Source organism: Lactiplantibacillus songbeiensis (genome assembly GCF_005405125.1).
Classification (GTDB): domain Bacteria; phylum Bacillota; class Bacilli; order Lactobacillales; family Lactobacillaceae; genus Lactiplantibacillus; species Lactiplantibacillus songbeiensis.
In genome coordinates, this window is the sequence record NZ_BJDL01000012.1 from 1 (window position 1) to 57,671 (window position 57,671).

At 44.1% G+C, this 57,671-nt stretch carries 49 protein-coding genes and 1 tRNA gene (1 of these 50 running past the window's edge); 9 read left to right on the forward strand and 41 right to left on the reverse strand.

All coding sequences use genetic code 11. The features are described 5' to 3' along the window. Positions 1-519 precede the first annotated feature (519 nt). On the reverse strand, positions 520-1,608 hold the full coding sequence (locus FFM77_RS05025; protein WP_137634665.1) for a glucosaminidase domain-containing protein: 1,089 nt from the start codon (positions 1,606-1,608) through the stop codon (positions 520-522). A 298-nt stretch (positions 1,609-1,906) separates the two neighbouring features. On the opposite strand from FFM77_RS05025, the gene FFM77_RS05030 reads away from it, so the two are divergent. After that, on the forward strand, positions 1,907-2,926 hold the full coding sequence (locus tag FFM77_RS05030; protein ID WP_137634666.1) for an aldose epimerase family protein: 1,020 nt from the start codon (positions 1,907-1,909) through the stop codon (positions 2,924-2,926). A gap of 104 nt (positions 2,927-3,030) precedes the next feature. On the opposite strand, the gene FFM77_RS05035 is transcribed toward FFM77_RS05030, so the two are convergent. The 6 genes from FFM77_RS05035 to cdaA all read right to left on the reverse strand — a co-directional run bounded on the left by FFM77_RS05035 (position 3,031) and on the right by cdaA (position 10,591). Beyond that, entirely contained in the window at positions 3,031-3,384 is a 354-nt protein-coding gene (locus tag FFM77_RS05035) for a bacteriocin immunity family protein (protein ID WP_137634667.1), read from the reverse strand. A 28-nt stretch (positions 3,385-3,412) separates the two neighbouring features. Beyond that, positions 3,413-4,225, reverse strand: a complete 813-nt coding sequence (locus FFM77_RS05040; RefSeq protein ID WP_137634668.1) for a Cof-type HAD-IIB family hydrolase — start codon at positions 4,223-4,225, stop codon at positions 3,413-3,415. Between the two features lie 738 nt (positions 4,226-4,963). Next, the gene (glmS, locus tag FFM77_RS05045) at positions 4,964-6,781 is read right to left on the reverse strand and encodes a glutamine--fructose-6-phosphate transaminase (isomerizing) (protein WP_137634669.1); all 1,818 of its coding nucleotides are present in this window, start codon (positions 6,779-6,781) and stop codon (positions 4,964-4,966) included. A 611-nt stretch (positions 6,782-7,392) separates the two neighbouring features. After that, positions 7,393-8,751: a phosphoglucosamine mutase gene (gene glmM, locus FFM77_RS05050; protein ID WP_137634670.1), complete on the reverse strand. Its 1,359-nt coding sequence runs from the start codon at positions 8,749-8,751 to the stop codon at positions 7,393-7,395. Between the two features lie 26 nt (positions 8,752-8,777). Beyond that, positions 8,778-9,752 (reverse strand): CdaR family protein, encoded by a 975-nt coding sequence (locus tag FFM77_RS05055; protein ID WP_137634671.1) that lies wholly within the window; start codon positions 9,750-9,752, stop codon positions 8,778-8,780. Continuing rightward, a complete protein-coding gene (cdaA, locus tag FFM77_RS05060) occupies positions 9,749-10,591 on the reverse strand; it encodes a diadenylate cyclase CdaA (protein ID WP_137634672.1) in 843 nt (280 codons plus the stop codon). The genes FFM77_RS05055 and cdaA overlap by 4 nt, the downstream gene beginning before the upstream one ends. Positions 10,592-11,003: 412 nt before the next feature. Here cdaA and FFM77_RS05065 point away from each other — a divergent pair, with 412 nt between their 5' ends. Next, positions 11,004-11,663 (forward strand): DUF1361 domain-containing protein, encoded by a 660-nt coding sequence (locus FFM77_RS05065; protein WP_137634673.1) that lies wholly within the window; start codon positions 11,004-11,006, stop codon positions 11,661-11,663. 276 nt (positions 11,664-11,939) lie between these two features. Here the strand turns inward: FFM77_RS05065 and FFM77_RS05070 are convergent, their stop codons facing one another. The 5 genes from FFM77_RS05070 to FFM77_RS05090 all read right to left on the reverse strand — a co-directional run bounded on the left by FFM77_RS05070 (position 11,940) and on the right by FFM77_RS05090 (position 18,113). Beyond that, positions 11,940-12,914 (reverse strand): S-layer protein, encoded by a 975-nt coding sequence (locus tag FFM77_RS05070; protein WP_137634674.1) that lies wholly within the window; start codon positions 12,912-12,914, stop codon positions 11,940-11,942. Positions 12,915-13,214: 300 nt separating this feature from the next. Next, a complete protein-coding gene (locus tag FFM77_RS05075; protein WP_137634675.1) occupies positions 13,215-13,721 on the reverse strand; it encodes a MarR family winged helix-turn-helix transcriptional regulator in 507 nt (168 codons plus the stop codon). A gap of 141 nt (positions 13,722-13,862) precedes the next feature. Continuing rightward, on the reverse strand, positions 13,863-15,995 hold the full coding sequence (locus FFM77_RS05080) for a cation:proton antiporter (protein ID WP_137634676.1): 2,133 nt from the start codon (positions 15,993-15,995) through the stop codon (positions 13,863-13,865). Positions 15,996-16,028: 33 nt separating this feature from the next. Next, a complete protein-coding gene (gene murB, locus FFM77_RS05085; protein ID WP_137634677.1) occupies positions 16,029-16,928 on the reverse strand; it encodes a UDP-N-acetylmuramate dehydrogenase in 900 nt (299 codons plus the stop codon). A gap of 282 nt (positions 16,929-17,210) precedes the next feature. Next, entirely contained in the window at positions 17,211-18,113 is a 903-nt protein-coding gene (locus FFM77_RS05090; protein ID WP_137634678.1) for a Gfo/Idh/MocA family protein, read from the reverse strand. 494 nt (positions 18,114-18,607) lie between these two features. Between FFM77_RS05090 and FFM77_RS05095 the strand changes: the two genes are divergently transcribed. Continuing rightward, the gene (locus FFM77_RS05095) at positions 18,608-19,363 is read left to right on the forward strand and encodes an exodeoxyribonuclease III (RefSeq protein ID WP_137634679.1); all 756 of its coding nucleotides are present in this window, start codon (positions 18,608-18,610) and stop codon (positions 19,361-19,363) included. Between the two features lie 84 nt (positions 19,364-19,447). Then, on the forward strand, positions 19,448-19,984 hold the full coding sequence (locus FFM77_RS05100) for a 3'-5' exonuclease (protein ID WP_137634680.1): 537 nt from the start codon (positions 19,448-19,450) through the stop codon (positions 19,982-19,984). Positions 19,985-20,396: 412 nt separating this feature from the next. Here FFM77_RS05100 and FFM77_RS05105 read toward each other — a convergent pair whose 3' ends face one another. From FFM77_RS05105 to FFM77_RS05120, 4 genes are all read right to left on the reverse strand, one after another. Continuing rightward, positions 20,397-20,912 (reverse strand): GNAT family N-acetyltransferase, encoded by a 516-nt coding sequence (locus FFM77_RS05105; protein WP_137634681.1) that lies wholly within the window; start codon positions 20,910-20,912, stop codon positions 20,397-20,399. Positions 20,913-20,917: 5 nt separating this feature from the next. Further along, positions 20,918-21,379, reverse strand: a complete 462-nt coding sequence (gene tsaE / locus FFM77_RS05110; RefSeq protein WP_137634682.1) for a tRNA (adenosine(37)-N6)-threonylcarbamoyltransferase complex ATPase subunit type 1 TsaE — start codon at positions 21,377-21,379, stop codon at positions 20,918-20,920. A 104-nt stretch (positions 21,380-21,483) separates the two neighbouring features. Further along, on the reverse strand, positions 21,484-22,464 hold the full coding sequence (gene pta / locus FFM77_RS05115; protein WP_137634683.1) for a phosphate acetyltransferase: 981 nt from the start codon (positions 22,462-22,464) through the stop codon (positions 21,484-21,486). A gap of 26 nt (positions 22,465-22,490) precedes the next feature. Continuing rightward, a complete protein-coding gene (locus tag FFM77_RS05120; protein WP_137634684.1) occupies positions 22,491-23,183 on the reverse strand; it encodes a uracil-DNA glycosylase in 693 nt (230 codons plus the stop codon). Positions 23,184-23,298: 115 nt separating this feature from the next. On the opposite strand from FFM77_RS05120, the gene FFM77_RS05125 reads away from it, so the two are divergent. Together FFM77_RS05125 and FFM77_RS05130 are read left to right on the forward strand one after the other, a co-directional pair. Beyond that, a complete protein-coding gene (locus FFM77_RS05125; protein ID WP_137634685.1) occupies positions 23,299-24,168 on the forward strand; it encodes a Cof-type HAD-IIB family hydrolase in 870 nt (289 codons plus the stop codon). A 24-nt stretch (positions 24,169-24,192) separates the two neighbouring features. Beyond that, complete coding sequence (locus FFM77_RS05130) at positions 24,193-24,759, forward strand: LURP-one-related/scramblase family protein (RefSeq protein WP_137634686.1); 567 nt, start codon at positions 24,193-24,195, stop codon at positions 24,757-24,759. A 304-nt stretch (positions 24,760-25,063) separates the two neighbouring features. Here FFM77_RS05130 and FFM77_RS05135 read toward each other — a convergent pair whose 3' ends face one another. From FFM77_RS05135 to rpoN, 16 genes are all read right to left on the reverse strand, one after another. Beyond that, positions 25,064-25,618: a helix-turn-helix domain-containing protein gene (locus tag FFM77_RS05135; RefSeq protein WP_137634687.1), complete on the reverse strand. Its 555-nt coding sequence runs from the start codon at positions 25,616-25,618 to the stop codon at positions 25,064-25,066. A gap of 189 nt (positions 25,619-25,807) precedes the next feature. Next, positions 25,808-26,542 carry an amino acid ABC transporter ATP-binding protein gene (locus tag FFM77_RS05140; RefSeq protein ID WP_137634688.1) on the reverse strand — a complete coding sequence of 245 codons (735 nt, stop codon included), beginning with the start codon at positions 26,540-26,542 and terminating at the stop codon, positions 25,808-25,810. Between the two features lie 2 nt (positions 26,543-26,544). Next, the gene (locus FFM77_RS05145; RefSeq protein ID WP_137634689.1) at positions 26,545-27,981 is read right to left on the reverse strand and encodes an amino acid ABC transporter substrate-binding protein/permease; all 1,437 of its coding nucleotides are present in this window, start codon (positions 27,979-27,981) and stop codon (positions 26,545-26,547) included. Positions 27,982-28,490: 509 nt separating this feature from the next. Continuing rightward, complete coding sequence (gene smpB / locus FFM77_RS05150; protein WP_137634690.1) at positions 28,491-28,961, reverse strand: SsrA-binding protein SmpB; 471 nt, start codon at positions 28,959-28,961, stop codon at positions 28,491-28,493. Between the two features lie 29 nt (positions 28,962-28,990). Beyond that, positions 28,991-31,423, reverse strand: a complete 2,433-nt coding sequence (gene rnr, locus FFM77_RS05155) for a ribonuclease R (RefSeq protein ID WP_137634691.1) — start codon at positions 31,421-31,423, stop codon at positions 28,991-28,993. Positions 31,424-31,445: 22 nt separating this feature from the next. Further along, positions 31,446-32,201, reverse strand: a complete 756-nt coding sequence (locus FFM77_RS05160; protein WP_137634692.1) for an alpha/beta hydrolase — start codon at positions 32,199-32,201, stop codon at positions 31,446-31,448. Between the two features lie 54 nt (positions 32,202-32,255). Further along, entirely contained in the window at positions 32,256-32,492 is a 237-nt protein-coding gene (gene secG, locus FFM77_RS05165; protein ID WP_137634693.1) for a preprotein translocase subunit SecG, read from the reverse strand. Between the two features lie 79 nt (positions 32,493-32,571). Continuing rightward, positions 32,572-34,137: a ClC family H(+)/Cl(-) exchange transporter gene (locus FFM77_RS05170; RefSeq protein ID WP_171001565.1), complete on the reverse strand. Its 1,566-nt coding sequence runs from the start codon at positions 34,135-34,137 to the stop codon at positions 32,572-32,574. 15 nt (positions 34,138-34,152) lie between these two features. Next, positions 34,153-35,046, reverse strand: coding sequence for a phosphotransferase family protein (locus tag FFM77_RS05175; protein WP_137634695.1), 894 nt, complete (start codon positions 35,044-35,046; stop codon positions 34,153-34,155). A 610-nt stretch (positions 35,047-35,656) separates the two neighbouring features. After that, complete coding sequence (gene spxB, locus FFM77_RS05180; protein ID WP_137634696.1) at positions 35,657-37,399, reverse strand: pyruvate oxidase; 1,743 nt, start codon at positions 37,397-37,399, stop codon at positions 35,657-35,659. A gap of 694 nt (positions 37,400-38,093) precedes the next feature. Then, a complete protein-coding gene (gene eno / locus FFM77_RS05185) occupies positions 38,094-39,422 on the reverse strand; it encodes a phosphopyruvate hydratase (RefSeq protein ID WP_137634697.1) in 1,329 nt (442 codons plus the stop codon). A gap of 77 nt (positions 39,423-39,499) precedes the next feature. After that, entirely contained in the window at positions 39,500-40,258 is a 759-nt protein-coding gene (tpiA, locus tag FFM77_RS05190) for a triose-phosphate isomerase (RefSeq protein ID WP_137634698.1), read from the reverse strand. Between the two features lie 26 nt (positions 40,259-40,284). Further along, positions 40,285-41,487 carry a phosphoglycerate kinase gene (locus tag FFM77_RS05195; protein WP_137634699.1) on the reverse strand — a complete coding sequence of 401 codons (1,203 nt, stop codon included), beginning with the start codon at positions 41,485-41,487 and terminating at the stop codon, positions 40,285-40,287. Between the two features lie 113 nt (positions 41,488-41,600). After that, positions 41,601-42,623, reverse strand: coding sequence for a type I glyceraldehyde-3-phosphate dehydrogenase (gene gap / locus FFM77_RS05200; RefSeq protein ID WP_137634700.1), 1,023 nt, complete (start codon positions 42,621-42,623; stop codon positions 41,601-41,603). A gap of 67 nt (positions 42,624-42,690) precedes the next feature. Continuing rightward, positions 42,691-43,719, reverse strand: a complete 1,029-nt coding sequence (locus FFM77_RS05205) for a sugar-binding transcriptional regulator (RefSeq protein ID WP_137634701.1) — start codon at positions 43,717-43,719, stop codon at positions 42,691-42,693. Positions 43,720-43,939: 220 nt separating this feature from the next. Further along, positions 43,940-45,274 (reverse strand): RNA polymerase factor sigma-54, encoded by a 1,335-nt coding sequence (gene rpoN / locus FFM77_RS05210; RefSeq protein ID WP_137634702.1) that lies wholly within the window; start codon positions 45,272-45,274, stop codon positions 43,940-43,942. Positions 45,275-45,355: 81 nt separating this feature from the next. Here rpoN and FFM77_RS05215 point away from each other — a divergent pair. Together FFM77_RS05215 and clpP are read left to right on the forward strand one after the other, a co-directional pair. Next, positions 45,356-45,427 (forward strand) — tRNA-Arg (locus FFM77_RS05215). A 323-nt stretch (positions 45,428-45,750) separates the two neighbouring features. Beyond that, positions 45,751-46,341: an ATP-dependent Clp endopeptidase proteolytic subunit ClpP gene (gene clpP / locus FFM77_RS05220; protein ID WP_137634703.1), complete on the forward strand. Its 591-nt coding sequence runs from the start codon at positions 45,751-45,753 to the stop codon at positions 46,339-46,341. 439 nt (positions 46,342-46,780) lie between these two features. On the opposite strand, the gene FFM77_RS05225 is transcribed toward clpP, so the two are convergent. Then, positions 46,781-48,433, reverse strand: a complete 1,653-nt coding sequence (locus FFM77_RS05225; RefSeq protein WP_137634704.1) for a peptide ABC transporter substrate-binding protein — start codon at positions 48,431-48,433, stop codon at positions 46,781-46,783. 306 nt (positions 48,434-48,739) lie between these two features. Then, a complete protein-coding gene (yjeM, locus tag FFM77_RS05230; RefSeq protein ID WP_137634705.1) occupies positions 48,740-50,218 on the reverse strand; it encodes a glutamate/gamma-aminobutyrate family transporter YjeM in 1,479 nt (492 codons plus the stop codon). Between the two features lie 267 nt (positions 50,219-50,485). Between yjeM and FFM77_RS05235 the strand changes: the two genes are divergently transcribed. After that, entirely contained in the window at positions 50,486-51,157 is a 672-nt protein-coding gene (locus FFM77_RS05235) for an MmcQ/YjbR family DNA-binding protein (RefSeq protein ID WP_171001564.1), read from the forward strand. A 95-nt stretch (positions 51,158-51,252) separates the two neighbouring features. Here the strand turns inward: FFM77_RS05235 and whiA are convergent, their stop codons facing one another. From whiA to FFM77_RS05270, 7 genes are all read right to left on the reverse strand, one after another. After that, complete coding sequence (whiA, locus tag FFM77_RS05240; RefSeq protein WP_137634707.1) at positions 51,253-52,191, reverse strand: DNA-binding protein WhiA; 939 nt, start codon at positions 52,189-52,191, stop codon at positions 51,253-51,255. A gap of 11 nt (positions 52,192-52,202) precedes the next feature. Then, positions 52,203-53,204, reverse strand: a complete 1,002-nt coding sequence (locus FFM77_RS05245) for a gluconeogenesis factor YvcK family protein (protein WP_137634708.1) — start codon at positions 53,202-53,204, stop codon at positions 52,203-52,205. Then, positions 53,201-54,085, reverse strand: a complete 885-nt coding sequence (rapZ, locus tag FFM77_RS05250; protein WP_137634709.1) for an RNase adapter RapZ — start codon at positions 54,083-54,085, stop codon at positions 53,201-53,203. The genes FFM77_RS05245 and rapZ overlap by 4 nt, the downstream gene beginning before the upstream one ends. A gap of 159 nt (positions 54,086-54,244) precedes the next feature. Continuing rightward, entirely contained in the window at positions 54,245-54,781 is a 537-nt protein-coding gene (locus tag FFM77_RS05255) for an HdeD family acid-resistance protein (protein WP_137634710.1), read from the reverse strand. A gap of 103 nt (positions 54,782-54,884) precedes the next feature. Continuing rightward, entirely contained in the window at positions 54,885-55,151 is a 267-nt protein-coding gene (locus FFM77_RS05260) for a heavy metal-binding domain-containing protein (RefSeq protein WP_223876786.1), read from the reverse strand. 202 nt (positions 55,152-55,353) lie between these two features. Beyond that, entirely contained in the window at positions 55,354-56,760 is a 1,407-nt protein-coding gene (argH, locus tag FFM77_RS05265) for an argininosuccinate lyase (RefSeq protein ID WP_137634711.1), read from the reverse strand. Beyond that, positions 56,760-57,671, reverse strand: the 3' portion of a protein-coding gene (locus FFM77_RS05270; RefSeq protein ID WP_137634712.1) for an argininosuccinate synthase. The gene runs 324 nt beyond the window's last position; 912 of the gene's 1,236 nt are visible here — the last part of the coding sequence; its start codon lies off the right edge, out of view; its stop codon occupies positions 56,760-56,762. The genes argH and FFM77_RS05270 overlap by 1 nt, the downstream gene beginning before the upstream one ends.

Here is a 57,671-nt window from a genome sequence, read left to right on the forward strand (position 1 = left end):
TGAACGACTTATCACCAGTAGTGTTCGAACAACAAACTGTTAAATTATAAGTTCCAACTTTTGGGGTACGCCTCAAGCCCGGTCTTCAAAACTGGTCTTGGTCTAAGTCCGAGTAGACCACTCGCACTAAGGCCAACGACACGGCTGAGCATTTTAGGAACCAACCTCTCGGCTAAATAACTGAACTGAAAGTAATCAATCGTTAATTTTTCGATTACCGTCAGTTAACGTCGGGCGGGCCAGAATTGGCTCAGTGGTATCGTTTATCTTGGTCGGTGATTTTCCGGCCTTAGATAAAGCCCGGCTTTTGAGACCGCTTTTGGGCTCAGAAACGCGGCCACCACGTTCCAGCTGATTCTGGACCAACCAGAGTGGCAATTTAAACCAACTAGCACCAAGCGTAATTATTGAAACGTAATACCTGTTACAAACTGCAACTAACACCGAGGGACATTAGTGACCGCTAAAAAAACTCGTAACTGACAATAAAAGCCTGGCTTTTACACCAGACTTACTTGTTTACTCTTCAGTTTCAGTGGTCTCACTAGTAGTCGTCGCAGTGCTTGATGCTTCTGCTTGACTACTGCTTGTTGAACTACTGTCCGTTTTACCTGTTGATTTCGTACTGCGCTCATCGTTGCTAGATTGACTGCTTGTCGCTGATTGACTCGTGGCAACGGCATTGGTCGTACTACTACTACTACTGTCCGTTGTCTTCGTCTGGGTCTTCACCGCTGGCTTGAATAACTTGTTGTGCGCCGCAATAACATTGGCTTTAAGTGGACTCGTGTGCATCACCGCACCCTTTGTCATCCAGCCTTTCTTCGTACCAGCTTTAACCCGATACCAAGTCTTGGTACCAGACGTCTTCGTTCCCTTCATATCAATCGCCACGATTTGGTCAGCATACGTCTTACTCGAGCGCGAGGTAATTCCGCTGCGTGTGTTCACAATATGTGAATAAATCTTATGGTTCGACGACTTCATAATTGTGTAGGCCTTGTAAGGCGTATAAGTTGCTGCAACATATTTCTTATCGAAACGTTTATGCAGATTCCAAGTGGCAATAATCCGGTCCAACTGTTGACCATACGCTGAATTCGTGGAATAGCGTGACGATAAAGCGGCGGTCGCTTTTTGATACGTCTTCGCATTGGCGCGCCACGTACCAGCATAATAATTAGCATCCCAAGCCGTTCCATGGCGTAAGGTCTTGGCATTATCAGTCATTGACGCTTTAATGGAAGGATACTTCCGGAACTTAGCATTGGTGTAATATAACGTCCCATTCGACGAATATTCCGCCGTACGCATCGAAACGGACTTCCCTTTATAACTGCCTTTAATTCCATAATAATTTTTAGCGGTCTTAGATAAAGTACTCTTGCCCCAGCCACTCTCAACGATAGCTTGCGCGACCATTACGGACCCGTATAGTTTGTACTTTTGAGAAACTTTCAACGCGTTTGGGCCTAGTTTATTAATAAAACTAGTCTGCGTTGAAGCAGCGACCCGCGGCGTTCCTATCCAGCCAACTAGGGTCACCAAAATGATTAATCCCAAAAGGAACTGTTTAGCGATTTTATTTTTTGAGACTTGCTTAACCATAAATTGCCAACTCCAATATGTATTTTTGAACTCAGTTCGTATTATGCCGGAACTGGCCGGGAGTTTCAAGTGTTTAAACCTTGATAAATCAACGTTTGTAACCTGACACCCGTGTTAACTAGCGCCTGATACCCTAAGTTTGCAATTAGGTTACAGTTCTGTGACAATTGCCATTTAGCAGGTATGTTAAAAAATACACAATCTATCTATGTAATCGTTCGCATTCTGGTGAGATTTGAAATATACTGGAAGTGGACGGCTGACCGTTCAAGGCATATTTTTGGAGTGGTGAATTGTTATGAAAATTATCGAGCATCAAGCAAATGGGATTAATTATTATACCCTGGTCAATAATTATCATATGAGTGTGACGATTATGGACTGGGGCGCAACTGTCACCGCGATTCGCACCCATGACAAAGACGGCCAATACGCCAATGTGGTCTTAGGCTTTGATAAGGGTGAGGATTACATCAACTATCGTTCCTTTTTCGGCGCCAGCATCGTCCGCGTGGCGGGCATCATTAAAAATGCCAAATGGCGTAATTATGAATTAACACAAAATTTTGGTGAGCATCATTTAAACGGCGGCAACATGCCGCAGATTGCATTTGAACCCTGGTTTCTTGAACGTAAGCTTCAGACCAAAGACCAGGTTGGCCTCGTCATGCAGTATATTACGTTAGATGGTGAAAATGGCTACCCCGGGACGATGACTATCACCGCCGATTTTGTTTTGGATAACCACGGTAAATTTACGATCAGTTATACCGGTAAGAGTGATAAAACCACCCTCTTCAATCCGGCTAACCATAGTTATTTCAACCTGAGTGGTAATGCGGAACGCCTGATTGATCATCAAGTCTTAAAAATTAACGCCGATGAATATTCAAGCTTGAACAAGCACAATCTCCCCACTGGCAAGCTGCCATGGGTAACCGACTCACCGTTTGATTTTCGTGATCGAACCGAGATTGGCCCGCAGATTGCTAAGATCAAGGGTGGGCTGCGACATGGGTTCGTGTTAAACCACACTCCCCACCCACAAGTTGAACTATTAGATCGCGTCAGCGGCCGTAAAATGACCATGCGTACGAATGCTAAAGCAATTGTGGTCTCTAGCGCCACCAATTATCGTGATGACCGCTACAAGCTCAACGGTGGTCAGCCGATGCGCTCACAACTTGGGATTTCTTTACAGGCGCAAACGTTACCTGACGCCATTCATCACAAGGAATTTGGTAATATCATCATTAAGCCGAATGTCCCTGTGACTTATCAGACGGCCTATCAATTTTCTAATATTTATGACGTTTAACAACATTAAAACTATCAACACAAAAAAGTGAAACTACTGAGAATTCCGCTTGGAAAATTCAGTAGTCTCACTTTTTTATATTTTTTAATAATCCCCTAAATAACCTAACACCCACCAATACCACCAAACATGATCGGCGAAAATATAATGCCAGCCGCGATATTACGTTTGCGCATTTCGTCCGCGTCAATCTTGCCAGCTTTCACATCGGCTTGCAATTCGCGATAGATGGCCATCACCGGTTCTGGTACCCGATGATTATGAATGTAATACGTTGAAATATCATGAGTTAGATTGGTAATGACATCCAAATACGGTTTGTCATTATTTAAATCCGTCGCATTAGTCAATAACAGCTTTTGCATCTCAGTGTCATGGTCAGCCTGAGCAGCCGTGTAAGCAGCACTCAACTGATCCGTTAATGTCGTGACTAATGCTTCAGTCGTTGCTTGATCCATTTTTATATCCCCCCAAAAAACGTCGTGATTACCTTAAAAGTTGACTTTGAATCGTTTTCAAGACCCCATCGTGTTCATTATCCCACGCCGTTACATGGGCCGCAACTGCTTGGACGCTGGCATCAGCATTGACCATCGCATAGCTATGCGCCGCAAAGCGCAACAATGGCACATCATTATCGCCATCACCAAATGCCATGACTTCTGTTGGTGCCACTTGCCAACGTTGCATTAGCCACTGCACGGCAGGTAACTTACCAACACCGGCATTAACCACATCGACCACCCCATAGCCACTATCATGGGCTTTTAAACGGCCATCAAAGCGCGTATTCAACTCAGTCACTAATTGTGCCGCTTGTTCCGGTTGGGTTGAGACACTGATTTTCTTGATCTGGTCATCAACCTGAGCTAAGTCCGAAACTTGTTGCAAGTTATCATAGAACTTCTTCGCCGCATCAATCAACGCTTGGGGAGCGCCGACTTCCGTATATGATCCCTTGGCACCGACTAAGATCAAATAGGCCCCGTCAAAGACGGATTGATGGCGATCAACCGTTACAAACTGTTTAAGTTGGGCTGCTGACAAACTACCATCAAACAATTGCTGATCTTGGCTAAAAATCGAAGCCCCATTTTCAGCAACCATCACTAAGTTATCGGCGGTCATACCAGCAAATAATTGCTTCAAATGATCATACTGATTGCCTGATGACAAGACCAACTTAATATCACGCGCGGCCAACGCCGTCAACGTTTGTTGTAATAAGTCACGATTATAACTCTGGTCACCGTGTAATAGCGTGCCATTCAAGTCCGTTGCGATTAATTTAATTGCCATTTTTGGGAAACTCCTTTAATTTCTAATACGATGTTTGCGCTTATTGGATGCGTCTTTCCAATATAGTTGGTCTGGATCGACGCTGGAACGTGATGACCACTTTTGCGAGCCCAAAATCGTCTCACAAGCCGGGCTTTTACTAGGTCGATAAAATTTACTCGCCCAAGTAAAATTTCACCACTGAGCGTCATCCAGGCTACCCTCCTAAATAACCGACTTGTGGTTGATTACAGACAATCATAACTCACTAGCCAGTCATTTCATTGTGTCTAGACTAATTTTTACAATATGATAACTCCTGATTTGAACATGTTCATAATTAATCACTCAACTAGAATAGATACTCAAAACAGGTTCTCTTCAACGTTAGCCCGTCTAACTAACGCCGGGCGGACCAGAATTGGCTCAGTAGTGTCGTTTAACTTAGCCGAAACGTGTTCCCTCCAACTGCTTCCTGAGCTTGCTACGCCATGACAACCACTCGGAAAATCACCGAGTCATTGTCATAGCTAGGCAATGCTCAGAAAGCAGCCCGTTGGCTCTCACACTCTTGGCTCAAAAACGCGGCCACCACGTTCCAGCCAATTCTGGTCCAACCAAAGTGGCAACTTCAACCAACTTAAAAATAATGCCATAACTATTATTATGCACCAAAAAAGGAACCACCGCTATTGACGATGATTCCTTCTAACGACCTGACGCCGTGCCCACACTTGCGTAATCAGGTCTTATTTCAATTTATTCGACCGTCACACTCTTAGCTAAGTTCCGTGGCTTATCAACATCCAAGCCCTTATTCAAGCTGGTGTAGTAAGCTAATAATTGACCAGGAACAACACTCAAAAGTGCCGTCATCCGTTCATCAACAGTTGGTAAGATGATCGTATCGTCTGGCTTAGCCAAAGCATCCGTCACGATAGTAATCGTCTTGGCGCCCCGCGCTTCAACTTCTTGCAAGTTAGAACGGGTCAACCCAGCTGTATTTTGTTGGGTGATAATCCCAATAACTGGTGTATCTTTTTCAATTAAAGCAATCGTCCCATGCTTCAATTCCCCCGAAGCGAACCCTTCAGCCTGAACATATGAGATTTCTTTAAGCTTCAACGCTGTTTCCAACGAAACCGCGTAATCTAAGCCCCGGCCAATGTAGAAAGCATTCGGCGTCTTCAATAAGTCTGCCTTAGCTAACTTATCGAAAGTGGCTTTTTCATCGACTAATGCTTGCATCCCATTAGCAACCAACGCCAATTGTTGTTTAACATCAAAGTCTTTAGCGGCTGGTTGATCGTCAGCTTCGCCTAATGCTTTCGCTAAAATAGCTTGTAACGCGATTTGGGCGGTATAAGCTTTCGTTGAGGCGACCGCAATTTCAGGACCCGCATGCAATAACAGCGTGTAAGTCGCTTCACGAGACAACGTCGAGTTTGGCACGTTGGTAATCGTTAAGCTTGGGAAGTTTTGTTCGTTGACATTCAATAAAACTTCTCGACTATCAGCCGTTTCACCGGATTGAGTTAGGAAGATGAAGAATGGCTTCTTAGATAATAATGGTTGGTTATAAGCAAATTCAGATGACACGTGCACTTCAGTTGGCACATTAGCTAAGGATTCAAATAACCGAGCGCCAACTAAACCAGCATGGTAACTTGTCCCAGCTGCCACGATATATAACCGATCAGCTGCCTTTAAAGCATCTAGCAATTCGGCATTAATTACTGGTTGGCCGTCATCGTTCAAGTAAACTTGTGACAACTTCCGCATGACGTTTGGTTGTTCATCAATTTCCTTCAACATATAGAATGGGTAAGTCCCTTTGTCGGCTTGGGCAGCATCGATATCAACATGGAACGTGTCGCGTTCAACCGCATTACCTTGTTGATCGGTGATTTTGATTTCGTCGGGTTTAACGACCACGATTTCGCCATCATGCAATTCCAAGTAATCTTTAGTTTGATCAAGCATCGCTAAACTATCAGAACAAACGACATTAAAGCCATCGCCAACCCCAATCAATAAGGGACTCTTGTTTTTAGCCACGTATAAGGTATCTGGGGCTTCTTTGTCCATTAATAAGAACCCATATGACGAATGACCTAATAAGCTTAAGGTCTTCCGGAAAGCGGCTAAGGTATCTAAACCTTCCTTAGTCACAAAGCGGTCAACGAGTTGCACGATGACTTCAGTATCAGTTTGTGACGTAAATTCAACATCACTTAAATAATCATTTTTTAAATCTTGGAAGTTTTCAATGACACCATTGTGAACCAAGTAGAAACGGCCATCCGCTGAAACTTGTGGATGCGCATTAGCAACACTTGGTTCGCCATGAGTTGCCCAACGCGTATGGCCAATCCCAGTTGAACCTTGAACGTTAGCGCCGACTTCTTTACGTAAGTCGTCGATCCGGCCTTTTTCTTTAACCAAATAATCTTGGCCATTTTGGTCATTAACATAAATACCCGCTGAATCATAGCCACGGTATTCCAATTTTTCCAAACCATTCAATAAAATCGATACAGCACTATCTTTACCAGTTACACCAACAATTCCACACATAAGTTATAATCTTCCTTTACTGTTTTGAATTGTTTCTAGCTGCGTGATGGCTATCTCTGTCACTAATCTTACGACTAGTTTTTGTAAGCCACCTGTAGAGTGCAGTCCCTGATGTCACCCGTCGATTGTCGATAAACATCATCCTCGTCAACTTTAGAATCTAAAGTCCTGGCGCTATTCCGCTTTAACCAATTATGAATCGGTCTAGATTAACCTCCGATTGGTATATTTCCTAGAAACATTATTACTTTAACGTTGTAAGCGTGAAATGTCAACTGTATTCGTCATTGGTATGCGTCCAATTATTGATGTATACCAATTTAAAAAGCACGCCAATCATAGGATTGACGTGCTTTTTTAGGTTTTATCATTTCATTTGGACTAAATTGGTTTGTTCGGCGAGTCCCTAATCAGCTAGGAATTGATAGTAGTTGTTAAGGTTTGGTTAAATGCGGTTGCGTGTTTTACTTGCCGAAACGTGTTCAGCCCAACTGCACCCTCCGCTTGCTACGCCAAGCCAACAACTCGGAAAACCACCGAAACGTGCTCATTCGGGCTGAGGATTCCGCTGGCTAGGCAATGCTCACCCTCAAACCGCCCTCATTCACACTCTAAGCTGTAACCCCAACTTCATCCTTAACCACAGCCACGATCCGATCAACATAAGCGCTAACCAATTCATCAGTCTTAGCTTCGGCCATAACCCGGAGTAGGTCTTGCGTCCCTGAAGGGCGAACCAAAACCCGACCGTCGCCAGCCATTTCCGTTTCAACTTCAGCAATCACGGCTTTAATCTTATCGTTGTTTAAAGCAGCCTTCTTGTCTTGAACTTTAACGTTAACTAACTTTTGTGGATAAGTAGTGACTTCGCCAGCTAATTCAGACAACTTCTTGCCAGTTTCTTTCATGACATGGAGCAATTGAATCCCAGTTAACATCCCGTCACCAGTCGTATTAAAGTCTAAGAAGACCACGTGACCAGATTGTTCACCACCGAGATTGAAACCGTCTTTCAACATTTCCTCAACCACGTACCGGTCACCAACTTGAGTTTGTTCACTGTGTAAGCCGGCCGTCTCTAAAGCTTTGTACAAGCCTAAGTTACTCATAACCGTTGTAACAACCGTGTCTTGTTTGAGCTTGCCGCGTTCGCTTAAGAACTTCCCACAGATATACATGATCTTGTCACCGTCGATGATGTTGCCTAATTCATCAACCGCGATACACCGGTCACCGTCACCATCAAAGGCCAACCCAACTTGGGCACCCTTTTCAACGACGAATTTTGATAAGGCTTCAGGATGGGTTGAACCGACCCCTTTGTTGATGTTCAAGCCATCTGGTGAAGTCGCCATCGTTTCAAAGTCCACGTTTAAATCAGCAAAGATCCGTGACACTAAGTTACTAGTCGAGCCATTCGCCCCATCGACCGCCAAATGAATCCCACTTAAATCATCGGGAATCGTTTGTTCCAAGAATTGAGAATACTTTAAGTTACCTTCTGGGAAGTCTGCAACCGTCCCCAAACCTTCAGCGGCTGGCCGTGGTAAGTCGTCGGTTGGTTGTTCGAGTAAAGCTTCAATTTCTTCTTCTTTGGCATCAGACAACTTAAAGCCGTCGCCACCGAAGAATTTAATCCCATTATCTTCAACGGGGTTATGTGACGCTGAGATCATAACCCCAGCATCAGCATCTTGAATCCGCACTAAATAAGCAACCCCAGGCGTGGTGATGACGCCTAAGCGTAGGACTTCAATTCCAGCTGAAAGTAACCCGGCAATTAAAGCTTCTTCCAACATTTGCCCAGAGATCCGGGTATCACGAGCGACTAAGACCCGTGGTTGCGCATCTTTATCTTCAGCATGTTCCGTTAAGACATAGCCACCGGCCCGGCCTAACTTAAATGCTAATTCAGGGGTTAAACCAGAGTTAGCAATCCCACGGACACCATCAGTACCAAAATATTTCATCGTTTCTTTACCTCATTTCAAAATTTTCAATCATTTTTAACCGTTATTTTAACTTTAATTGAAGACGGACTAACCGAAGCGACCCCATCTTCATCGCTGGATGATAGATCCACCGTTTTGGTCGTCGACTTAGTCACATCCGTCACATCAACATCCACAGCCAGCTTATCTAACTTCGCTAACGCCGCTTTCGTTCCCGTAACCGTCACTTGTTTCGTATCAGTCGCAAACGAATAACTCGTATCAGCTTCCGTCTTACCACTCGCCTTTAAGTCGACGGCGACTTTTTTCGTATCCGTCGCTTGCTTAATGGGAATATACACGGAAGTCGTCGACGGTGTCAAGACCACGTTCAAGGTTTGACCATTAGCATCTAGTGCTTCAATCATCGCTTGCTGGTTCACTGACTTCGTTAAGTTTTTCTCGGTGTTCACCACGGCAACCACTTTAGCCACTTTGCTGACTTCATTGACTGCCCCAGTTACTTTAACCGAAGACGTCCCTAACCGTGGCGTCCCGACTTCGTAGCTGGATTCAACGTTACTCTTGTTGAAGTCCGCGCTAACTTTGTAGTTGGCCGTCCGTCGTGGCTGAATGTTGACTTGAATATATTTTTGACTCAATGAATAGCTTAATTCTTTGTTTAAGCCATCAACTTGAATCTTCACGCTATGCCGCCCGACCGATAGTCCGGACAGATTCGCATACACTTTAAAGTTTTGCGTATTCGCAGTCGTCGTGACTAAGGCCGCGGGACCCGCAATCTTGACTTTGATATTTTCAGGATAACCGGTCACAAAGTACTTGGTACTATTCACATTTAATTCCAGGGGCGCACTGATACTAACACTCCGATTGGAAGTTGCAGTCGTTGATGAACTATTCGTCAACAAGCTGCTCGTGTGATTAGCTTTACTAGAATTCACGTAAGCAAATAAGACCAGCGCACATAAAAGGGCCAGCAGTCGCATCGACCAGGCACTATTCATAAACTTTTTCATTTACGCGGCCCCCCTCCAAAGATTCGAGCAAACCAACTTTGAATGGCATTTTGTTGGGTCGCATCTTCAGGTGTTAAGAGCACTTGGCGGAAATAACGCAAGTAATTCTCCCGCGTCATGCCCCGCATCAACTCGTTATCCTTCGTAATTGACACTTCGCCGGTTTCTTCCGAAATCACAATTGTCAACGCATCGGTCACTTCACTAATTCCAACAGCCGCACGATGCCGGGTTCCCAATTCTTTGGGAATCAAATTGCTTTCAGATAATGGTAAATAAGCCGCAGCCACCTTGATTTGATTATCTTGAATAATAACCGCACCATCATGCAACGGCGTATTCGGAATGAAAATGTTAATTAACAATTCCCCCGTAATATCAGCATCCAGCGCGATTCCAGTCTCGATATAATCTTCTAGACCAGTATCCATCTTGATGGACATCAGCGCCCCAATCCGGCGTTTTGCCATATATTGGATGGCTTTATCCAACTCTTTAATCATCCGCTCTTCGTCTTCATTTTGCCGCTTACCACGCACAAACATCGACCCGCGGCCTAAATGTTCTAAGCCCCGACGAATTTCAGGCTGGAAAATGATAACCATTGCAATGACAGCCCAGTTAATCACTTGGTCCATGATCCAAGAAACTGTATCTAGACCAATGACCACACTGAGGAACTTAACAATGGCAATCACAATGATGCCACGGAATAGCTGGACTGCTTTGGTTCCTCGCAGTAAGACGATTAGTTCGTAAATAACGAACCAGACGACCAGAATGTCAAGGAGCCGCACCAAATTGGCAATGGTGAGCCAGTCGCTCCAATTGAAGTTCATACTCCCCCTCCTTACGAAAATGTTTTACTTTCACATTATAGCACGGGCACCCCCTAGCGTTGCGTCAATTCATGAGATGACTGAAAAAACTCGGGTGAGATGCCGATTGGTTCTAATTTGGATTAAAATGGCCACTCTGGTTGAGCCGATTCTGGCCCGCCCGTCGTTAATCAACGCCATCGATATGCTTAGTCAGAGATCAACCAGCCAAGTCAAAAAAATAGCTGATTAACCTAACATAGTTGATAACTTGTTCTTTTAAAACCATACCAATAATCGCGACTTATTGGCAAATTTGACGCTTTTATTTCATCTTAGTCCAAAAGAACTTGAATAAATATTAAGGATACTGTTATTTAATATAGATTAGCTTATATTTCTGGTAAACTAATAGTGAAAGTGTGGTGATCAAATGACTCGTCTTCAGCGCTGGCTGATTCGTCTGATTTATTGGACATTTATCGGTTTCGCAGCGCTTTCGATCCACGGTGCGTTTTCATTTTTATTGTTAAATACGACGCTGGCTTACATTCCGATCGAACTCAGCTTTTGGCTGACTGATCGACGTTCAAGCTTCATGTTTTGGGTGTTGGCAATCATTTGGTTGCTCTTCTATCCGAACGCGCCGTATCTGATGACGGACCTCTTCCATTTAAGTTTATTGAATCCGTATGCGGTAAATGGCTTACTCAAATTCGACCTAGCCATGTGGCGTGACTTTGCGTACTTAGTTGGACCAACGATGGTTTCAGTAATCGTTGGGACCTTCAGTGTGGATCAGCTTGCCAGTGAATGCCAACGACGCTTACACCTCACAAAGTTGCCGGGTGGCCGGGCACTGATCAGCACGCTACTATTTCTATTTGCTGCGATTGGTGTCTATGTCGGGCGGTTCTTGCGTCTACATTCAATCTACTTGCTGATTACACCGCAATACATTATTAAACAATTAATCGATATGTGGTCCTTAAAAATGCTCGCCTTTGTTTTCATTATCTGGGGCTTGCAACTACTGATTTATGTCGTTTGGCGCTTTACCCTAGCTGCCGCTAAAACCACTGTCTCTAAATAAAAAGACTTTGACTGACCGATTTTCGGTCGTCAAAGTCTTTTTATCTTTTTAGATTAAAATTGCCACTCTGGTTGGGTTAGAATCGGCTGGAACGTGGTGGCCACGTTTGTGAGCCATAGTACGGTCTCGCAAGCCGGGCTTTTACTAAATCGGAAAATCACCGATTAAGTAAAACGACACCACTGAGCCAATTCTGACCCGCCCGTCGTTAATGAACAGGTCATTATCACTGATTAATTCATTTTAACCAATCAAACTGTCCCTAAGCAATCATCCTTATTTAATGGCCTTAACGGTAACATCAAATGGTTGCCCATACTTGGCACCGGTTGTGTCAGCAAATTCAGTTGGTAATTGATAACCGCTGGGCAAATGGTTGGCAATAAACATCCCAAGACTTTCATGCACGGTGTCGGTTCCAGCGACTGGCTGACCAGCTTTAGGCTGCCAATCAGTCGTTGTAAAGGTTTGCGTCTGACCGACTACTTGACCGTTGGCGTGATAAACGACGTCAACACTGTTATCCTTTGATGGAATACCTTCCGTTAAGTCAACCTTCAGCCCACCAAACGTTGATTCTGTCCCTTGATAGCCTTGGCCAGCATAGACCCAGCCTTCGACCGGCCCAGCTTCGGTTGCACCTGCCACGTGATAGTACAAACTACCCTCGCGCGTTTTAATTTCTGCACCAAAAACTTCGAATAATGTATCAGCCGTGACTGCCTTGGTATCCACCTTAGTTGCCTTATATTGGGTATATTTTGGATCGACCCATAGCGTATTCTTATGCATATTCGCTAATTGATAATGGATAATTTTACTTGGTAAAGCGACCTTCTTAGTTGTCTTAACCCGCTTAATCCCACCAGCAAATACATCAGTATCACGACCACCATAGACATAGCCACGATAACGGCCATCCATACTGACCACTTTATAATAAACGGACCCCCGATTCGTTTGGGCAACCCGATAAGCCCGGAAATAATCCGTTGACTTCTTAGATGTCGCTAATTGCTGCATCTGGTCTTTGCTCGCAATAAGCTTAGCGCCTGCGACCGTTCCCGGCTTACTATAAAGGGCATTAGTCCCAGTCGCCGTCATGTTCCGATTATAGCCTGCTGTTTCTAATGTCACATTACTAACAATCGTTGCTTGCCCCGCAGCTTTGACTGGCTGACTTTCCGCAGCGACACCCAGACTCGTTACGGCAATCCCTAAAGCTAATGCCGTTTTAATTGATTGATTCATTTTGTCATTTCCTCCAAACACACTTTTATCTAGACTGACTTCAGTATAACAGGGAACGTTTGGATAGCGCTTTAAATTCAGGTTAAGAAACGAACCGGTACTAAATGCGTCTCACTATTTTGACCATCAAAAAATGAGCTTGAGGCTTTGAACGCCTCAAACTCATTGGTTTTTATTTTTAATTAGCCGAAACGTGTTCAACAAAGCTGGGGACTCCGCTTGCTACGCTAGGTCAACCACTCGGAAAATCACCGAGTCATTGACCTAGCTAGGCAATGCTCGACCCCAACCCGCTTTGCTTCACACTCTTGGATCGCTGTACCCAGCATGGGCACTCCGCTTATCATGCAAGCCGCTAAACCCGCTAAAGCCCATCGTGGTCGCTTTCTTTTCCGCGTCAGTAATATAACGTAGCGTATCATTTGCCCGCTTCTCGCCGTACACTTGTAACCATTGATGGAACCGTTTGTTAGAGGCATCGCTAATGGCTTGTTCTACTTTTAGACCAGTTGGGGTCAATGACAGATACTTGATCCGACGATCCTTAGTGTTAGTCGTCTGATCAATATACTTCAAATCCAGCAATACGTTGATCTGCCGTGCAATTGCACTTCTTGAGACCCGTTGTTCGTTGGCAATTTTAACCAGCGTTAACGGTTCCTCACTCGTCGCAATCATCTGCATCACAATGTAAGCTTCAAACGTAATCTTGTATGGCCGGGTCGGCACGGATACAAAATCACCGATGTACTTCAAAATGTGCATATAAGTTTCAACGAATTGATCATGGATTTCTGTTTCTGTCATTGTTTATCCCCCCGCATGGTTTAAAAACCAAAATAATCCCGTTTAGAACTCCAATTTAATTGCCAGTTCTAATTGTTCACTATCAATACTATTCTAACCTAATTATAACCGAGAACTATTACATTGCAATAAGTAAATTAATTATTCCTCATCACTTTCGCCATCATTGATCATAATTAAATTTTCAGAATAATTGATGAATTGACGCAAACGTGCCGCCGTTCGTAAGCTAATTTGCCCACTTTCAACTAAGTGCTGCACACCAGCTCGCTCAGCCCCTAAGCTCTTAATTCGTAGGGTCTGTACTTGCCGTTCATAGTCATCACGTGACACACTGTGCCCCGGCTTGGCACTTTCAATTCGATTCCGGTAATGCACAATCAAATGATACAACGCTTGCTGATCAAACTGTTGTTCATCGACATTGGCTTGCTTCAAATACTGTGACAATGCCTTGATAGCGGCTTTAGAAGCGACTCGTTGAATGGCTAATTGTTCGGCGCGCAAGCGATCGCTGTCACCAGGCGCTAGCCACATCCGCAAGCCTTGCATCCCGCGACTAAACATCAATCGTAGTGAACGCAAGGTCGGCAGTCCGGGCTTATGCGCCGCTTGTGACAACCGCTGCTCCCGCCGATCAATCCGCCGCAAGTAAGCTTGGATACTCAGCTTCGACACGTCATGGTCAGCTAACATGGCCTTAACGGCTTGACGCTCACCAGCTAAAGCCACAAGCCGCAACTGCATCTCATCGGTTAACATCGGTTGCAGTTCATCTTCCGTTTGCGAAGCGACTTCCAATCGCCGAATCTGAAATTGCTGATCTAAGATCAAGTCATATGCCGCTCGTTGATTGGCTGGTCGCCGATGTTCTTCAATATTTTGCACGGCTAACCGCAGCACATAGATGCGGGCTTGCTTATACGTAATCTTTTGCGGGGCCTCATCATCAACGAACTCGTCATCGGCTGGTCCACCAGCAATGACTGCATCGTCTTCATCTAAGCTAGAACCTCGAGTCACAAATGGTAAGGACTTCGCTGCCATAAACGGCAAGATACCAGCCGCCGCAATCAGACTCACAACAATCACGCCCGCTGCAATAAAGAGGACTAACGCGCGTTCTGGGAAAGCATCACCCGTCGCAATGACGGTTGGAATCGTAAAGACCCCGGCCATCGTAATCGCGCCACGAACCCCTGACAACCCAGATAAAGCGGCCGTCCGCAGACTGGGCTTGGACTTCGTCTTATCTCGCAACCGCATCATCAACATGTAGCCGTACGTCCAAGCGACTCGAATCAGGAGTAAAATCCCCCATACAATCAAGACATCAAATAATGCATGTAAAGTATTAGTATGACTGCCTTCGATCGTGGCTTTCGTCGCGACCGGCAGTTCAATGCCTAAGATCAAAAAGATAATGCCGTTCAATAAGTAGACAATGATATTCCAGACTTTTTCCGTGACTAATCGTAATTCCGGCGCATCTTCAATTTCATGAGAATTTTGAATATGTCCTAAAACCCCAGCAGCCACCACCGCGACGACCCCGGAAGCATGGAACCATTCTTCAGCAATAAAGTAAATCGCAAATGGCGTCATGATCTGCAGGACAACGTTAAAGACCATGTCATTAATACCTTCTCGCCGCAAAACGTCACGAATGAGCTGAATAATCGTCATCAATGCCAGGCCGACTGCTAAGCCAACTAGACTAATATAAAAGAAATCGCCGACTGCCCGTCCTAAGACAAACGTCCCAGTCACGGCAGCTGCCAACGCGTACTTGAACCCAATCAAGCCACTGGCATCGTTGATCAGGCTTTCACCACTGACCAGATGTAAAATTTCTTTTGGTAAGTTGACCCCTTCTGAAATCGACTGCACCGCCACGGGGTCCGTCGGTGAAAGGATCGCTGCCAGCGCAATGCTGACGGCTAATGGAATCGTTGGAATGAGGACATGAATCAAAAAGCCCCCTAGAATGGTGGTGATAAACACGAGCACGATTGCATTCGCAAAAATCGCCCCGCGCAGTTCCCATAGTTCTTGCTTAGGAAACTGTCTGCCATCGTTGTACAGCATCGGCGCAATGAAGGCTAGCATAAACCAGTCCGTTTGCAGTTCAACCCGTACATTTAATAATAAAGCCACTCCTAGACCCAGCCCGACTTGAATCAAACTGACCGGGATTGCGACTAGATAGTGGCTTAACACATTCGACAGCAGCACCAGACATGCCAATAAAATAACTAATTCAATCAGTGGCATCTAAGTGTTGCATCTCCTTCTTGTTCTATTTAGTTAGGCGTCTTCCCCGATAATCCGCACTTCGGTCTCAAGGTGAACCCCAAATTTTTCAAACACAACGGCTTGAATATGATGAATCATATCCATATAATCAGTCGCCGTTGCATGGTCGACATTAATGATAAATCCAGCATGCTTTTTGGAGACTTCTGCGCCGCCCATTCGGGTGCCTTGTAGGCCAGCATCATGGATTAGTTTACCAGTAAAGTACCCAGTTGGTCGCTTAAAAACACTCCCACAAGATGGCCACTCTAACGGCTGTTTGGAAGCTCGCAGACGATTTAATTCATCCATCCGAGCTTGGATCTTCGTTTGATCACCCGGCTTCAAGTTAAACGTCGCTGAAACGACCGTGTCTTCATAATCTTGAATGGTACTGTGCCGATAGCCAAAATCTAACGCTTCATTAGAAAGCGTCTTAAGTTGTCCATCGCGCGTTAAGACCGTGACTTCCTCCACAACTTCACTAATCTCACCGCCATACGCACCGGCATTCATAAAGACCGCCCCGCCAACACTACCGGGAATGCCAGCCGCAAATTCGACACCGCTTAAACTAGCTCGGCAAGCCGCTTTGGTCGCATCAATCATCGCCGCCCCAGCTTCCGCCACGACCCGTGTCTCGCTAGTGTGGATTTGATTCATTTTAGTCAAAATAATGGTTAAACCGCGAATCCCGCCATCTTTAACAATCAGATTGCTGGCATTGCCAATCACCGTTAATGGCATGTCACGGTCATTAGCAAAATCAATCAGACTTTTAGTTTCGCTGATTGACTTGGGAAAGGCAACGTAATCGGCCGGACCTCCAGTTTTCGTATTTGTATAATGACTAAGCGATTCGTCTTTTTTTATTTCAATGGCTGGAAACGTGGCCAACACATCTTGGGTCATAAGTGAGGTTCCTTTCGTCTTTCAAATTGGTCAATTGTTAATCAACCGTTAAAACTCGCTAATCTTTATTATAAAGCTAGCTGCATGATTAATCACAAAGTAAGCGTTTTACTACTCGAAATTTTATCTATTCATGAGTTAATTTAACAATAAGCACGTGATATTAGGCTTACTTTTCATTACTAAATCAGTATACTACAACGTTATCATTTGTGAATAATCTTTCAATCCAACTAATCCTGATCAAAACTGACCACAACTATTGCTTAATCATAGCACGTTTTAATCGCTTAATAAATGACGGCACACCGCATGACTGGTAATCGCACTGGTCGGATCAACCGGATTAGGGCCATGCGTGGCAACGGCCGTTAAGAACGCGCGAATCAATGGTGCAAAGCCACGTTTCTCTAGTGTTGGCGTCCAATCTGGGAAGGCCGTTGTTTGTGTTTGGGCTGTTTTAAAATGCGTCAACGTACTCAGGTTCGTCACCATCGCACGTTGGGCCGTCGCTTGAACCGTCGTTTGTTCCAAGTTAACCCCGCCATACATATTCGTCACGACCTGCAACTGCTCATGCGCCGTTTGCGCTGAGAAGTAGCCTTGTTCCAAACGACCATCTTCAGTCGCTACGATCCGGCCATCCGTACTCATTAACGGTTCATCTAATAAAAATAACCCGGTATCGACCGTATGGATCATCAAATCAAAGACCGCATCTTCCACCAGTTGGCCCCCCGTTTCACGGACTTTTTCAGCAAAAATCAAGCGTTTATCCGGCAAAGCCTTTAACTGCTGATTATATGGGGCAAACCGGCGATTGAAACCACAAGTTAACAACAAATGCCGAGCCGCTGCTAAGTCGTACAAGCTTTGGACCGCCGACAAATCTGTCGCCACTGGTTTATCCACATAGACATTAATATCATGCAGCAATAATTGTTTAATGATGGCCGCATGGGTCGCTGTCGGCGTGTGCACAAATACGGCGGTCGGCTTAGCGGCAATCAACTCATCCAAGTTAGCATGCGTGTGGGTAAAGCCGTATTCGGCCGCTAATTTAGCCCGCTTTTCCGGATTACGGGTCGTTAAGTGAAATTCATATTGATCCTGCATCGCTGCCATCACTGGCAAGTATGCTTTTTGCGCAATATTGCCTAATCCTAAAACCCCAATTTTTAACATAGTTTCCTCCATCTATTTAACCGCCGAATGCGGTACAATTAATTTATTAGCATGATCGTCAAACCTAGTTGGATTGTCCACTGCCACTCTGGTTGGGCCAGAATCGGCTGGAACGTGGTGGCCGCGTTTGTAAGCCAAAATTTGGTCTTACAAGCCGGGCTTTGACTAGGACCGGGCAAAACACCCGCTCCAAGTCAAACGACACCACTGAGCCAATTCTGACCCGCCCGACGTTAGTTAGTCGGTAGTTATAAATTAACAGTTCAAGTCATCAATTTAGCCGAGAGGTTGGGTCCTAAAATGCTCAGCCGTGTCGTTGGCCTTAGTGCAGGTGGTTTTCCTGGACTTAGACCAAGGCCAGCTTTAAAGACCGATTTTGGGCTTTAAAATGGCCCACGGCGTTCCAGCGTTTTAGGACCCAACCGGCAGACGGCAAGTTCAACCAGCAGTTAACGTTTTAAAACTAACTTATGTTCGAAAGGATGGTCCACTGTATGAAATTTATTTCTTGGAACGTCAATGGCTTGCGAGCCGCTGTGAAGCATGGCTTCTTAGATAGCTTTAACCAATTTGATACCGACTTTATCGGGATTCAAGAAACCAAGCTGCAAGCTGGGCAAATCGATCTTGACCTCCCCGGCTACTATCAATATTGGAATTATGCCGAACGTAAAGGCTATTCCGGCACCGCAATTTTCACCAAGCATAAACCCAATGCCGTTACTTATGGCATTGGCGTCCCTGAATTGGATACGGAAGGCCGGGTCATTACACTGGAATATGACAATTTTTACTTTATCACCTGCTACACCCCAAATTCCGGTGGTGAATTGAAACGGCTCGATTATCGTCAGACTTGGGAAGATGCCTTTTTAGCCTACATTAACGGCTTAGACGCCAATAAACCGGTTATTTTCTGTGGTGATCTGAACGTTGCCCATGAAAATATCGACTTAAAGAATTGGCGCAGTAATCATCATAGTGCCGGTTTTACCGATGAAGAACGGGCCAAGTTCAATACGCTGCTCAGTAATGGCTATACTGATACGTTCCGTCACTTCTATCCTGATCAGACTGAAATCTATTCTTGGTGGAGTTACCGTGCTCAAGCGCGCGCCAATAATTCCGGTTGGCGGATTGATTACTTTATTACGTCGAATCGATTAGTCGACCGGTTAATCAATGCCCGTATCTTAACGACAATCATGGGATCAGACCACTGTCCAGTTGAACTCGATATTCGCCTTTAAGGCCAACCAAATTACTTTACAACTGATCCGATTGCCCTTAAAATGACAATTATTAAAATGACTCTATGAAATCAGGTGAACCTTTTGAACTTTGTTGCCATGGACTTCGAAACCGCTAGTGGGAAACGCGATAGCGCCTGCTCGCTAGCCTTAACCATTGTCCGCAATAGCCAAGTCGTTGATGAATTTTACACGCTCATCAAACCCGAAACTGAATTTTTCTGGCGCAATATCCAAATTCATGGGATTCATGAAGCCGATGTCGCCGATGCACCTAAGTTTCCAGAAGTTTGGCAGCATATTGAACCCTTTTTCCAGCGTGACCGCTTAGTCATCGCCCACAACGCCCCATTTGATACCGGTGTTTTACGGCAGACGCTCGCGCATTACGGCATCAGCGCTCCTGAATATCTGTCGATGGATACGGTCAAGACGAGTAAAAAATTCTACCCTGAATTACCAAACCACAAACTAGATACGATGTGTCGCGCCCTCAACATTGACCTGGAACATCATCACAATGCGCTCGATGATAGTTTGGCCTGCGCCAATATTTTATTAGCCGAAGCTGCTAATTTTGGTCCTGAACGCCTGAAACCGTTTGTCCGAGTTCAAGGCTAAAAATACAACGATTTAATCTTAAGCAAATCATCAATTAATACAACCACGTGAGGTCACCTATACAAGTTGGCCTCACGTTTTTTCATCCATTTGATGCTAGTTAATGATGCTAGTTAATGATTCCGTTTGCCTTTTTTATGCTGGTCCGCTTTGAAACCTATAAGCTACCTTGACCTAAAACCAAATCACCAATGGCTCAGCTAAAATAAACTAACTGATCAGTCATTAACGCCGGGCGGCCCAGAATTGGCTCAGTGGTGTCGTTTATCTTAGTCGGTGACGTTCCGACTTAGATAACCCCCGGCTTGCGAGACCGCACTTCGGCTCGCAAACGCGGCCACCACGTTCCAGCCAATTCTGGGCCAACCAGAGTGGCATCCTAAGACTATTTTGATTGAAACATGCTTCAGCTTTAAACCGGCAATACCATATCAATCGCACAGACCTTCTCACCAGTAGGATCGACCACTTGATAAGCAGTCGGCGTCACTGATTTAAAGCCGAGTTGCTGATACAGCTTAACAGCCCGCGTATTACGCGTTTGCACCGTTAAGAAAAGTTCCGCTAAAGTACTAAAGTCACGCGCCCAAGTAATCAGCTCTTCGACCAAGGCTGTGCCTAAACCGTTGCCCCAGTATTGCTTTAAAACGGCCACACCAATCTCTCCGCGAGGCTTTAATAAATCTTCCGTGGCTTGTACGGTACCGACTCCGATCAACTGCTGATCCAAGACGGCGACAAAAATCGTATTGGTCGTGGTCCGCGTAATCTGCTCAATCTGCGCCCGTTCATCGGCTTCACTCAATTCCCCGAGACCGTCATCGACCGTAAATGTGTTTGATTCCGTTGCTAACTGCAGTAATAATGCTAATAATTGCGCCGCATCGGAAGCTTCCGCTGGGCGTACATCGACAACTTCAGCTGTCATGTTGCTCACCCCTCTAACGAATCCGCTAACTGTTGATAGTGTTTGCCATGGGCTTGGAGCGTAATGGTTCGGTCATCATCTTGATCACCGGAACGTTTGAGGGCAATCCGTAAATAGGTCGTCGGCAACAACTCACTAATGAATTGTGACCATTCGACAACGCTGACGCCATCACCATCAAAATACTCATCTAAGCCTAAATCTTCAGCGCCACCATCTTCCAGTCGATACACATCCATGTGATACAGTGGCAAACGCCCTTGATGATATTCACGCACCAACGTAAAGGTTGGACTTTTAACATTGCGGTCGATCCCTAAACTTTGGGCTAACCCTTTGGTAAACGTGGTCTTCCCCGCACCAAGGTCGCCGTCTAATAAGATTAAATCGCCTGGCTGGACCAATTTTCCAAGTTTAGCACCTAGTTGCATGGTTTCCGCTGGCGATGTGACTGTGATTGCATCCATAATTTATCCAAAATCCTCCATTCAAACTAACTCTTCTTATTATAGAAAAAACGGGCTAAACTTCAAAGTTCAAGCTCCGAAGTTTTTCCCGCTTAACAAACAAATTAGGCTTCTAACCCTTGAGCTGCGGTAATAATCGCAACTTTATAGACATCCTCTTCACTAGCGCCCCGTGATAAATCAGACACTGGTTTGTTCAACCCTTGCAAGATTGGTCCAACGGCTTCAAAACCACCAAAGCGTTGTGCAATCTTGTAGCCGATGTTTCCAGACTGTAATTCTGGGAAGACAAAGACATTCGCATGACCGGCTACTTTTGAACCTGGTGCTTTTTGCAAACCGACCTTTTCAACAAAGGCCGCATCAAATTGCATTTCACCATCAATAGCAACATCAGGAGCGGCTGCTTGCGCTTTAGCGGTTGCTTCTTGCACTTTAGTCACCATATCGCCCTTAGCGGACCCCTTAGTTGAGAAGCTCAACATAGCCACTTTAGGATCAATATCAAAGACTTTAGCCGTGGCTGCACTTTGAGTGGCAATTTCAGCTAAGGTATCGGCATCCGGATCGATATTAATGGCACAATCTGCGAAGACATAACGTTCGTCACCCTTTTGCATGATGAACGCCCCACTGATTCGATGTGAACCAGGCTTGGTCTTAATAATTTGTAAAGCTGGCCGAACCGTATCTCCAGTTGGATGAACGGCGCCAGAAACCATGCCGTCTGCTTGGCCCATATACACGAGCATCGTCCCAAAATAGTTTTCATCTTCGAGCATCTTGGCAGCTTGTTCTGGGGTATTCTTCCCTTTACGCCGCGCAACTAACGCATCCAGCATCGCTTGTTTGTCAGCAGCGGGATACGTGGCGGGATCTAATACTTGCACACCGGTTAAATCGGCCTTCAAGTCCTGCGCAACCGCTTCAATTTTGGCGCTTGGTCCTAAAACGATTGGCTTAACCAAGCCGTCAGCCGCTAATCTAGCAGCGGCACCGACGATCCGTGGTTCAGTACCTTCGGGAAAGACAATTGTTTGATTTTTACCAGTAATTTTTTGTGCTAATGCTGTAAATAAATCCATGTTGATGACCCTCCAATAAAAGTAAATTAATTTTTGAGACTAACGTGTTCTGGAAGCTGCCAATTGATCGGTTGTTCGCCAAAGGATTCTAAGGCAATGTTGGTCTTGGAAAATGGTTTCGAGCCAAAGAACCCGCGATAAGCTGATAACGGACTCGGATGTGGGGCTTGTAACACCACATTGGTCTGCGTATCAATCAGCTTAATCTTAGAACGGGCGGCTTTACCCCATAAGATAAAGACGACTGGCGTTGGCCGTTCTGACAAACGTTGAATGGCCACATCGGTCAAGCGTTCCCAACCCTTGCCAGCATGTGAGAAAGCCACGCCATTTTGAACCGTCAAAACGGAGTTGAGCAACAAGACCCCCTGCTTAGCCCAGGCTTCCAAATAACCATGGTTAACGGGCGTACAGCCGACATCATCCTGTAATTCCTTATAAATATTGACCAGTGACGGCGGGACTTGGACCCCGGGCATCACCGAAAAACTGAGACCATGCGCCTGATTGGGCCCATGATACGGATCTTGACCTAAAATCACAACCTTGGTATCAGCAAACGGCGTCCATTCAAAGGCCTGAAAAATGTGATACATATCGGGATGGATATTTTTAGTCCGATATTCAGATTTTAAAAAAGCATGTAATTGCTGGTAATAGGGCTGTTCGAATTCGGGTTCCAGCACGTCCCACCAATCAGTATGAATAAACGCTTTCATCCTTAACACCTCTTGATTTATTGTAGCATACTCAAAACCAGTAATGATAATAATTCTGAATTAGCTGACAAACATGTTAAAATGGTTTTATTAAGACAACTAAGGATGTGACATCATGATTTCGATTATTGCTTCTGACATGGATGGGACCTTGTTGAATAATGAAATGACGGTTTCTGACTTCAATGCCCAGGCCATTTTAAAAGCCCAGCAACAAGGCGTGCATTTCATCGTTTCAACCGGCCGCCGTTATTCTGAAGCCCAACCGTTGATTGCCGCGCAAGGAATCACAGCGCCCCTCATTACCTTGAACGGTGCCGAGGTGTACGATGCCTCCGGTAAAATGTTGGACATGGTTCCAATTACCAAAACGGTTTCACGGGCGATTTTCCACACCTTAAGCGCGCAAGGCTACTACTTCGAAGTCGTGGGAACTGATGGGGTTTATTCCAATAACAAAGTTAAACGTATTGAAGAAATTGCCTACTTATTAACCAATCTTAATCCCGATACATCTTTTAAAATTGCAATTTCATTGGCGTCAGCGCGCTTGGAATTGATGGATATTAACTATGTCGATGATTATAATGACCTACTGAATGATCCCAAAAAGCATATTATGAAGATCATTGCCTTTAGCCAAGAAGGGCCGAAAAAGCTACAGCCACTTTCAGATGAGTTACTGGCTAAACATTCGTCCATCAAGATCACCTCATCATCGCGGTCAAATATTGAAATCAACAATATCAACGCCCAAAAAGGGATCGCCGTTGAACGTTATGCCAATATGCTGCATACGCCAATGAGTGACGTGATGGCAATTGGTGACAACAACAACGACGTTTCCATGCTTAAACTAGCTGGAACCAGCTATGCGATGGGCAATGCATCCGTTGAAGTTAAACAATTAGCCAATCATTTAACGGATACGAACGTTAACGATGGCGTTGGTAAGGCCATCTTGGAAGTACTCGCGCAACAATAGTTTACCGGGAAATGAGGGTTTGAAATGCGTAAATTATATTTCAGCCGCAACAGCTTCGCCAAAGGTGCTCGCATCGTCCGCGATGGGCATAACCAATCACATTACTTGCTCGTTGGCCGTTGGGGACGGCGCCAAGATGCCTTGAGTCTCTACGCCATTCATGGCGAACTGCTTGCCGAAATTAAACAAACCTCACTTGGCCTTTTGCCGAAGTTTGATTTGTATTACAATCGCCAAAACGTCGGCTCAATTAGTAAGACGCTCGGCTTTTGGCATGAAATGATTTTCGTGCGCAAGCTACGTTGGATTATTATGGGCAGTCTTAATTCTGAAAGCTACCGAATCTACCATGGTACCGAACTCGTCATGACGATGCGTCCAGTCGTCACGTCAAATGGTGAGGCCTTTGAATTAGCGATTACTGACGAAAGTGCCGAACCACTTTGTATTTGTATCGCCGCTATCCTAGATCACTGGCAAAAGCCAACTAATCGTGAACGGTCGCGATTACCTAAGAGTGGCTACAATGTTACTTTTGGCGAAAGCAACTATACGTTACACCCGCATGAAAAATTACCATTACCGAAATAGCCAAAAAGTCACTCACAATTTGTGGGTGACTTTTTTGATAACTTGTCGTTGGTGAAGCTTGCCGCTCCGGTTGGTCTGGATTGATGCTGGAACGTGGTGGCCACGTTTACGAGCCAAAAAAACGGTCTCGTAAGCTGGGCTTTCACTAAATCGAGAGAATCACTCGCTTAAGTGAAACGACACCACTGAGCATCATCCAGCCCGCCCTGCGCTATTATTACTGACTCATTGCTTGCTTGATTAATTGATTTAAAATCCCGTTTAAATCATATTGACTCAGTGACGGTTACAATTTAACCCAACCTTACATATAACGCACATTATTTAGCTCTAGCAACGCTTTGAGTCGCCGCTCGTTGTCCTCATCTAATACGATTTCATTCTGATGGAGACACTTTGACAGGCCAATCCCCATCCGCGTAATGACGTAAAGATTAGACCCAGAGCGTTGATCAATCAATTCTTTATAATAAGATGCCAATAGCTCCCGGAGCGGCTGGTCGTGTTGGTCATCGAGATTGGCAACTAAATCGGTAATCAATCCTAAGGCAACTTCAGCGCGGTCGTGACCGCCAGCATACCACTTCACTGCTTTCATATTATCCGTACTCCCCCTATGGAACAGCACACTGAAGAATGATCGTTTCGGCTTAGGCGGCGTTAATCCTAATAAAGCATCCGTCGTGACGTCAAACAACTGGCTTAACCGAACTAAGCTTTCTAGATCTGGATAGCTGCGACCTAACTCCCACTTCGAAATCGTCTGACGCGTCATTAATAACTGCGTCGCTAAGTCTTGTTGCGACCACCCTCGCTGTGTGCGCTGTACTTTGATATTTTTTCCAACTGATAGTTTCACTGTACCAGTCCCCCATTTCATTCGAAATCCCAAAGCTCGCCCGAATTCATTGCGCCAACAAAAAGTAGGGCGCAATGTGCCGTTGCACCCTTATCAGGCAGGCATTTGATGACTAATCCAACACCTATTATACCCCACAAAAAAATGAGCTAAGTCATCGAACTTAACTCATTTTTTGATTGCCTGCATTTACACATTAATCACTTTATTCAAGAAATCTTGTAACCGCGGACTCTTCGGATGGTCAAAGACGTCATCCGGCTTGCCGCTTTCTTGAATCAACCCATCGGCCATAAAGACAACCCGATCGGCGACTTCTTTGGCAAAGCCCATTTCATGGGTAACCACAATCATCGTCATCCCATCAGCCGCCAAGCGCTTCATGACATCCAAGACATCACCGACCATTTCGGGGTCCAAAGCTGATGTGGGTTCATCAAACAACATGATCTTCGGATTCATCGCCAAGGCCCGGGCAATCGCGACCCGTTGCTTTTGCCCACCAGATAAAGATTTCGGCATCGCATCGACCTTATCCGCTAATCCAACAACATCCAACAAGTGCCGTGCTGTCTTTTCAGCTTCGGCTTTGGACGCTTTTTTGAGCTGAACCGGCGCTAACGTAATATTTTGTAAGACTGATAAATGCGGAAATAGATTGAAATGTTGGAAGACCATCCCAATATTTTCACGCACTAAATTAATATTTGTGCCTTTATCTGACAAATCATAACCACTAATAATAACTTGGCCTTGTGTTGGTAGTTCCAAGTCATTCAAGCACCGTAAGAAGGTACTCTTCCCAGAACCGGATGGCCCAATCATGCAAACGACTTCGTTATCTTCAACTTCAAGATTCAAGCCCTTTAAAACTTCATTGTCGCCATAACTTTTGTGTAGATCTTTAACCACAACTTTTGCCATGTTTAGTTCATCCTCCTTTGAACCCAATTAGATAACCAAGTCAATAAGGTAATCAGAATCAAGTAGATAATCGCAATCATTAACCAAATCTTGAACCCTTCAAAGTTCCGCGCAATAATCAACGTCCCAGTCTGAGTTAATTCAACAATCCCGATAACTGACAAGATCGAGGTATCCTTTAAGGTAATGATGAACTGGTTGATAAATGATGGAATCATGATCCGAATTCCTTGTGGCATGATAACTTTACGCATTGCGGTCCAGTATGGTAACCCTAATGAACGGGCGGCTTCCATCTGACCATCATCAACCGCTTTAAAGCCCCCTTTAACAAAGGCCCCGGTATACGCCCCTTCATTCAGCATTAAGGTAATCATCCCAGCGATAAACGCTGGAATCTTAAACCCATGCCCAATCAAATCAGGGAACCCAATATAGATGAAGAACGCCAAAACCATTAGTGGCATCCCTCGGAAGATGTAAATAATCGTGCTAGAAATGGCTGGCCCTAGCTTACCTGGCATCACGCCTAAGACCCCTAAAATCACACCCATAACCGTGGCTAAAATAATAGAAATAACCGTTAATTCCAACGTCATCCACAGCCCATTACCAATCGTTCCAATATTTTGTGTAAAGAGCCCGATAAAGGTCCGGCTGCTGGCCGTTTCGCCAGTTAAGGATGCTTCACTAGAATGTAAATATTTATCAATAATTTTCTTATAGGTGCCATCCGCTTTAATTGCGGCTAACCCGGCGTTAAACTTCTTTAACAGTTCGGCATTTTTGCCTTTTTTAACGGCGAAGCCATAATCCCCGGCATCATATTGTTTCGACACAATCTTCAAGGCAATCCCGTTTTTGATCCCGTAAGACATGACCGGATAATCTTCAAAACAAGCCGCGGAGTTACCGACTTTAACATCATTATACATGTTGTTTGATTCGTTGAAATACTTAATCTTGAACCCATACTTGCTTTCAATCGACTTGGCATAAGTGGCGCCGGCTGTCCCGGTCTTCAAGGCCACGGTCTTGCCCTTTAAATCTTTGAACGTTTTGACTTTACTATCTTTAGCAACAGCCATAACGACCCCAGATGTATAGTAAGCTTTAGAAAAATCAAACGTCTTTTGCCGTTCGGGCGTCACATTCATCCCGGCAATGACCCCATCAACTTGATTGGCGCTTAATTGCTGGACGGCGGCCCCAAAACTGATTGCTTTTAACTTATAATTGATGTTTTCTTTTTTAGCAATCGCATTTAAAATATCAATATCAATACCTTTATATTTACCACCCTTAGCCTGGAATTCAAACGGGGCAAACGTGGTATCCGTCGCGATGGTATAAGTCTGCGCATGCGCAGTGGCTCCAAGTGAGAACCAACTGCCAAGTGCAGCCAATACCATGACAACAGCAACTTGCCATTTCTTCATGATGAGACCCTCCTAATTCGTTCTACCTCAACGGTATGTCATAAAATATAACATAGATTATGAATTCACACCAACACAAATTATAATTATTTTCTAATTTTATTTTAATGATTGCGGTATCATTTTGAGTTTACTTAACTTTCTTAAGCAAATATGGTCAGTGAACGAAGAAAACGAGGAAAAGCCGCTTAATTTGCGTTTTTTCAGTTTTTTGATTTTGCCATTAACCGGTGACAGTTTGACACAGTGCTTAATCTAAACCTGCTGCCTACATTTAATGCAAGTTAATTATTTATTGGCCTTACGCTTGGTACTAGTTGAAATTGCGGCCTGCTGGTCGGTTCTTAAAACACTGGAACGCCAATGACACCACGTTCCAGCCGATTCTGGGCCAACCAGAGCGGCAACTTAATCCAACTGGCACCAAGCAAGCATAGCTTAGTCTGTGACTTAACCGCAAAAAAAGCATCCAAGACTAACAAGTCCTGAATGCTTCAATCAAACTGTTATTAATAATGTTTCATCACGCGATCAATTTGACGTTGTTGTTCGCGCTTCTTAATATCTTGCCGTTTGTCGTATTCACGTTTCCCATGAGCGACCCCGATTAAGACTTTCGCAAAGCCATGCTTCAGATACATCTTCAAAGGAATAATCGTAACCCCTTTGGTTGTGGTGGCATCGCCAATCTTGCGAATCTCTTTTTTGTGAAGTAATAGCTTCCGGTTCCGTAATGGATCAACGTTGAATCGATTACCTTCCATAAAGGGGCTGATATGCACATTCATCATAAAGGCTTCACCATTACGAATCTGCACATACCCATCCTTCAAGTTAACACGACGATCACGGACGGACTTAATCTCAGTCCCCGTCAAAGCAATCCCCGCTTCATAGGTATCCTCAACGGCATAGTCATGCCGCGCCTTCCGGTTTTGCGCGAGGGCGGTATCTGGATGTTTACCGTGTTGTTTGGCCATTGCCGCACACCCCCTAACGTTTACTTAAATTAACGCCGGTTATCGTTGCTGGACCGACGATTTTGACTACTGTGGTTATTGTTACTATTATGGTTCCGATTATTTGTATTAGTCGTGCTACGATGGTTATTGTTACCACGATAACCGCCATTACTATTGCGATTGCCATTGCGGTTATTGCCGCTATTACCATTACGATTGTTGTTGCCACCGTTACGATGATAGTTGCCATTGCCGCCGCGACGATTGTTACCGCGATAGTTATCCCGATGTTCTTGTTTTGGTAATAAATCAGTCTTTGGTGCTTCTTCAGGATTAAGCAACTTAAAGTCCACTTCACGCTGATCTTTATCGACCCGCATTAATTGTACTTTAACTGGTTGCCCGATTCTAAAGGTCCGATGGGTCTTCCGACCAACTAAAGCAAGTTGCTTTTCAACATATTCGTAATAGTCATCGTCCATCACACTGATATGCACAAGCCCTTCGACCGTGTTTTCCAATTCAACAAATAATCCAAACTTCATGACTGAATCAATCACAGCGTCAAACTTCTCGCCAACATGATCGGCCATATATTCGGCTTTCTTCATTGAATCAACGTCACGTTCAGTGGCAATCCCCCGCCGTTCATTGTCAGAAGTGGTTTCCGCAATGTTGGGCAAGTTATCCCGGTATTTGGCCCGAGCTGCTTCGCCCGTGCCATTTTCGGCATAATGGCGAATCAAACGATGGACCATCATATCCGGATAACGCCGAATTGGTGACGTAAAGTGGGTGTAGTATTGCGCTGCTAACCCAAAGTGACCTAAGGATTCATCAGCATACCGTGCTTGCTTCATACTCCGCAGCATCATGACTGAAACCATGGCTTCTTCTGGTTTGCCCGCAACCTTCTTCAACACATCTTGTAACATTTTTGGCTTAACATCTTTGGAAGAACCGGTGACATTAACACCAAAAGTCGTGACGAATTCAAAGAAACTCAACATCCGATCAGCATCCGGTGTCTCATGGACCCGGTAGATGAATGGCACCTTGAGTAAGCTATAATGCTTGGCAACCGTTTCGTTGGCCGCTAACATAAAGCTTTCAATCATCCGTTCAGCCAATCCCCGTACCCGTAATTGGATATCGATTGGATGGCCGGTTTCATCAACGATGATTTTGGCTTCATTATCATCAAAGTCAATCGCCCCACGATGACGACGGTTCTTATAGAGAATTCGATGTAGATCGCCCATCGCATCAAACATATCAACTAAATCAGCATATTTTTCACGAGTCTTAGGGTCATGGGCTTCCAAGATTTGGTTAACGGCATCATAAGTCATCCGTGCATGCGATTTAATCACACTTTGGAAGATCTTATGATTGACGATATGGCCTTCTTGGTCGATTTCCATTTCACAACTCATTGCTAACCGTTCAACATCAGGATTCAAAGAACAGATACCGTTTGATAAGCGCCGTGGCAACATTGGAATAACCCGGTCAGTTAAATAAACAGATGTCCCACGTTTGAATGCTTCGCGGTCTAATTCCGAGTTTTCAGTGACGTAATGACTCACATCAGCGATATGCACCCCTAAATGGAAGTTACCATTCGGTAAGCGCCAAGCCACAACAGCATCATCTAAGTCTTTAGATTCGGCGCCATCAATAGTGACCAATGGTTGATCGGTAATATCCACGCGACCTTTTTTATCTTCTTCCGTGACATAGTCCGGAATGCGATTAGCTTCATCAGTGACTTCTTCTGGAAAGACAGATGGTACTTCGTGTTGGTAGACCACTTGTAAGACGTCCATCCCAGGATCATCAACACTCCCGATGACTTGCTTAGCAATCCCAACAATCCGCGTTGGATTTTGCGCATCCGGATATGCTGAAACTTCAGCAATGATGACTTCCCCTTCAGTCGGATGAATACCTTGATCAGTAATTAATAATTCATATTTAGAAAGTTTCTTTTCTTTGATTTCAACTTTACCAATGAAACCAGGGTTCTCATGGCTAGGTACAAAAGCACCAACGATTTGAGAATAGTTCCGTTGCGTAATGCTGACAATCTTACCTTCAGGACCACGATCAGAACCGGGCCGAGCTGGCCGAATAATTTCGACTTGCACGTCATCACCGGTAAATGCAAACATCGTATTGTCCGGATTAATGTAGATATCAGGCAAATCGGGATCATAGCGCACGAAACCAAAGCCCTTGTCATTTCCATGGAAAGAGCCATCGACTAATTTCGTTTCTTGTACAATCTTGAACTGATCATGATCATCAGTGGTGACTAATTTTTTACGCTCCATATTAGCCAATTCTTTGACCAAAAAAGTGAACGCGGTTGATCCTGTAAAATGCAATTCATCACTCAACCGTTCCACACTGTAACTACGGTCGGGATGACTTTGCAAGAAAGTAAGAATTTGTTCTTGTAAGTTAGATTCTGACATTATTTACCTCATTTTTAATAGTTTATTTATAAATCGTTTTTAAATAGGTTAAAACCGCTTGTTCTAATTGATGGTGGGCCGTATTAACCGTTAAGACGTGACCAGCCGTTGGATACCAATGATAGTCAACAGGTAGTCCCTGTGCCTGCAATTGATCCCGCAAACGTGGTGCTCCCGTAGCATCAATCAAGGCATCTTGACCGCCCTGCGCGATAAAATACGGCCGGGTCAAATGCACTAATTGGGGTTGAATCACCGTTTTGGTGAATTGACCAACTGCCGTTAACTGGGCCGCCACCGCGGGCTTCAAGTCAGTTAAAATTTGGGCTTGAGTCGTCGGATCTAAGTGCTGACGCGCCAGCAACTGTTGGCTACGCTGGATAAACATGTCCGCGACTGCTGTGGTTGCTGTTGGTAAAACTGGCGAACTAAAGATACCGCCGCCCAATAGTGCTGGATCATCGGCCAAGGCCAACGTGGCAAATAGGCCACCCAAAGACAAGCCGAAAATACTAACTTTAGTATAGCCTTTTTGACGCACAAATGATATTGCGCGTTGCGTATCTTCCCACCACTTAGCTGGTGAGCCTTGCGTGACAATATCACGCGGATCATCCGTGGCATGTCCCGTGAATTGAGGGGCGTAGACGCTATAATTGGCCCGCTCTAAAACCCGAGCTAACATGCGGACATCGTTAGCACTCCCTGAATACGCGTGTAACAAGATGACGACTTGATCACCATGTTCAAAGAAAAAAGGTTTCGGTTGTTTGAGCACCCTTAAACACCTGCCTTAAAAAAAAGCCTCCTGAAATCACAGGAGGACGGTCGGTTACTTCGATGAATACCAAGCTAAAGCGAGCGCGACGACGAAGAAAATAATTCCGAGTACGACGGTCACTTTTTGCATGAAGGCTTCAAACCCACGAGGCTTTTGCTTGGCGAACAAGTCGTCAGCCCCACCGGTTAATGAAGACATGGCATCATTTGTCTTAGATGGTTGCATCATTACCGCCACGATAATGATGATGGAAACGATTAAAATTATCGTCATTAATGTATTATACAAAAAAATGTCCTCCTAAAGAGTCCGCTATGTCTATAACAATTTAACATATTTGGGCTTACTTTTCCAGTCCAGTGCTGAATTACTTCTTTTCTAAAGCTGGTGCTGGTGTGTTAGCGGTTAACTGGTCAATTTGCTGGCGGACCCAGGCGCGATTATTACGATCCGTTAAGATAATTAAGGTATCGCCGGCACGCATTAACGTATCGCCATGTGGAATCACCTGACGTTCACCCCGCCGAATCGCAATTAACAGCGATTCTTTCGGCCATTGAAAATCACGCACCTGGTGGCCTTCAATCACAGCGCCTTCAAAGATTGGGACTTCCAATCGATCTTGCACGCCGCAATATTCGCGCCGCTTCGGTTGAGTCAACTTTTCCAACAACGCCTCATAGATTGGCGCACCACCTAAAAGATCAACGACCAAGTAGGCAGTCAGTGATACTACTGCTAATGGCATTAAATGCTGTAAGGTGCCAACCATTTCGGTAATCAGTAAAATCGCTGTGAATGGGGCTTTACCAATCCCGGCAAAATAACCAGCCATGGCAATAATGATAAAGTTCGTCACATATTGTGCTGGCATCCACCCCAAGGCGACAGCTGTTTGCGCATAAATAGCGCCTAAAATGGCCCCTAATGACAGAATCGGCAAGAAAATGCCCCCGGGTAAGCCGGAACCGTATGAAACGGTTGAAAAGACAAATCGTAACACGAAGATACCAATTAAAGCCGTCAAAATTGGTGGCAACTTGGCTAAATTCAAGATAACGGCATTCCCGCCACCAAGAAATTGTGGCCACCATAACCCAATCGGAATCACTAACATGAACGGTACGATGCCATTCAACCAACTTGGCAATCGCAACTTAGCGTACCAATTTGGCATTGTCAGCGTCACATTTTGATAAAGATAGCCCAGAATTCCTAGAAAGACTCCCAGACCAATTAAATTACCATATTGGGTTAACGGCAAAGTTTGCGCATAGGGAATGTGCAGAACTGGCACTAAGCCAAAGAAGTTCAAAGAAATAAAATTGCTAGCAATCGCGCTGGCCAAGGCCGTAGTCCAAATAATCGGTGAAAAATTATGATAAACTTCTTCTAACACAAACAAGGTACTGGCAATTGGGGCATTAAACGCCGCGGACAACCCGGCGGCCGCCCCACCAGCAATCAAAGAACGCCGATCCGCCCCGGTCTGATGCGTGGTTTCAGCAAAGCCTTGACCAATCGTGGCTCCTAACTGAATCGATGGCCCTTCCCGACCAAGGAATAGGCCAGAACCAATCCCTAAAATGCCGCCAACAAATTTCTTCCATAAAACCGGCCACCACTGATAATCCAATTCCCCAGCTAATTGGCCTTCAACTTGCGGAATCCCTGAGCCTTTAATATCTGGCGTCTGCTTGACCAGGAGACCGACCAGAAAGGCGACTAGTAGGCTTAGACCAATCCATGGGAGGACTAGCCAAGGGGTCGCGTTAATCTGGCTGTAGACCCACTGTACCAGTGTCAGCCCACGTTCGATACAATACCGAAAAATACTAACCACGACACCGGCAACGAGGCCAACTAATAAGCCGCGCCCAATTTCATTAAACCGGGTTAAATCCAGATGTCGTTTAATGGGTTGATGCTTCACTTTCAACCTAGACCCTCACTTTCCATTGAGTTGTGTTGTCAGAACCGACTGTAGTGCGGCCAAGGTCGCTGGCGTAGAACCTAGCAACTGTTGAATCCACTTTGGTCCATCCGCGCGCCACAACAAGCCCAGTATCACATCACCGACTAAGTCAGCGGTACCTAAAGCAGCCTGCAAACCGGCCACAAAATCAGGATCACACGCAAACGCTGATAACACGAGTGGCACCAGTTCGACTGCTTTCGGTGCTTGAATCGCCGTTTGAAAATGTTGAAAGCCGACTTGACCAGTCGTCACGATAATATTGTCACCGGTCAAATGTCCATGCACCAATTGATTCGGCACGACTGGATGCGCCGCTAAATACGCCGTGCGTTCGGCGGCAAAGTTTGGTCCTAGTTGCCCCCAATCAGCGTGGTTGCTAACTGCTGCTTGATCGACCTGATTGAAACTAGTCACATCAAGATTGAGTTGCAAGAGTGCTTGACCAATTTGGCGTCCTAACGTTTGTTTTGCTAACGGTTTGGCCGTCGTCTTAAAATTAGTCAACGGCACCCCTAGTAGTGGCTGATAAATGACATAATAAAATTGATAAGCGTCAAAAATAAATCCTGCATGTTTTAAAGTCGGCACGGCCACTGATAACCGTTGTAATCGCGTTAAACTAAACCGTTCTGTTTGATAACGATCCCGGGTATTCGGTGCCACATTGGCTGGCGGAAAGATGGCGACGTTTAGGCCACCGGCTTGAAAGACCGCTGCAAAATCACTTTTAACTGGTTCAAGGGCCTTAAATGGCTCATTTTCACTGGCATAAATTTGCCGAATCAATGGTTCGAAACTCGCCGTTGATGTCTGGACCGCTTGCCAGTCCGCCCATTGATTAAGTTGATGTTGGAAATAATCCATTTTCATTTCTCCTTTAAATGCTCGTATGCTTATTTTACCACGACATTCAAATTCTGACGGCGGTGGCCTTCAGATTAATGCTAGGAAGACTTTTTGCCATTTCGGTTGAACCGTTTTGGGTTAGCTCGACTATAACTGTCCCCATTACTAGAACTGTAGCGCAATTCGACCCAATCTTTTATCCGATTTAAGCCCTTTGAACCATCGTTTCAAGCCCATCAAAGTCTGCAAACAAAACGGTCACAAATGTCACCTATACACCCAAGTATCTACCATGGTTACAGCCTAATTTATCGAAAACAGGTTGGTTAAGTTCACACTAATTAAACACGAAAATTAATTAACCATTCTAACCCCATAACTAGCCACATTTGGTACTAACTGAAATCGCCGCCTGCCGGTTGGTTTCTAAATGACTGAACTGAAAACAATCAATCATTAATTTTTAATTCCTGTTAATTAACGTTGGGCCAACCAGAGTGGCAATTTTAGCCAACTATCAAATTTCCCCCAATCAGCCAAACCACAGCGACAATTTTTACTCAGCTAACCAAAAAAACAACGCCACCCAAATTTCGAGTAGCGTTGCTAATTAATTTACATCCACAATTTATTTAGTGACTTGGTCCAAGAAGTAACCGTATGGGTGTAAGCCCTTAGTTTGATACTTCTTAGTGAAGGCATCAACATCGGCTTGTGTCGTCCACTTATTGGTTTCCAAAGCCATGTGTTCCGTCGTAAATGGCATCTCGTGAGTCAACTTAACATCGATCAAGACTGGCTTGTCAGTTGCTTGAGCTTTAGCTAAAGCATCCTTTAAGTCATCTAAGGTCCGAACGGTGAAGCCAACTGCGCCCATACCTTCGCCGACTTTAGCCCAGTCGGTATCAATCAAATCAACCCCAGATAATGGTTGTTTACTGTCATCAGTCTGTTCAGCTTCAATAAAGCCTAACGTTTCGTTACTGAAGACGAAGTTAATGATGTGCAAGTTGTATTTCACTTCAGTTAAGAGTTCTTCGCAAAGCATCGCGAAGCCACCATCACCACTTAAACTATAAACATCGCGGTCTGGGTAATACGTCTTCGCAGCAATCGCAGCAGACATCCCATAACCCATCGTTGCATATTGGCCAGAAGTAGTCCACTTTTGATCACCATGCAAGTTGATCAACCGCATGAAGTTAATGTTAACATTCCCAACATCAACCCCGAAGACGGCCCGATCACTAGCTAACTTGTTGATTTGATCAAAGACTGGTTCTGGACGAAGTGGTTGGCTGTCGTCATTAGCAAAGCTATCTTGCCAGTCGCGCCAGTTCTTGCGATTCAGTAATGAAGCTTTATAGAAGTCAGATTCAGGTAATTCAGTACCCTTGTCAGCTAAAGCTTTTAAGGCTTTCTTAGCATCCGCTAAGATGGCCACATCAACATGATGACGCTTGCCGAGCTTTTCACTGTCAATATCGATTTGAATGACTTTAGCCCGTGGGTTGATTAAGAAGATGCTAAATGGCACATCGTTGCCGACCCAGAGGATTAAATCATTAGCAAATCCAGCTTCAACGCCAGGCTTAGGCGCAACCCGACCAGTTGAGCCAAGATAATTTTCATATTCATCTTCCACAATGCCCTTCGCTAAAACGGAAGAAATCATTGGCATATGGAACTTTTCCGATACCGCTTTCAATTCTTTGCTAGCATGCTTAGCACCAATCCCGAAGTAGATTAATGGGGCTTTGGCATTTTTGATTAAGTCCCAAGCTTCATCAATCCGCTTTGGATCTGGTTCTGGCATGATTGGTTGTTGATATAAATTAGCCGTTGGTTGGAACTTATCTTCAATTTCAGTCCAGCCTAAGTCTTTTGGTACCGTGACAACGGCAACCCCGTTATGCTTGTATGCTTGACGAATCGCTTCGTCATACATTTGTGGGATTGATTCCGCAGTCATTGCGGTCCGATTCCAAACTGAAACATCGTCAAAGATTGGTTCCTCATCGATAGCTTGGAAGAAGTCCACGTTCATCCGCTTAGTTGGGACTTGGGCGATGATCGCAACCACTGGGGTGTGATCATGCTTGGCATCATATAACCCATTTAACAAATGAACCGCACCAGGGCCAGCTGACCCAAAGGTAACTCCGACTTTACCAGTTAACTTAGCTTCAGCGGAAGCGGCAATGGCGCCAGCTTCTTCATGGCGAACTTGGACATAATGTAAGGTATCTCTGCGTTCGTAAATGGCTTGCATCCCGGAATCAAATGACCCACCAGGTAACCCATAGATGTTTTTAACACCCCATGCTTCTAAAACTTTTAAACCGGCTGTAGCTGCTTTAATTTTACTCATGACAACGTCACTCCTTAGATTTATGTTGTCAAATCGGATACCTCAATTAGTAAGCGCTTGCAATTAATCGAATTAATTAAGTCCATTATGCCAATGGACCTCTCTCAGCGCCGACCAGACTTCTCTGACTCAACTTATGTCATATAAATTTACAATATTTTTGACATTCGTCAGTTGGGCGAAAGGTTATCTCCCTCGTTGACAAACACATCATACAACTTAGCTAAACCATAAGTCAAACGATATTCACAAACTAAGTCAAGCCGCGTTACAAGTGCATTAATGAGCAAAAGTGCTTAAGCCCGTCAATTAGGCATTCCTAATTTTAAAAATCAGTAAAAAACTTTTTATATATTTTTTTGATATTTTTCAATGCTAAAAAGCAATAGTTATTCTAAATAAGTTCATCAAAAAATTCAATCAATCACGCTAAAACCACGTCTGGCTTGCGAGTTCGGCGCTTGTGTAACCACTCACTAATTGTAAGCGTTGACATTGCTGTCAAAACGGCCTAGACTAGAGATGTATCTATTAGACAGCCCCTAGACCCCAACGTGTTTAGGCAGCGCATGCCAAGCATCAAGTTATCAGTTAGCTGGTAACTTTTTTCTTTTGAGCTTTAGTTCAAAAAACTGAATTTGCTGCACATAAAAAGAGCCACTCCTAAGAGTGACTCTTTTCGACAATCGTCTGATTACTTGCTAGCAATCGTGTTACGAGCGTCTTCACTTAAGTTATAGAAACCGTTAAGACCCTTGTATTCTGAAGTGCTTTCAAGTTGGTCTTCGATCCGCATTAATTGATTGTATTTAGCAATCCGTTCAGTACGGCTCATTGAACCAGTCTTGATTTGGCCAGCGTTCATTGCGACAACTAAGTCAGCAATGGTCGTGTCTTCAGTTTCACCAGAACGGTGTGAAACGATGGCAGTGTAGCCAGCTTGCTTAGCCATTTCGATAGCTTCAACAGTTTCAGTCAAAGTACCAATTTGGTTAACCTTGATTAAGATAGCGTTGGCAACGCCCATCTTGATCCCCTTAGCAAGGTAGTCAGTGTTAGTAACGAACAAGTCATCACCAACGATTTGAACCTTTTTACCAAGCTTTTCGGTAGCCATTTGCCAGTCTTCCCAGTTGTTTTCATCCAAAGGATCTTCGATGGAAATGATTGGGTACTTGTCAACGATGCTGTCAAGTAAGTCAACGAATTCTTCGGCAGTAAATGATTTCCCATTTTCGCCTTCACCCTTTAAGTCGTACTTGCCAGTTTCTTCGTTATAGAATTCAGAAGCAGCACAGTCGAAGGCAATTGAGATATCTTTGCCTGGCTTGTAGCCGGCACGTTCGATAGCTTCAATTAAGATTTCGAATGGTTCTTCATTGTTCTTCAAGTCAGGAGCGAAACCACCTTCATCACCAACGGCAGTTGAGTAACCGCGTTCGTTCAAGATAGCTTTCAAGTTATGGAAAGTTTCTGAACCCATGCGGACAGCTTCTTTAACAGAAGAAGCGCCAACAGGCATGATCATGAATTCTTGGAAGTCAACGTCGTTGTTGGCATGTGCGCCACCATTGATAACGTTCATCATTGGTGCTGGTAAGACGTGCGCATTGAAACCACCAAGGTAGTTGTATAATGGCATTTCAAGTTCGTCAGCAGCAGCACGTGCAGCGGCGATAGAAACACCCAAGATAGCGTTAGCACCTAACTTAGCTTTGTTAGGAGTACCATCCAACTTGATCATTGCTTGATCAATAGCACGTTGGTCAGTAACATCATAGCCGACGATTTCTTTAGCAATCAACTTGTTTACGTTGTCAACGGCTTTAGTAACACCTTTGCCCATGAAACGGCTCTTGTCGCCATCACGTAATTCAACGGCTTCATGTTCACCAGTTGAGGCACCTGAAGGAACGATACCACGGCCAAATGCGCCAGTTTCCGTATATAATTCAACTTCAACAGTTGGGTTGCCACGTGAGTCCAAGACTTCGCGAGCATAAATATCTGTAATAATAGACATTAATTTCTCTCCTTAATTTTGCTTGTAATAGGTTCACAACCTATTATAGAAAGTTGTGACTGAACTTGCAATGAAAATTAGTTATTTTGGTAGTTAACTAATTCCAAGAATGAATCTGGTTGCATTGAAGCACCACCGACTAAGCCACCATCGATGTCAGCTTTGCTCATCAAATCAACAACGTTAGCAGGTTTTACACTACCACCGTATTGAATGCGAACTTTGTCAGCAACCGTTTGTGAATAAAGATCAGCAACCGTCTTACGAATAACGGCACAGATTTCTTCAGCTTGGTCACTAGTAGCTGTTTTACCAGTACCGATGGCCCAGATTGGTTCGTAAGCAAGAACTAATGAGCTAACTTGGTCAGCTGATAAGCCCTTCAAAGCAGCTTTGATTTGGCCTGAAACCCATGATTCGGCTTCGCCGGCTTCACGTTGTTCAAGACTTTCACCACAGCAGATGATTGGCAACATGTTGTTCTTGAAGATAGCATGTGCTTTCTTGTTGATGTCTTCATCAGTTTCGTGGAAGTAGCCACGACGTTCTGAATGGCCGATGATGACATAGTCAACGCCTAAATCAGCTAAAGCAGCTGGTGAAGTTTCACCAGTAAAGGCCCCAGCATCTTCAAAATAAGCATTTTCAGCAGCAATCTTTAAATCAGTACCTTTAGCAGCTTCGACCATTTCTTGTAAGAAAAGGGCTGGAGCAGCAACGACTGATTCAACTTTAGCAGGATCAGGTAATTGATCCTTAACCGCGTTAACGAAAGCTAAAGCTTCGCTAGCGGTTTTGTTCATTTTCCAGTTACCGGCAATAATAGGTGTACGCACGATAGACCTTCCTTTCGGAGAACAGATTATTTTTCAGAAATAGCAGCAATACCAGGTAAAGTCTTACCTTCAAGGTATTCAAGTGAAGCGCCACCACCAGTTGAGATGTGGGTTAACTTGTCGCCAACGCCAAGTTGCTTAACAGCGGCAGTTGAATCCCCACCACCAACGATGGTCGTTGCGTCAGATAAAGTCCCTAAGAACTTACCAACTTCAAGGGTCCCCTTAGCATAATTGCTCATTTCGAAGACACCCATTGGTCCGTTCCAAACAACCGTCTTAGCATCGCGTAAAACAGCTTCGAATTCTTCGATAGACTTAGGACCGATATCTAAGGCCATGTAGCCATCAGGAATTGAACCGTCAACGATCTTGCTAGGAACATCGTTGTCAAACTTTTCAGCAACAACTGAGTCACTAGGTAAGACCAACTTGTCGCCAGCTTTTTCGATGATTGACTTAGCTAAATCAATTTTATCTTTTTCAACTAATGAGTTACCAATGCCCATGCCTTTAGCAGCATAGAACGTATAGGTCATCCCACCACCGATGATAATCTTGTCAGCTTTGTCGATCAAATGATCGATAACACCGATCTTATCAGAAACCTTGGCACCACCTAAGATTGCAACGAATGGGTGCTTTGGATTGTCAACCGCGTTACCTAAGAACTTGATTTCCTTTTCCATTAAGAAACCAGCGGCAACTTTGTCCATGTTTGAGGCAATCCCAACGTTTGAGGCATGTTCACGGTGAGCAGTACCAAAGGCATCGTTAACGTAAACATCACCAAGTGAAGCCCAGTACTTGCCCAATTCAGGATCGTTACCAGATTCGCGCTTAACTTGTTCGCCATTAACAACATCTTCGAAACGCGTGTTTTCAACAACTAAGACGTCACCGTCATTCATGTTGTTGATAGCCGTTTCAAGTTGTTCGCCTTCAGTAACTGGTACGAAGGTAACAGGCTTGTTTAATAAGTTTGAGAGACGTTCAGCAACTGGACGTAAGCTCAAACCCTTCTTATCGTCTTCACTCTTAATCCGACCTAAATGTGAGAACAAGATGGCTTTCCCATCATGTTCGCTAACGTATTTGATCGTTGGTAAAGCAGCGACGATCCGGTTGTCGTCACCAATCTTGCCATCTTTAATAGGAACATTAAAGTCGACACGAATTAAAACTTTTTTATCTTTAACATCTAAATCTGAAACGATTAATTTAGCCAATGTTAAAATCCTCCTAGAATTTACGAGTCGTATAAAAAAACGGCAAGGAGAGTTTGCCTCCCCCCGCCGTTTAAACCGTATGCGGTTTTAAAGTTCTAACAAACTAATTTATATTAGAGAGTAGCGAACTTCAATAAAGTACGTACCATTTGGCAAGTGAAGCCGTATTCGTTATCGTACCAAGCAACAGTCTTAACTAATTGGTTTTCACCATCAGAAGTAACTTCTGTTTGAGTAGGATCGAAGATTGAACCGAAAGTAGTACCGATAACATCAGATGAAACAATTTCGTCTGCATTGTAACCGAATGATTCGTTACCTTCAGTATGCTTCTTGATAGCAGCGTTAACTTCGTCAGCAGTAACTTTCTTGTCTAAGATAGCAACTAATTCAGTTAATGAACCGTCAACAACACCAACACGTTGTGCATGGCCTTGTAACTTACCTTGTAATTCTGGGATAACTAAGCCAAGAGCTTTAGCAGCACCAGTTGAATGAGGAATAGTGTTTACACCGGCAGCACGTGCGCCACGGAAGTTACCGCCACGTACAGGGCCGTCTAACAACATTTGAGTTGAAGTGTAAGCATGGATAGTGGTCATAGTACCAACCTTGAGGCCGAATTCTTTGTTTTCAAAGAATGCAAGTGGTGCAAGGCAGTTAGTAGTACATGAACCAGCTGAAACGATACGGTCATCAGCAGTTAAGATGTCATCGTTAACATTGTAAACGATGGTCTTCAAGTCTGAACCAGCTGGTGCAGAAATCAATACACGTTTTGCGCCGGCGTCCAAATGGGCTTGTGACTTTTCTTTTGATGTGTAGAAACCAGTACATTCGAGAACGAAGTCAACACCATCGTTCTTAACCCAAGGAATGTTTTGAGCTTTAGGTTCAGCATATACACGGTACTTCTTACCGTTAACAACGATTGAATCGTCAGTAGCTGAAACTTCAGCGTCCAAAGTACCATGAGTTGAGTCATACTTCAAAAGATGAGCCAACAATGCAGGTGAAGTTAAATCGTTAATAGCAACAACTTCGATATCACTTGACTTTGCACCAAGTTCTAAGATACGACGGAATGCTAAACGACCGATACGTCCGAAACCATTAATACCAATTTTTACAGACATACTAGAATTTCCTCCTTGTGGAAATAAAAATATTTTTTATTTTAAAAAGTGACTTCACAGCTGAAGACTACTTTTTTAAAATCAAGTTAGCAGCACCTTCGTCCGTGATTAAACACGTCCGCTTGGGTGCGATCTTCATATACGCCTCAATCGCGGTGGCTTTGGAAGCCCCACCCGCAACTGCGAGTATAATCTCCATATTGGCCAGTTCTCCGATCTGCAAACCAATACGTGGAATCCGATAGACAACGTTGCCGTCACTATCAAAGAAATAACCAAAAGCTTCGCCAACCGCATGTCGCTGCTGTAAAACTTTGATCTGATCCTCAGACATGTTCCGGCGATGTGCCATCGAAACGGCATCGCCCACGCTGTGGATCACCACGTTAGCTTGACGAATAATCCCCAACACCTCTTGGATACTTGGTTCCTTAAGGAGTGGTTCATACGTTCGTTCACTGACCTGTTCGGGCACGAACAACGACCGGAATTTACCACCGGTGTGCTGTGCCATTTGCGACGCAATCGTGTTGGCTTGAATCGCAACCGATTCGCCAACACCGCCGCGTGCTGGAACAAATAACAACTGACGTTTACTAGCAAGTTTGTTAGTTAAGTTATTTGCCACATGTTCCATGGTGTGGCCCCCCATTACCGCAATAATACTATCACCTTCTGGCAATAATTGCTGTAAGAGTTGGTTGACTTCTTCGCCCATTGACCCAATCACCTTTAACTGGCGATCAGAATCACCGGAAACGATGATACAACGTTTAATGTTAAATCGTTGGGCCAACTGGCGTTCCTTTTGACGGATACCCATCAACTCATCCATGAATTGACTCAGTCCTAGCAAAACATCTTTGCCTTGCTGTGTCAACTGCATGCCCGCCTTATTAGTCACAATCAAATCTAACTTCCGCAACGTATCCGTTTCGGTTCGTAAGGTTCGCTCGCTCACATCTAAGGTTTGAGCTAATAACCGTCGTCCAACTGGGGCCATCCAATTAATGGTGCGTAATACCAAGTAACGATGACTTAGTAACTCAACCATGTCTGGGGCAATTGCCTCAATCCATTGAATATCCGAATGCATGGCATCCAACCTGCTCTCTAGTGGGACGGATTCAGTCCAGCTATGTCGAATAACGACCCAAAGACTTCAAAAAACAAAGCACACAACGATAATTTACTACGAAATCTCTGTTGCATACCTCTCTTAACCACAACATGAATTATAGCAGGTTCATGGAGTGGTTGCAAATCATAACACGTAACAGCTTATAACCGACTGGTATAAACTATTAGTTTTGTTATTATTCGGTTTTTAAATACTGTTTTCGTTTAGAAGATGACGGAATGTTAAGATTCTCACGATATTTAGCAACCGTCCGACGTGATAGTTCGACTTTTTCAGACTTAAGAATCTGAACAATTTTTTGGTCTGAAAGCGGTTTTTCTTTATTTTCGCTATTAATCAAGTCAATAATTCGGTGCTGAACGTTGTCAGCGGAGACCATTTTTCCATCTGTGGGACGTTTGCTGACCGCCTTGGTAAAGAAACGTTTAAGTTCAAACATGCCGAAATCAGTTTGAATATACTTGCCATTAATACTGCGGCTAATTGTTGACTCATGAACTTGAAGTTGCTGAGCAACATCTCTTAATAGTAAGGGACTTAATTCCGTCGTCGTTTGCAAGAAAAACGCCGCTTGTCGTTCAATGATCACGGAGCCAACCCGGAAAATTGTGGCTTCACGTTGTTGCAAACTGCTGGCAATCCAATCATATTCCGATTTTTTCTCTTTTAAATACTCGGTAAGTTCCTGATCCGTATGCCGACTCATTTGTTGATAATAATGGGATTGGAACTTAACGACTGGTTGAGCCATGGATGCCGTCTTCAGCGCCAACTGCCCCTGCTGATTGGTCACGACTAAGTCTGGAAAGATATAACCGGTCGTTTCTTGCCCAATCGCTGCCCCAGGAGTCGGGCTCAAAGTTCGAACATAATCATAAACACTCGAGATATCCGCTAAAGTGACTTGATACTGCTTCGCCAACCGCTCCCACTGCCGATTAACCAAGTTATCAAAGTTCTCTTCTAAAATAATGTAAGCTAAATTAGGCGCCGTATCATCGCTTTCAGTTTGAAGCATTAACGTTTCTTGCAAGTTACGTGCCCCGACACCTGGTGGATCAAGTTGCTGTAATAAGGTAATCGCATCTAATAACTCAATAGGGGTTGCCCTCATCTCTGTCATCACTTGCTGCTCATTCACTTTTAAATAGCCGTTAACATCCACGTACTCAATTAGATGTAAGACAATTTTTCGCAATTTTGTATCGCGCATAGTTAAATGAATCTGATCTAATAAATATTCAAATAATGAATGTTGATTCGTCGTTGAGACTCGTTCGATAAAGTCTGCATGTGCACTGACATTTTTCGCCGCACTCAGACTTGCATGGTTCGAATTCCAATTTGTGTCCACATCAATCAATGGATTTTCTAAGGCCTTTTGGGTCAAGAAGTCGCGTAGTTCCTCAACATTGAACTGCAACATTTGAATTGACTGTTGCAGGCGCTGAGTCATTGCGAGCTTTTGGGTCTGCCGTTGTTGTTGGCGAAAACCGGGTCCGATTGCCATAAATAATCCCTCCCAAATAATATTTACAAATACCCCTTGTGTTTTTATCCATAATCCGCTAAACTATAATATGTTGTTTAGGCGCCCGTAGTGTAATGGATCGCACGTAAGATTCCGGTTCTTGAAATGGGGGTTCGATTCCCTCCGGGCGCATCAGTTAGCTGAGATAATTATCTCAGCTTTTTTTGTACGCTCATTTAAGTGCGCCATCAAACTCATACCGCTTTCATTCTAACATACACCGTCAAACCGCTAAAACTCAGTTGTACACGTGGTAAATGAAGACAAGAAAAAGAGATTGGGATCACCCAATCTCAAGCCGTATATGATAGAAACCTAAGTATACCACGTTAACTTTGAAAACGGAATTTTGTTTTTGAGGTTTTTCTTTTGACCTTTACTGACCTTAGCGGTAAACTACATTTATATTAGCAAGTAGCTAATCATCTTTTGAAACTTTAGGAGGCTAACAAGTTATGTATCCAGTTCCGACAGTTATCGAACAGTCATCACGTGGCGAACGTGCTTATGACATTTATTCACGACTTTTAAAGGACCGCATCATCATGTTATCAGGTCCCATTGAAGACAATATGGCCAACGCCATTATTGCCCAGTTACTTTTCTTGGATGCCCAAGATTCTGACAAGGACATCTATCTCTATATCAACTCACCAGGTGGGGTCGTTACCGCCGGCTTAGCTATCTATGACACGATGAACTTCATCAAATCCGATGTTCAAACGATTGTTATGGGGATGGCAGCTTCTATGGCCAGTGTCTTGGCATCATCCGGGACTAAGGGCAAGCGGTTTGCTTTACCTAACTCTGAAATCTTGATTCACCAACCATCTGGTGGTGCTCAAGGTCAACAAACTGAAATCGAAATTGTTGCTGAAGAAATCTTGAAGACTCGTAAGAAGATCAATGAAATCTTAGCTAACAATGCAGGTCAATCAGTTGAAAAATTAAACCACGATACGGAACGTGATAACTACTTAACGGCGCAAGAAGCCAAAGATTACGGTTTGATCGATGATATCATGGAAAACAATAGCTTAAAATAAGCGCTGTTTGGAACTGAGTTAGCTGCGGCTAGCTCAGTTTTTTATTTGCCCATTTGTTATGAATCCCAAAAGACATCCAAGTCAAACGCAGCATATTGCGCTTGACTTGGATGTCTTTTTTACTTCATTAAGCTTGGTGCTAGTTGAAATTGCCGCCTGCCGGTTGGTTCCTAAAATAATCAAGCGTTAATTTTTTAATTCTCGTTAGTTAACGTCGGGCGGCCCAGAATTGGCTCAGTGGTGTCGTTTATCTTAGTCGGTGATTTTCCGACTTAGAGCCCGGCTTTCGAGACCGCTCTCTGGCTCGAAAACGTGGCCACCACGTTCCAGCCAATTCTGGGCCAACCAGAGTGGTAATTTATACCAACTAGCCCTAAGCGAACGCCATTAAGTTGCTAAGCCATCAGCATGCTTCAAATAATTAACCAAGTTAGTCCCCCTACTTGGCCATGTACGCATACTTGTAATTCCATTGAGTCCCAGCGGTATTATGAATAATCCCCTTGGCCTTGGGATTTTGCAAGAACGAGTATACCGTTTGATATAGCGGCGTAATACCTTGGTCTTGCATAATCACCCGTTCCGCTTGCAGCATATCTTGCCAACGTGCCTGAGGATTATTGGCATCTTGATTCTGCGCTTTTTTCACCAACGTATTATATTGACTACTATTATATTTCCCATAATTGTACCCACTGCCAGCCGTCATGATTGCCAAATGTGAAATTGGATCGTTAAAGTCGGCGCCCCAACCGCTCAAGTAAAGGTCAAAGTTACCTTGTTGGGCTCGTGTTGACGCAACTTTAGCTGGAATATTGGCTAAATCAATCGTCAAGCCACTCAGATTCTTTTCCAATTGTCCTTTAAAGTATTGTGAAATAGGCTTATTAGGTTCGTCATTAGACGTCAATAACCGCACTGTTAATTTTTTAAGACCGACTTCTTTAAGACCTTCACGCCACAACTTTTTAGCTAAAGCTGGCTGATATGACGTTGAATTCTTCACTGTCGATTCGGCAGCAAAGTCTTTACCATTCTTCGGATCAGTGGCTAATTCTTGTGGTACAAAGGTTTTAGCCGTTGTTGACGCATCACCAATAACATTTTTAACTAATGATTGGCGATTGATTGATAATGAGATAGCTTGACGAATCTTCTGATTATTCAACGCCTTGCGAACGGTCTTGTGACTATCTTTAAAGTTATAGACTAAGAACGCAGTGATGGAATATGGATACGTTGTATAATCTTTATTCGACTTCATATTTTTAACCTGTTCACTAGCTAACTGAGTTAAATCGAGCTTGCCTTCTTGGAACAAGTTCAACGTGGTCGTGGTGCTGGCATTCACACTGTAGTTAATCTTGCTCAGATGGACCGCTTTTTTATCCCAATATTGGTTATTTTTAACAAATGACCAACTGTTATTCGTCCCAGTCCAACCAGTTAATTTGAACGGCCCGCTATATAACATATATTGCGCTTTAGTCGCATACTTGCTGCCCCACTTCTTAACGGCCGTTTCGCTGATTGGTCCGAATAAAGGGTACGTCATTAACTTTTTGAAATACGTTATTGGTTTTGATAACGTCACAATAAACGTATGCTTGCCCTGGGCCTTAACACCCAATGTACTAGGTGCTTGCTTACCAGCAACAATCGCATCGGCATTTTTAACACCGGAGAATAAATAGGCATATTGTGACTTGGTTGCGGGCGTCACTGTCCGTTTCCAAGAGTAGACAAAGTCTTGCGCCGTAATTGCAGAACCATCGCTCCACTTGGCATTGCGAATCGTAAACGTATACGTCTTGCCATCTTTGGATACTGTCGTTTTGCTAGCTAAGCCAGGGGTAACACTGCCATTCTTACCTAACCGATACAAACTTTCGAAGACGTTACCAGTACTGCCATAACCGGACATATTGGAAATATCGATAGAATCTAACGTCGTGGGGTACGACAAGTTCAAGACTTGGTTGTTCGCATACTTACCGCTACTATGCTTAGCCCCGCTCTGCTGACCACAAGCGGCCAACACCGTTACTAATACTAAACTAAAAATAACTGCTAACACTGATCTTTTCTTCAAAACTCTCGCCCCTTTTACCTTTATTTTTTAAGTTAATCCCCAGAAATCTGGAAACAAAAAACGCCTGCCTAGAATCTCGTCAGATTCCAAGCAGGCGTTTCCAATAATAACGTTTTTGAGCTCAATACCGTTAGATTGGATGCACTAGTGACGCTTGTAATTCAACGCAAATAGCCATGTTGTTAGATTCACAACATGGACAGCACATCATCATTTGCGTAGAATTATTAGTCATGATTACGTCACTCCGATTTCATAAGATAGGTTCAGTATAGATAGTGGCACTTACTTTTGTCAAGCAGTTTTTTAAACGTGTTTAGCCCGAACCTGATACCAGATGGCCCCAGCAGCACCAAATAAGATTGGTCCCGCCAACATCCAAATGGTATTTTGCACTTTACCATCAACCAAGATTGGTTGTAGTAACGTGAAAATGTTCGCACCTAAGACCACCATGAAGACGACCCAACTAATAATCGTCGTCCACCGTGGCGACTTATAAACTTCAAACGGTTTGATAATATCGTGATTATGCTTGAACTTTGGAAATGCATAGAGCAAGAACAAATATGGCAACGTCATCGACACATTTGACATTAAGGTCAGCACATTATAAAACGCCGATGCATCACTCGTAGCAAAGGACGCCATTAAGATAATCACAATGACAATCGCACATTGCACAATCATTGCATAACTTGGCATTTGCTGTTTGTTTAACCGAGTGAATTTCTTAGGCCACAATGACTTGGGCGTACCTAAAATCAACGTTTTTAGTGGTGAATAGGTTAAGGTAAAGAACGCCCCACTATAAGCTAAAAACATTCCGAGACCGGTATACCGGGCAAACCACAACCCAATCAGATTGCTCGTTGCTGTACTCAATCCCAGTGCATTCCCAAGAACATAGCCCAAGTTACGCATCATGACATAACTAATATTCCCCATGTTGGTTGACGGATTAGCCAGGACTGCCTGCCAGTTCGTACTCATGCCCCAGCAAAAGATTCCGAGGGCATAGCCTAATGTAATGATCACGGCCGCAATAATGATTCCGCGGGGGAACGTCTTTTCTGGATTCTTCGTCTTATCGACCATCCCGCCAAGGACTTCCAAACCACCATAAGCAAAGATGGCAAACACCGCAAAGCTCATCAGACCAACTGGATGTTGATAACTAGGGTTGGGCGAATCTAACAGATCAGTTAACGGTTGCGCAAAGTGACCATGGTTCAACGCCAAAATGACTCCAGAAACCACCAGCAAAATCGCATTTAAACTCGTGACTGCAATCCCACCTAGATTGGTGATCCGTACAATGCCTTTGACCCCTTTGATTGAGATAAACGTGACTAAAATCATCCAAAAACAGGATAATAGACCAATTGTTTGCGTGGCATTCAACCCTAAGAAACTAAAATTCTGTGTCTGGTCACTCCCAAAAAAGGTAGTCGTAAATGGAATCCAAACTTTAGCCGAAGTCGACACCATCCAAATGATATACGATGCAAACCACATGAAGGTCCCAATAAAGGCAAACCGCGCGTTCACACTCACTTCCAACCACTTGTACATCCCACTGCTATCCGACTTAATGGCCGCCCCATATTCCGCCAACATTAAGGCAAATGGAATAAAGAACAAAACCGCCGCTGCTAGATAAAACCAAATGGAGGCATACCCCATTAGGAAAAAGGCCACCGTTCCGTTTGCAAACCCAAACACGGTGGTAAAAATCATCATTACTAAAGCCGTTAAGGTGATTTTATTACTTTTCTCAGCCATACTATTTCCCCACTACTCTTTTCAAAATTTTGTAAATCCGTTTTCAAGTAACAATTTTATAGGAAGAACAAAATAATTGCGTTCAATTTTACTAATAAACTCATGAATTCCCGCTGTGATAATCAATTACTTTCTGTTAATGATTTTTATTAATCAATTTTAAGTCGATCAAACTAACAGCCGAATTGCATTCACTAGCGGACTTAATTACACTAAGAGATGTTTAGTGCTAGTTGGATTAGAAAAGATAACTTTGGAGGCGACAATATGGATCCCATCAGTCAACAACTTTTTAAACACCAACGCGGCAATGCCGAAAAACTGCAAGCCATTGGGTTTCAACAACAGACCGATCATTATGTCCGGCAACAGCCCTTATTAGCAGGTGCCTTTCAATTAACACTTACTGTAACGTTGCCTAATCAAGTCACCACTACTCTAATCGACAACGAAACACAATTACCGTATACATTGCATCTACAACCACAAAATAGCGGCGAATTTGTCGCCCGCGTCCGTGAAGCCTATACCGCTGCCCTAAAAACCGTCATCCAGCAAGCCTTTAGTGCCGATCCGTTTCAATCGGCACAAGCCCGCCATTTAATTCAAGCCGTGGCTGCCCAATATCACAACGATCTAGAGCTTCTCTGGCAAAAGTTTCCTAACAATGCGGTTTGGCGCCGGACGGATACTCAGAAATGGTACGCGGTGCTGCTACAAGTTTCCAAACGAAAGCTAGGCCTAGCCAGTGATGACCTGGTCACTGTAATTGACCTACGCTTGAAACCAGAACAGCTAGCAACTTTAGTCGATAATCAATGCTACTTTCCTGGCTACCATATGAATAAAAAGCATTGGTTCAGCATCATTCTGGATGATCAAGTCAGCGATACGGAACTCTTACAACGGTTGGCAGTTAGTTACGACTTAGCCCATTAAGCTTGGTCAGTTGAACAACTGTAGTCGACAAAAAACGAGCCTGAGATAAGAAATCTCAGGCTCGTTTTTTGAATTCAAATCCATCTTTAACGGCATTAAGCATCTTTACGCTGTTGTAAGCCCTCAGCGAATTGATTAATCTTGCGTAACCGATGATTAATACCTGATTTAGAAATCGGGCCACCAGGGACTAAAGTTCCGAGCTCTTTCAAGCTAACTTCCCGATGTTCCAGTCGTGTCACGGCCACTTCTTGTAATTTCGGTGGCAATTGCTTTAACCCAACCGTCGCATCAATCAACAAGATATTCTCAATCTGCCGACTAGACGCATTAGCGACCTTGTCCATATTGGCATTTTCACAGTTCACTAATCGATTGACCGAGTTGCGCATGTCCCGCATAATGCGGACATCCTCAAACTTCAGCATCCCTGTTGTGGCACCAATCAACGACAAAAAGTCCGCAATCTTTTCAGCTTCCTTAATATACGTGATAAAGCCGCCCCTTCGATCGGTGGTGCGTGAATTTAAGCCATACTGATTCATCATTTCAGAAATCATCTTGTTATGTTCTTCATATAGTGAATAGATCTCCAAATGATAACGGGATGTTTCCGGATTATTCACCGAACCGCCAGCTAAAAAGGCGCCTCGTAAATAAGAACGTACGGCTGCATCGTCCGTTAAGACTTCGGTCGGCGCCACTTCGATAATTTGAAAATCCTTTAAAATGCCTAGATCAGCTAAGACCATTTCAGTCCCAGTCTTGAGGCGCACGATGTACAGGTTATTTTTATTTAATTTCATTTTACGACGCACAATTAGCTCACTGGTCACGTCATAAAATTGTTTTAATAACCGATAGATACGCCGCGCGATAGCTGGATTTTCGGTCTGAATATTCAAGATGAAGTGATGATTAGCTAGACTAATCGTCCCGTTCATTCGAATCAAAGCCATTAATTCAGCTTTAGCATTCTCGCGATGGACAGCGAGGTTGGTTAGTTCTTTTTTTACTTCACTGGCGTATGACATGGGTGTTCCTCCTAACGTAAAATATCGGAATGGCCAACAAGATTCATCAATTCCGCAACGACTTGGTCACCATTATGAAAGGCACCATTGTCCCGTAACTTCAAAAAGTTTGACGAAATGACCTTGCAGCCTTGATCCCGTAATCCCCGGAAGTCATGACTGACTTGCCGTGAGACTTCATTAAATTTATGGAAATCCATATAATTATCCGGTACTTTTTCTGTATTAACTAACACGGTATTGATAAAGTTCTCGCCTAAATGGCGGTTTAAGACCCGCACATGATCGGCATCCGAAAAGTTATCGGTCTCTCCTTTTTGCGTCATGATATTGCAGATATAAACCACTTCTGCATCCGATTCGCACACGGCGCGTCCGATATTATCAATCGTCAAGTTTGGCAAGATACTGGTAAACAAGCTCCCTGGTCCTAAAACAATCTGATCAGCCGCCATGATAGCATCAATGACTGGCTGAACCGCCGCTGGACGCTGACCATTTTTATCCGTCACCCAAACACGATCGAGCGATTTATGGGCCGCAGTAATCTCCGCTTCTCCGACTAACTCGGAGCCATCCTTAAACTTACCATGCAACGTTAACGCTTCATTAGCTGCCGGATAGACATGCCCGTCAACGTCCATCATCTTCGACAATTCTTGGACCGCATCAAAAACCCCTGACTTCATCTCCGTCAATGCCGCAATAATTAAATTACCAATCGCATGTCCGGCAAAGAATTGGTCGTCGCCCTGAAAGCGGTATTGGAAAATGTCTTTGTAAATATGCGGTAAATTCGATAACGCCACCATAACATTTCGAATATCACCAGGTGGCACCACATTCACATAATTACGAATAATACCTGAAGAACCCCCATCATCGGCCACCGTTACCACCGCAGTAATATCAACGTCTTGCTTACGCAAGCCATTGAGGACGACTGGTAAACCAGTCCCCCCGCCAATCACTACGATTTTAGGCCGTTGGGTCTTAAACGTATATTTTCTCATGAGCGATTAACTGTTTCCTTCCGTTTTTCCACATCACGGTGACTGATATGGACTTTATAGTCTTTAGCTAAAGCTTCACCAATCCGTTTAGTCAACGCAACTGAGCGGTGTTGGCCACCGGTACACCCAATCGCAATCGTCAAACTGGTCTTGCCTTCTTCTTCATAGCCGGGCATGATACTTTGAAGCATCCCTAAGAATTGTTGATAGAACTTTTCCGTTGCGGGTTGCGACATCACATAATCATAGACCGGTTTATCCAGTCCCGTTTGGTGTTTTAGCTCGGGGATATAGTAAGGATTTGGTAAGAACCGGACATCCATCACGATATCAGCATCGATTGGCAACCCGTATTTAAAACCGAATGACAGCATTTCAATATGGAACGTTTCATCAGCGCTAGTTTCAAATTTATCAAAAATTGATTCACGTAATTCACGCGGCGTTAACGTCGTCGTATCAATGACGTAAGAGGCGCGGTCTTTTAATGGGGCTAACAAATCGCGTTCTTTGCGGACCCCGTCCATAATCCGCCCTTCCATCGCTAATGGATGGGCGCGCCGAGTCTCTTTATACCGCGAGACTAATTCTTCATTCGAAGCATCTAAAAAGATAATCTTTACGGATACGAAATCTGTATTGTCCAAGTTAGCTAACATATCGATAATCTCATCGTAAAACGCCCGTGACCGCAAATCGATCACTAACGCCACTTTTTCGATTTTACCGGATTCTTCAACTAATTCGGAGAATTTTGGCAACAAAGCCGGGGGCATATTATCGATACAAAAATAACCAAGGTCCTCAAAGCTTTGAACAGCGACCGTCTTACCAGCCCCGCTCATGCCTGAAATAATGACCAATTGCAATGATTCTGCCATAGTTTTCGTTGCTCCTTTTGAACATATTGTTGGTAAGTATAGCATACCGGGTGTGTCTTTTCTAGTTTGCGACTTATTCCGCCGCCGCAAACCACTAAAAATGGACTAAAACCCATCAGTTCTAGTCCATTGTTAACTCATTAACTTAACTAAGCAACCTTAATCACGCCGAGCAAAGGCAATCAAGATCGCGTTGATCCCGAAAACGGCAAAGTAGAAGCTGACTAACACATTGAATGAGAACGCCGCCACTAATGGGTTGAAGAGCAACATGATCGCTAAAATCAAACTAATCACATCTAAGATGACCGACAAAATGAAATAACCCATCCCAAAGGTCCGCAAGTGTGACGCTACCACTAAACGTTCAATGGAGTCAATCAGGAACCAAAAGGCAAAGATATAACCTAAAACGACGATACCCGTTGGCGCGTGGAACAAAAACAACAAGCCCACTAAAATATCAATAATCGCAAAAACTAATGCGAAGTTGGCGCGTAATCCCGTTTCGCGCTGTAACTTGGTATACCCGCCAATGGTAGTAATCCCACTAATAATCGCCACAATCGCGAATAGGAAAACCAAACTTAATAACGCTGCTTGGGGTTTTTTGGCAACAAAGTAAGCCGCAATCAAAAAGACGATCCCGGTCATAAACTCGGTCCAGTCAAACCCCCAACGATGATCATTAAACATAAAAGACAACATCTCCAATTTTCTTTAACTCCATCATACCAGTAAATGAAAGAGTTTCCAATTTTTCCAAAACAACTTGTAACTTGGTCAATTTTAGCTGAACCTAATCAAACTTAACCGCAGTCCCATAAGCCGCAACTGACTGAATATCCGTCCCAATTGAGCCAGAGTCAAACCGCATCATCACCACTGCATCGGCACCCATCGCCGTCGCATTAGCTTTAAGCCGTTCAATTGACGCTTGGCGTGCTTCATTTAACATCTTCGTATAGTCTTTAACTTCACCACCAACAACATTTTTTAACGAAGCCCCAATATCACGAAAAACGTTTTTAGATTGCGTGGTCACCCCAAAGACTTCCCCAATAATCGTCTAAGTTTGGCCTGGAATATGTTCAGTTGTGGTTACTAACATCGCGATCATCCTCTTTTCAAATTAGTTTAGCCTCTTAAATATACCGATGTTTCGACTTAACCGCAAGCGATTTCATTTCGACTTTCCCACTAAAAAAGGCGACCAAACCGCTTCGGTTGGTCGCCACAATATCAATGGTCAAATTGATAAACAAGTTTTAAGCTTCGCTGTTAAGCGATTGGTACTGAGCTAATTGTTGATTAGCCCGCTTGAGTTCAGCATTGATCTGATCAAAGCCAGTCCCACCTAAGGAATGCCGCCGTTCAACGGCTACTTTGGCATCCAGATCATGATAGACATCTTCGTCAATTAATGGCGAGATTTCTTTGTACTCACTCAACGGAATATCCTGTAACGGTCGATTCTTCTTCAGGCCATCCAAGACCAGCTTACCCACAATCGCATGGGCTTGACGGAATGGAATCCCTTTATTCGCTAAGTAATCAGCCAATTCCGTGGCATTTGAGAAGTCATTCGTCGTGGCCTTCGCCATGCGCTTTTCATTAACCGTTAACGTCGCCAACATCCCCGTAAAGACGTGTAGGCTGGTCAAAATCGTATTAACGGTATCAAAAGCGCCTTCTTTGTCTTCTTGCAAATCCTTATTATAGGCTAACGGGATCGCCTTCATGACCGTCAATAAGCCCATCAAGTTCCCATAGACCCGTCCAGATTTACCACGAATCAATTCCGCCATATCTGGATTCTTCTTTTGCGGCATAATTGAACTCCCAGTTGAGAATTGATCACTCAAACTCAAATACTTGAATTCATAACTGCTCCAAGAAACAATCTCTTCACAGAACCGTGAGAGGTGCATCATTAAGATTGACGCATTACTCAAAAACTCTAAAACAAAGTCCCGATCAGAAACGGCATCCAAACTATTATGATAAACCTGACTAAAGCCCAATAACTTAGCACTGTATTCCCGGTCAATCGGGAAAGTCGTACCAGCTAAAGCTGCGGCCCCTAATGGCGAAATATCGGTATGCTGCATGTTGAATTCGAACCGTTCCATATCACGCTTAAACATCTGGTAGTAAGCCAATAAGTAATGCGCGTATGAAATGGGTTGTGCATGTTGCAAATGGGTATAACCTGGCATAATCGTTTCCACATTTTCACTGGCTTTATTGACCAGTACCGTCTCCAAATCATGCAACCGATCTAAAACCTTTGGCAATTGGTGCTTCATATATAAATGGAAGTCCGTTGCCACTTGGTCATTCCGCGAACGCGCCGTATGCAACTTTCCGGCAACGGGACCAATCTCATCCGTTAATAAGGCTTCAATATTCATATGAATATCTTCATTAACCGTTGAGAAGTGCAAGTCCCCTGCTTTTAATTGTTGTTCTAATTTTTCTAAACCGGCAACGATTTGGTCAACATCGGCGGCATCTAAAATACCGGTCTTTTTTAACATCTTAACGTGCGCTAATGATCCAGTGATATCTTCCGCAGCTAGTAATTGGTCAAACCCAATCGAAGCCCCAAATTCATCAACGTACTTGGCGCCGGTTTCGGTGAACCGACCGCCCCACAATTTGCCCGTACTCATTAGGCATGTTCCTTCGTACTCTTAGCTTCGGCTTGAGCCTTAGCTTGCACTTGCGCATTAACTTGAGTTGGCAAGCCCCAAAGCTTGATAAACCCAACGGCAGCTTGTTGATCGAATTCATCAGCAGCCGTGTAAGTGGCTAAGTTCTTGTCATATAAGGAGTTCGGTGACTTCCGACCTTCCGTGATAACATTGCCTTTGAAGAGTTGAACCCGGACCACGCCATTAACGACTTGTTGCGTCTGCTTTAAGAAGGCTAACATCGCATCCATTAATGGTGAGAACCAGAGGCCGTTATAAATCGTATCAGCTAACTTTTGTTCAATGATTGGCTTGAAATGTGCTAATTCCCGTTCAAACGTCAAGTCTTCCAAATCTTTGTGCGCCTTTAGTAAGACCGTTGCGGCTGGTGCTTCATAGACTTCACGTGACTTGATACCGACTAACCGGTTTTCGATATGGTCGATCCGGCCAATCCCATGTTCACCAGCAATCTTATCCAACTTAATGATTAAGTCAGCTAAATTCATCTGTTCGCCATCTAACGCTACCGGCACTCCGGCTTCAAATGTAATTTGTAACGTGGTTGGCGTATCAGGTGTATCAGCTAAAGCTGCTGTCCGATCGAACGCATCGGCTGGCGCGCCTTCCCAAGGATCTTCCAAGATCCCACATTCATTAGCCCGGCCCCATAAGTTTTCATCAATCGAGTAAGGGCTGTCCAAATTAATCGGTACTGGGATATTATGCTTCTTAGCATAATCAATCTCTTCTTCACGTGACCAGTGCCAGTCACGAACTGGGGCTTCAATCTTAATATCTGGGGCTAAGGCGTGGATGGCCACTTCAAAACGAACTTGATCATTACCTTTACCGGTACAGCCGTGCGCAATCGCAACAGCATGTTCTTT

Excerpts from the sequence above, each read along its gene's own strand:
- FFM77_RS05025 (WP_137634665.1), bottom strand. The coding sequence starts at position 1,608 with ATGGTTAAGCAAGTCTCAAAAAATAAAATCGCTAAACAGTTCCTTTTG.
- FFM77_RS05030 (WP_137634666.1), top strand. The coding sequence starts at position 1,907 with ATGAAAATTATCGAGCATCAAGCAAATGGGATTAATTATTATACCCTG.
- FFM77_RS05035 (WP_137634667.1), bottom strand. The coding sequence starts at position 3,384 with ATGGATCAAGCAACGACTGAAGCATTAGTCACGACATTAACGGATCAG.
- FFM77_RS05040 (WP_137634668.1), bottom strand. The coding sequence starts at position 4,225 with ATGGCAATTAAATTAATCGCAACGGACTTGAATGGCACGCTATTACAC.
- glmS (WP_137634669.1), bottom strand. The coding sequence starts at position 6,781 with ATGTGTGGAATTGTTGGTGTAACTGGTAAAGATAGTGCTGTATCGATT.
- glmM (WP_137634670.1), bottom strand. The coding sequence starts at position 8,751 with ATGAAATATTTTGGTACTGATGGTGTCCGTGGGATTGCTAACTCTGGT.
- FFM77_RS05055 (WP_137634671.1), bottom strand. The coding sequence starts at position 9,752 with ATGAAAAAGTTTATGAATAGTGCCTGGTCGATGCGACTGCTGGCCCTT.
- cdaA (WP_137634672.1), bottom strand. The coding sequence starts at position 10,591 with ATGAACTTCAATTGGAGCGACTGGCTCACCATTGCCAATTTGGTGCGG.
- FFM77_RS05065 (WP_137634673.1), top strand. The coding sequence starts at position 11,004 with ATGACTCGTCTTCAGCGCTGGCTGATTCGTCTGATTTATTGGACATTT.
- FFM77_RS05070 (WP_137634674.1), bottom strand. The coding sequence starts at position 12,914 with ATGAATCAATCAATTAAAACGGCATTAGCTTTAGGGATTGCCGTAACG.
- FFM77_RS05075 (WP_137634675.1), bottom strand. The coding sequence starts at position 13,721 with ATGACAGAAACAGAAATCCATGATCAATTCGTTGAAACTTATATGCAC.
- FFM77_RS05080 (WP_137634676.1), bottom strand. The coding sequence starts at position 15,995 with ATGCCACTGATTGAATTAGTTATTTTATTGGCATGTCTGGTGCTGCTG.
- murB (WP_137634677.1), bottom strand. The coding sequence starts at position 16,928 with ATGACCCAAGATGTGTTGGCCACGTTTCCAGCCATTGAAATAAAAAAA.
- FFM77_RS05090 (WP_137634678.1), bottom strand. The coding sequence starts at position 18,113 with ATGTTAAAAATTGGGGTTTTAGGATTAGGCAATATTGCGCAAAAAGCA.
- FFM77_RS05095 (WP_137634679.1), top strand. The coding sequence starts at position 18,608 with ATGAAATTTATTTCTTGGAACGTCAATGGCTTGCGAGCCGCTGTGAAG.
- FFM77_RS05105 (WP_137634681.1), bottom strand. The coding sequence starts at position 20,912 with ATGACAGCTGAAGTTGTCGATGTACGCCCAGCGGAAGCTTCCGATGCG.
- tsaE (WP_137634682.1), bottom strand. The coding sequence starts at position 21,379 with ATGGATGCAATCACAGTCACATCGCCAGCGGAAACCATGCAACTAGGT.
- pta (WP_137634683.1), bottom strand. The coding sequence starts at position 22,464 with ATGGATTTATTTACAGCATTAGCACAAAAAATTACTGGTAAAAATCAA.
- FFM77_RS05120 (WP_137634684.1), bottom strand. The coding sequence starts at position 23,183 with ATGAAAGCGTTTATTCATACTGATTGGTGGGACGTGCTGGAACCCGAA.
- FFM77_RS05125 (WP_137634685.1), top strand. The coding sequence starts at position 23,299 with ATGATTTCGATTATTGCTTCTGACATGGATGGGACCTTGTTGAATAAT.
- FFM77_RS05130 (WP_137634686.1), top strand. The coding sequence starts at position 24,193 with ATGCGTAAATTATATTTCAGCCGCAACAGCTTCGCCAAAGGTGCTCGC.
- FFM77_RS05140 (WP_137634688.1), bottom strand. The coding sequence starts at position 26,542 with ATGGCAAAAGTTGTGGTTAAAGATCTACACAAAAGTTATGGCGACAAT.
- FFM77_RS05145 (WP_137634689.1), bottom strand. The coding sequence starts at position 27,981 with ATGAAGAAATGGCAAGTTGCTGTTGTCATGGTATTGGCTGCACTTGGC.
- smpB (WP_137634690.1), bottom strand. The coding sequence starts at position 28,961 with ATGGCCAAACAACACGGTAAACATCCAGATACCGCCCTCGCGCAAAAC.
- rnr (WP_137634691.1), bottom strand. The coding sequence starts at position 31,423 with ATGTCAGAATCTAACTTACAAGAACAAATTCTTACTTTCTTGCAAAGT.
- FFM77_RS05175 (WP_137634695.1), bottom strand. The coding sequence starts at position 35,046 with ATGGATTATTTCCAACATCAACTTAATCAATGGGCGGACTGGCAAGCG.
- spxB (WP_137634696.1), bottom strand. The coding sequence starts at position 37,399 with ATGAGTAAAATTAAAGCAGCTACAGCCGGTTTAAAAGTTTTAGAAGCA.
- eno (WP_137634697.1), bottom strand. The coding sequence starts at position 39,422 with ATGTCTATTATTACAGATATTTATGCTCGCGAAGTCTTGGACTCACGT.
- gap (WP_137634700.1), bottom strand. The coding sequence starts at position 42,623 with ATGTCTGTAAAAATTGGTATTAATGGTTTCGGACGTATCGGTCGTTTA.
- FFM77_RS05205 (WP_137634701.1), bottom strand. The coding sequence starts at position 43,719 with ATGCATTCGGATATTCAATGGATTGAGGCAATTGCCCCAGACATGGTT.
- rpoN (WP_137634702.1), bottom strand. The coding sequence starts at position 45,274 with ATGGCAATCGGACCCGGTTTTCGCCAACAACAACGGCAGACCCAAAAG.
- clpP (WP_137634703.1), top strand. The coding sequence starts at position 45,751 with ATGTATCCAGTTCCGACAGTTATCGAACAGTCATCACGTGGCGAACGT.
- yjeM (WP_137634705.1), bottom strand. The coding sequence starts at position 50,218 with ATGGCTGAGAAAAGTAATAAAATCACCTTAACGGCTTTAGTAATGATG.
- FFM77_RS05235 (WP_171001564.1), top strand. The coding sequence starts at position 50,486 with ATGGATCCCATCAGTCAACAACTTTTTAAACACCAACGCGGCAATGCC.
- whiA (WP_137634707.1), bottom strand. The coding sequence starts at position 52,191 with ATGTCATACGCCAGTGAAGTAAAAAAAGAACTAACCAACCTCGCTGTC.
- FFM77_RS05245 (WP_137634708.1), bottom strand. The coding sequence starts at position 53,204 with ATGAGAAAATATACGTTTAAGACCCAACGGCCTAAAATCGTAGTGATT.
- rapZ (WP_137634709.1), bottom strand. The coding sequence starts at position 54,085 with ATGGCAGAATCATTGCAATTGGTCATTATTTCAGGCATGAGCGGGGCT.
- FFM77_RS05255 (WP_137634710.1), bottom strand. The coding sequence starts at position 54,781 with ATGTTTAATGATCATCGTTGGGGGTTTGACTGGACCGAGTTTATGACC.
- argH (WP_137634711.1), bottom strand. The coding sequence starts at position 56,760 with ATGAGTACGGGCAAATTGTGGGGCGGTCGGTTCACCGAAACCGGCGCC.